Genomic DNA, 56,126 nt, shown 5'->3' with positions numbered 1-56,126 from the left:
GCCGACCGAGGGGGTGGAAATCGTCTTCCAGGGCAAGGTGAACGAGACGCTGGACATCAGTCTGAAGCTGATCATCGCCTTCGGCCTGTGCTTCCAGTTGCCGGTTCTGCTGACGCTGATGGGCAAGGCGGGGCTTGCCACTTCGGCCGGGCTGGCGGGGATGCGGCGCTATGCGATCGTGCTGATCCTGTTCGTGGCGGCGCTGGTGACGCCGCCCGACATCATGAGCCAGCTCATCCTCTTCTGCTGCGTCTATCCGCTGTATGAGGTCTCGATCTTCCTGATCCGCCGCATCGAGAAGAAGCGCGAGGCGGAGCTGCGGGCGGAAGGCCTGTGGGTTGACGACATCGACGGCGAGGAGGCCGAGGACAAGTGACCGACCCGATGGAGCGGATTGCCGCCGCGCTGGAACGGCTGGCGCCGGCGCCGGCCCCCCCGCCCGATTTCACCGCCGCCACTGCCTTTGTCTGGCACACCGAGCCGGACCGGCTGGTGCCGGTGACCAAGGTGGCGCGGGTGGACCTGTCGCTGCTGATCGGGGTGAACCGATCCCGCGACACGCTGCTGGAGAACACCCGCCATTTCGCCGCCGGCCTGCCGGCGAACAACGCCCTGCTCTGGGGTGCGCGGGGGATGGGAAAATCCAGTCTGGTCAAGGCGGTACACGCGAAGGTTCAGGCAGAGGGCCACGATCTGAAGATCGTGGAGCTGAGCCGCGAAGACCTGCCTTCGGTGCAGCGGCTGCTGGCGCATCTGCGGGCCGCGCCCTGCCGGTTCCTGCTGTTCTGCGACGACCTGTCGTTCAGCCATGACGACCAGCATTACAAATCGCTGAAGGCGGTGCTGGATGGCGGGATCGAGGGGCGGCCGGAAAACGTGCTGTTCTACGCGACCAGCAACCGCCGCCACCTGATGCCGCGCGAGATGATCGAGAACGAACGGTCCACCGCGATCAACCCCGGCGAGGCGGTCGAGGAAAAGGTGTCGCTGTCGGACCGTTTCGGTCTGTGGCTGGGCTTCCACCCCTGCAGCCAGGACGACTATCTGGAGATGATCCGCGGCTATTGCGCGGCGCATGGCGTGACGGTGCCGGAAGACCGCCTGCACGCCGAGGCGATCGAATGGCAGGCGACGCGCGGGTCGCGGTCGGGCCGGGTGGCCTGGCAGTTCTTCTGTGACCTTGCCGCCCGCGAAGGGGTGCAGGTTTCGGCCTGATCGCGCCGATCCCCTTGCACAGCCCGCGGCAAAGCCCTATCGGCAGATCATCATGATCACCGAAATCCTTGTCATTCTGGGCCTGATCGTCCTGAACGGCGTATTGGCCATGTCCGAACTGGCCGTCGTCTCGTCCCGCCCGGCGCGGCTGAAATCCCTTGAAGCCGGCAGCCGGGGCGCCCGGATGGCGCTGCGGCTGGCCGACAATCCGGGGCGGTTCCTGTCCACCGTGCAGATCGGCATCACGGCGGTCGGCATCCTGTCGGGGGCGCTGGCGGGCGATACGCTGGGCGAACGGCTGTCGTCCTGGCTAGCCCTGGGCGGGCTTGATCCGGTCTGGGCCAAGCGCATTGGCGTGGGCAGCGTGGTGGTGGCGATCACCTATGTCTCGCTGATCGTGGGGGAACTGGTGCCGAAGCAACTGGCGCTGCGCAACCCCGAGGCGGTGGCGATCCGCGTCGCGCCGATGATGACCTTCCTGTCCGTCGCGGGCGCCCCGGTCGTCTGGCTGCTGGACCGTTCGGGCCGGTTTCTGCTGTGGCTGCTGCGGCAAAGCGGGGCCAGCGAGAACAAGGTCACCGAGGAAGAAGTGCGTGTCCTGCTGACCGAGGCGCATGAGGGCGGTGTTCTGGAGGCGGAAGAGCGCGAGATGATGGCGGGCGTGATGCGCCTGTCGGACCGCACCGCCAGCGCGCTGATGACGCCGCGCCAGGAGATCGAGATACTGTCGCTTGAAGCCTCGTCTTCAGAGGCGGTGGCGGCGATCCGCAAGATCGCCCGGCCCCGGATGCCGGTTGCCGATGCCTCGGGCGATGTGGTGGGCATCGTTTTGCTGGCCGATGTGTTCCAGGCGGTGTCGCGGCGCGAGCCGGTGGACCTGCGCGCGCTGGTGCGCGAGGTGCCGGTGGTGTCCGACCGGATGGAGGCGCTGGACGTGGTGGAGGTGTTGCAGAAATCCGATCACCATCTGGCGCTGGTCTATGACGAATACGGCCATTTCGACGGCATCATCACCACGGCCGACCTTCTGGAAGCGATCACCGGGGCCGAGGCCTCTTCGGATGCCGACGAACCGGCGGTGTTCGAGCGCGAGGATGGCAGCCTGCTGGTGGCGGGCTGGATGCCGGCGGACGAATTCTGCGACCGGATGGGACTGTCGCGCGATCTGGCCGGGAATTACGACACGGTGGCCGGGATGGTGCTGCACCAGTTGGGCCATATGCCGACGCTGGGCGAGGTGTTCCAGGCCGAGGGCCATCGCTTCGAGGTGATGGACATGGACGGGCTGCGCATCGACAAGATCCTGGTCAGCCGGGTCTGAGCGGTTTCAGAAACGCGAAAGGGCGCAGAGATGCGCCCTTTGCTGTTCCGTCATGGCGATGTCTGGCCGCTGACCGGCCCGCTATTGCAGGAAGGTCATCGGATCAAGGCTGTCCACGCCCTTGCGCACCTCGAAGTGCAGGAAGGCGGGGTCGGCCTTGCGCACGGCGCCGATGGTCTGGCCACGGCTGACCTTGTCGCCCTTCTTGACCTTGAGCGCATCGACACCGGCATAGACCGTCAGCAGGTTGTCGGCATGGCGGATCACCACGATCTGCACCTGATCGGTGTCCTTGGTGATGGCCGCCACGGTGCCGCTGCCGGCGGCCTTGACCGCCGTGCCCGCGGGGGCCGAGATGTCGATGCCCTGGTTCTTTTTCTTGTCATAGCCGCGGATGATCTTGCCCTGTACCGGGAAGCCCAGTTTCGCGGCCGAGGCGCCCGTGCGGTCGGCGCCCAGATCGGGCGAGGGCGGGGTGTCCTTGGCCTTGGCCGAGGCGGGTTCGGTCTTTTCATTCGGCAGCGGCTTGGCGGCCGAGGGCGGTTCGGGCGTGGGGCTGCCCGATCCGGGCGGCGTGGGCACGGGTTCGGGGTTCGGCGCGGCGGCGGTGGCCACCGGGATGATCAGCGTCTGGCCTTCGCGCACGGTCATGTTGGCGTCGAGCGAGTTCCACTCCGCCAGCGACTTGGCCGACACGTTGTAGGCCCGCGCGATGGTGAAGGCGGTTTCCCCGCGCACGACGCGGTGGCGCAGCGGTTCCTTGCCGCCGCCCGGAACGCTGGCCGAGGGGCTGGGGCCGACATCATCCAGCGCGGTGGTGGCGATGGCGGTGATGTCCACCGGGCGGCTGCCGGCAGTTGCGGTGGGCGCGACCGGCTGCGGCGTGGCCGAGACGCGGCTGGGCAGCAGCAGCATTTCGCCGGCGCGCAGCGGGTCGTTCGGTTGCAGGGCATTGGCGCGGGCCAGTTCGGCGGGGTTCACGCCCAGACGGGCCGCGACCGAGGCGACGGTATCGCCGCGCCGGGCCTGCGCCAGTTGATAGCCGGGATAGGACAGCACGCCGTTGCTGTCGGGCACCGGCTTTGATGCGGTGGCCTGCCGGGCCTCTTCGGCGGTGCCGCCGGCGCCGCTGCGCAGATCCCAGTCGAACTGGCCCATCGGTGCATTGGCGCAGGCCCCCAGAAGGGCAAGCGCGCTGCCTGCGGCCAGAAGCCGGAACTGCGGCGCCCGGAGCTGGGGCCGACGGGGAGGGCTGTAGAAATCTGTCATCTGGAACCGCCTCTTGCCGTTGTGTCCGGGTTGGTCCCCGGCTCTTGGCGGAAAAGACTACTCGTTCCCAAGGCCTTCGACCAGAGGGACGAAGCGCACCTGCCGAAGTTCCGTGTAATCGAAGCCGCGCTCGGTGCGGGTGACCTTGATCAGATGCTGTACGGCATCGGACTGGCCGACCGGCAGAACCATGATGCCGCCGATCTTGAGCTGTTGCAGCAGCGGGCCGGGCGGGTCTTCCGCCGCGGCGGTGACAAGGATGCGGTCGAAGGGCGCCTGATCGGGCAGGCCGAACGATCCGTCGGTCGTCATGGCGGTGACGTTGACAAGGCCCAGGTCGCGGAAGAGTTCGGACGCCTCGCGCACAAGGCGGCGCCAGCGGTCCACCGTATAGACCCGCCGCGCAAGCTGGGCGAGGATCGCTGCCTGATAGCCCGATCCGGTGCCGACCTCGAGCACGGTGTCGCGCGGGCCGACGGCCAGCGCCTGTGTCATCAGCCCCACGACCGAGGGCTGGCTGATGGTCTGGCCGCAGGCGATGGGCAGCGGCATGTCTTCATAGGCGCGGCCCGCGAAGACGCCGCGCACGAAGCGGCCACGGTCAACCTTTTCCATCGCGGTCAGGACGCGCGGATCGGTGACGCCATGGGATCGGAGGGCGAACAGGAATCTCATCTTGCGCTCGGCCAGATGGGCGAGGGCGTCGTCGTCTTGCCCCCCTGCCTCTGTCATGCCAGACGGGCCTGAAGATCGGCCAGCAGGTCATGCGCGGTCAGATCGGCGCGCATGGGGGTGACGGCGATATACCCTTCCAGGTTCACCGCGGCGTCGCTGCCGGGCAGGGTGGGCGTGTGCTGCGGGCCGCCCTTGATCCAGAGGAACTTGCGCCCCGAGGGCGAGATATGCGGTTCGACCGCGAAAGACGTGTCGCGGCGGAACCCCTGCGGGGCGACGCGGGTGCCCTTGACGGCGGCGGCGGGCACCGGCGGGAAGTTGACGTTGTAGAAGGTGCGGTAATCGTCGCCGGTCCAGATGCCGCGCTCAAGCAGCGCGCGGACCACGGCGGCGCCATGGGTGCGGGCGGTTTCGAACGGATCGGCCAGCCCGTCGGTTTCCGGCCCCATGAACTGCGACAGCGCAATGGCCGGGATGCCTTGCAGCGCCGCCTCCATCGCGCCGCCGATGGTGCCGGAATAGAGCACGTTCTCGGCCGCGTTGTTGCCCCGGTTGACGCCCGACAGCACCAGATCGGGCCGGGCGCCCTGCAGCACGTCATAGATCGCGGCCAGCACGCAATCGGCCGGGCTGCCTTCGGCGGCAAAGCGGCGGGGCGCCAGTTTCGCGATCATCATCGGGTGGGTGTAGCTGATGCAATGCCCGACGCCCGATTGTTCGAAGGCGGGGGCGACGGTCCAGACCTCGCCGCCGGGGCCGGCGATGGCGGTGGCGATCTCGGTCAGAACCTCAAGCCCGGGCGCATTGATGCCGTCGTCATTGGTGATCAGAATACGCATCGTTCCCCCGCTGTTCCGTTCCTGATTAGACGAGGGGCGGGGCCCGTTCAAGCGCCGGGCGGGCCGAAGGGCCAGTGCGCGGAGAAGCGGTGCAGATCGGCCAGCCTTTGGCGGGCTGTCGGGCGGCCCGGATGATTACGAACGAATGTTCAGTTTGGCGCGGCCAGCGCAAGGAAGTCGTCATAATCCGCCACGCGCTGCCGGCAGAAGGCGGCAAAGTCGGGTTTCAGGCTTTCGGCGCCGATGCCCACCACGCTCAGCCCCGCGGCATGGGCCGAGCGGGCGCCGGGCAGGGCATCCTCAACCGCGAAGGCGGCGTCGGCGGTCAGGTCCAGCAGGCGCAGGGTTTCCAGATAGGGCAGCGGGTCGGGCTTGCCGCGCGGCAGGTCGGCGCCCGAGACGATGACCGAGATCCGGTCGGTCAGCGCCAACTGGTCCAGCGCGGCCTGAATGTGGCGGCGCGGTGAGGAGGAACAGACCGCGATGATCAACCCGGAATCGGCAAGGTGCTGCACGGCCCGGGCCGCGCCGGGCAGGGGCGCGTGCATCTGCGGCAGCAGGCGGTCGGCCTCGGCCCCGATGCGGGCGGCGACCGACTGGCGCAGGCTGTCGGGGGCATCCTCGCCCAGGGCTTCGGTCAGAAAACCGCGCAGCCCGCGCCCGACATAGGCATCGTAGGTGGCTTGCGGCAGGGAAACCCCGACCTCGGCCAGCGCGCGGCGCTTGGCTTCTTCCCACGCGGGTTCGGACAGGACCAGGGTGCCGTCGAGATCGAAGATGGCGGCGCGGAAGTGCAAGAGGTTCACGGGGTCAATTCCACATTTCGGACAAGGCTGTTAAGGAGTGTGACAGTTCTGGAGGAGCGTATCTGATGACCGAGATTTCCACCCGCCATGCCGCCGCCCGCCGCATTGCCGCCGAGGCCGGCGCGCTGGCGCTGGACTATTTCCGCAAGTGGGACCAGTTGACCATCGACGTGAAGGGGCATCAGGATTTCGTGTCCGAGGCCGACCGCAATGTCGAACTGGCGGTGCGGGCCGCGCTGGCCAAGGCGTTTCCGCAGGACGGAATCGTTGGCGAGGAAGGCGCGGCGCAGGAGGGGACCAGCGGGTTCACCTGGGTGATCGACCCGATCGACGGGACGACGAATTTCATCAACGGCATCCCGCAATGGTGCGTGATCCTGGCCTGCGTCCACAACGGCAAGACCGTGATCGGCGTGGTGCATGACCCGGTGCATGACGAGCTGCATCATGCGGTGGCGGGGGGCGGGGCGTTCTGCAACGACCGGCCGATCCGCTGTTCGGCCAAGACCAGCCTGCGCGAAGGATCGCTGGGCGTGGGCTTTTCGGGCCGGACGCATGTTGAGGGCATCAAGCGGCTGGTGAACGGCTGCTGCGATGCGGGCACGGTGTTCTGGCGCAACGGGTCGGGCGGGCTGTCGCTGGCCTATGTCGCGACCGGACGCATCCTTGGCTATGTCGAGGAACATATGAATGCCTGGGATTTCCTGGCCGGTCATCTGATCGTGGCCGAGGCCGGCGGCCGGGTGGTGCCGGTCGATGCCGATGAGGCCATTGCCCGCGGCGGCCGGGTGGTCGTCGCGGGGGCAGGGGTGTTCGAGGCGGTGCAGGCGCTGGCCACCGCGTCCTACGACGTCTGACCCGGGATCAGCACCGGCCCCGAGGCCGCGAAGGAAATGGTGACCTCATCGCCCTTGCGGAACGGGGTCACCACATCATCGAGCACGGCAAAGACCGTGCCGAAGGCGGCGGTGACCACATATTCCATCCGGCTGCCGACATAGGTGGCCTTGTCGATCACCGCGGCCACGCCTTCGCCCTTGCCGGCCACCAGACGCATCCGCGACGGGCGCACGGCCAGTTTGGCCGGCCCCTTCGGCAAGCCGCGTGAGGGCAGGCGGTGGGTGTAGTCGGCGATCCGCACGGTGGCGGTGTCGCCGTCCAGCGCGGTGATCTCGACCGGGATCAGGTTCGCCTCGCCGATGAAATCGGCCACGAAGGCATCGGCCGGTTCTTCATACAACTGCCGCGGCGTGCCCTTCTGGGCGATGGCCGCGTTGCGCATGACGACGATTTCGTCCGACACGGCCAGCGCCTCTTCCTGATCGTGGGTCACATAGACCACGGTCAGGCCAAGGTTCTGCTGGATCTCGCGGATTTCCTCGCGCACCTGGCGGCGCAGCTTGGCGTCAAGGTTCGACAGGGGTTCGTCGAACAGCAGGACCTGCGGTTCCAGCACCAGCGCGCGGGCCACGGCCACGCGCTGCTGCTGGCCACCCGACAGTTCCGACGGCAGGCGCCCGTCAAAGCCCTTGAGCCCGACCAGCGCCAGCCCGGCCGCCGCCTTTTCCCGGGTTTCTTCCTTGTTGAAGCCCGAGAATTTCAGCCCGTAGCTGACGTTTTCCATCACCGTCATATGCGGGAACAGGGCGTAGCTCTGGAACACCATCGACACGTCGCGGTCGGTGGCGGGCAGTTTGGTCACGTCCTTGTCGCCGATCAGGATGCGGCCCTTGCTGGCCATTTCCAGCCCGGCGATCATCCGCAGGGTGGTGGTCTTGCCGCAGCCCGAGGGGCCCAGAAGCGTGACCAGCGAACCGGCCGCCACTTCCAGGTTGATGTTGTCCACGGCCACGACGCGCGTGCCGTAGATCTTCGACACGTTCTCGAACCGGACCGAGGCGGCCTTGGTATGGATGGCCTTCATCTAGTGTCCCTCACCATGACTTGTACGCCGGCCGATCTGTGTCCGCCCGACCAGGAGTTGCAGCAGCCCGACGGCGGCCAGCATCACGAAGATCAGCGCGGTGGAATAGGCGATGGCCAGTCCGTAATCGTTGTTCTCGACACGGCCGATGATGTAGCTGGTGGACATGTCGTAGCGGGCCGAGACCAGGAAGATCACGGCCGAGATTGCCGTCATTGCCCGCACGAAGCTGTAGACCAGCGCTGCAAGGATGGCCGGCCGCAAGAGCGGCAGGATGACGGCGCGGAAGGTCTGCCAGCTATTGGCGCCCAGCGTCAGCGAGGATTCGTCCAGCGACTTGTCCAACTGGCTCATCGAGGCGATGCCGGCGCGCACGCCCACCGGCATGTTGCGGAAGATGAAGCTGATGACCAGGATCAGGCCGGTGCCGGTGATCTCGATCGGGGGCACGTTGAAGGCCAGGATATAGGCCACCCCGATCACCGTGCCGGGGATCGCGAAGGACAGCATCGTTCCGAATTCGAAGGCGCGTTTGCCCGCGAATTTCTGCCGGGTCAGCAGATAGGCGGTGATCAGGCCCACCGCCGCGGTCAGCGGGGCGGCGATGGTGGCGATCATCATCGTGGTCCAGAAACTGTCCCAGGCCGAGCCGGTCCAGCGCAGGCCGCTTTCGCCCCAGCTTACGCGGAAGGCGGTGATGTAGTGCTTGAGGGTGATGGTGTTGTCCACGCCCCAGAGCTGAACCACCGATCCGTAAAGGATCATGCCATAGACGACCAGCGTGAAGGCCGACCAGAGCGTGACCACCACATAGACCGGGATGGCCAGGCCCGAGGGCATTCGCGGATGCACCCCGGAATCGCCCTTGCCGGTGACGGTGGTATAGCTTTTGCGCCCCAGCCAGAACCGTTGCAGGTAGAAGGCGCCCAGCGTGAAGGCCAGCAGCACCACGGCAAGGATGGCCGCGCGGCTTTGGTCATATTGCGCGCCGACGATGGCGAAGAAGATCTCGGTCGAGAGCACGTCGAAATTGCCGCCCAGAACCAGCGGGTTGCCGAAATCGGCCATGCTTTCGATGAAGCCCAGAAGGAAGGCATTGGCGAGGCCCGGCCGCATCAGCGGCAGGCTGACGGTGCGGAAGGTCTGCCAGCGGTTGGCGCGCAGGGTTTGCGCCGCCTCTTCCATGCTGGGGCTGACGCCCTCCACCACGCCGATCAGCACCAGGAAGGCGATGGGCGTGAAGGCCAGAAGCTGGGCGATCAGCACGCCCCAGAGGCCATAGATCCAGCGGCTGGGTTCAATCCCCAGCGTCGCGGCAATGCCGGTGGTGACGGTGCCCGAAAGGCCGAACAGCAGGATGATCGCCAGCCCGATGACGAAGGGGGGCGTGATGATCGGCAGCACGGTCAGCGCGCGCAGCAGGCGTTTGTAGCGAAAGCCCGAGCGCGTCAGCACCAGCGCGAAGGCCAGGCCGAGAAGCGTGGTCAGCACGCCGACCAGGATGGCGAGGAACAGCGAATTCCACGCCGCGCCGCATTGCCCGCCCGACAGGCAGCCCAGGCCCCAGATCCGCGGATCGAACAGCTTGGGGAAGAAGCCCGCGACCGAATATCCGCCGTCATCGGTGGCGAAGGCCGCCAGAAGCATCTTGGCGATGGGGAAGAAGACGAAGATCCCGACCACCGCCACCACCCCGGCAATGGCCGAGGTCACGAAGACATCGCCGTTCACCGCGCCATGGGCGGCAAGGCCCTGGGTCAGCAGGAACAGGAAGGCGGTCGCCGTCACCAGCGCGCCATAGCCCATGCCGAACTGCCGGTCGTCCAGCGGGCCGAACAGCGCGTCCAGCCAGCCGGCGTTGAAGCCGCGCAGGCCGATGCCCAGACCCTGCGCCACCAGCCAGGCAAAGCCGAAGGCGCCGGCAGCGATCAGCACGCGGGCGAAGACCGGATCGGATTTCGGGCGCCGCAGCACCAGAAGCGGCGCGATCAGCGCCAGCGCCATGGGGGCGAGCCACAGCTTTTGCCCCTGGGCGACAAGCGCCGCCGCGGGGGCATAATCCTTGTCCAGCGGCCAGCCGTCGGCCAGCCACCCGAACGAATAGAAATCATCCACCCCATACCAGGGCAGCAGCGCAAAGCCGACCCACCCGGCGATGATCCAGAAGATCAACACCGGATGGGAGGTGCGCCCGGGCGCAGCGTTTCGCACTGGGATTACTGCGGCAGGGTCGAGACTTCGGCGTCCCACTTGGACAGCAGGCGTTTGCGTTCTTCGGCCGAGCCGTATTTCTTGAAGTCATAGTCGATCAGCTTGATCGCGCTGAGGTCGGGCGCCTTGTCCGACTTGGCCGCGCCGACGTTCGACATGATCTGGAAGGCATTGACCTGAAGCGCAAGATCCTGCGCCTCGACCGACAGCGCCCAGTCGTAGAACTTCTTGGCCTCGTCCATGTTGCGCGCGCCCTTGATGATCGACATCGAGCCGATCTCGTAGCCGGTGCCTTCGCAGGGGGCGACGGTGGCGATGGGGAAGCCGGCAACGGCCTGCGCCACCGAATCGTGCAGGAAGACGATGCCGACCAGCGTTTCGCCCTGACCGGCGGCCTTGATCGGGGCCGAGCCGGACTTGGTGTACTGGTTGATGTTGGCGTGCAGGCGCTTCATGTAGTCAAAGCCCTTCTCCTCGCCGAAGAGCTGCACGATGGTCGCCAGCGTGGTATAGGCCGTGCCCGAGGAATTCGGGTTTGCCATCTGCACCTTGCCCTTGAATTCGGGCTTGGTCAGGTCTTCCCAGCAGGCCGGGGCGGGCAGGCCGGCCTTGGCCAGCATGTCGGTGTTGTAGCCAAAGCCGAGACCGCCGAAATAGATGCCGATGGTCCGGTCACCCGAGGCTTCGGCCTGGGCGATGGCCCAGGGGTGCAACTGTTCGCGCATCGGGCTGACATAGGCTTCGGTCAGGTCTTCCTCGGCCGCCTGCAGATGGGGGTCGCCGGTGCCGCCCCACCAGACATCGCCCTTGGGATTGCTGGCTTCGGCCTTGACCTGGGCGAAGGTCTCGCCCGAGGACTTGCGGGTCATCGCCACGTCGATGCCTGTGGCTTCTTCAAAACTTTTCGCCATGATCTGGCACCATTCTTCCTGCGCCGAGCAGTAGAGGTTCAGATCGGCATGGGCGGCCGTTCCCGAAAGGATGGTCGTGGTCGCCAGAACGGCGGCCGCAAAGGCGGGTTTTGTCATGATGTTCCTCCCAGAACGCACTCAAGATCACCGGGCCCCTTGGCCGGGGCTCCTCTGTTGAGTCGAGCCTAGCCAAGACACCAATCTGTTACAATCGGAAATACTACTGTTACATCTGGTGTTTCGTGAACGGCGATCAGGGCGCGCGCGGGCGGGGGTCAGCCGGGCTGGGTGACGATGATCGCGCCGCGGTCGGTGACGACGACCGTATGTTCATATTGCACCACCGGCGCCATCGGATCGCTGTAAAGCGTCCAGCCATCCGCGCCTTCGGTGGCCCATTGGCCGCCCGTGGACAGGAAGGGTTCGACCGTCAGCACCAGGCCGCGCGGCATCCGGCGGCGGTCGCCGCGGGTGGGCCAGGTTGGCACTTCCTTGGGGTCTTCGTGCAGCGAGCGGCCCACGCCATGGCTGGCCAGATTGCGGATCAGCGTATAGCCGTGGTCGCTGGCAAAGCGCCCGATGGCGTTGCCGATGCCGGCAATCGGCTTGTCGCTGCCCACCTGCGCGATGCCGATCTGCAGGGCACGCCGGCCGTCGCGGCACAGCCTTTCAAGCGGGGGGCGGACGGTGCCCAGCCGGAAGGTGGCGCCGGTATCGGCGAAGAACCCGTCCTTCGAGGCCGACACGTCGATGTTCACCAGATCGCCCGGCTGCAACACCCGGTCGCCGGGGATGCCATGGGCGATCTCTTCATTGACGCTGATGCAGGTCGCGCCGGGAAAGGCGTAGGTCGATTCGGGGGCCGAAACCGCGCCGTCCTGATCGAGCAGGGCGCGGCCGATGTCGTCCAGCTCGCGCGTGGTCATGCCCGGTTCCATGGCGCGCGACATGGCCTGCATGGTGTTCGCCACGATGCGGCCAATGGCGCGCAGGCCCTCAAGTTCGTCCTCTTGGGTGATGGTCATCGGGCGCTCCTGCCGGGTGTTCGGGGCAGGTTAGGCGAAAGGCGGGGCGGTGGCCACGGTCTGCTGGCCCCGGCCGGGCGGTTCACCTGTTCATTGCCGCACAGGGGCGGCGCGGCACGGGCGGGGTGAAATGCGCGCGCATCCGGCCTATTCTTACCCAAAGCCAAGGAGGCCGACATGAGCTGGAACCCCGCCCTCGACCCGACGATCCCGATCGGGGATGCCGTCGATGCCATCGACACCGTGATCGTGCCGCGGGCCCGCGATCTGGGCGGGTTCGAGGTGCGGCGCGCGCTGCCGTCGGCGGCGCGGCAGATGGTGGGGCCGTTCATCTTTTTCGACCAGATGGGACCGGCCGAGTTCCTGACCGGGCAGGGCATCGACGTGCGGCCGCATCCGCATATCGGGCTGGGGACCGTCACCTATCTGATGAAGGGCAAGATGCACCACCGCGACAGTCTGGGCACCGATCTGTGGATCGAGCCGGGCGCGGTGAACTGGATGCTGGCGGGGCAGGGCATCACCCATTCCGAACGCACCGATGGCGAGGCGCGCAAGGCGCCGCTGACGCTGTTCGGCCTGCAGACCTGGCTGGCGCTGCCGAAGGACCGCGAGGATGATCCGGCGGGGTTCGTCCATGTGGCCCGGACCGAGCTGCCCGAGCTGGAGGGCGAGGGCAAGCAGGTGCGGCTGATTCTGGGCCATGCCTGGGGGGAAAGGGTGCCGCTGGAGATGCCGTCCGAGGTGTTCTACGCCGATGCGGTGCTGGCGCCCGGCGCCGCGATTCCGCTGCCGGAGGACCATGAGGACCGCGGCGTCTATGTGCTGGAGGGCGAGGTGTCCTGTGCCGGGCAGGTGTTCGAGGCGGGCCGGATGCTGGTGTTCCGCCCCGGCGACCACGTTTCGGTCCGGGCCGGCGCGCAGGGCGCGCGGGTGATGCTGCTGGGCGGCGCCACCATGGACGGGCCGCGCTTCATCTGGTGGAATTTCGTCGCCTCGTCGAAGGACCGGATCGACGCCGCGAAAGAGGCCTGGCGGGCGGGGGACTGGGCGCATGGGCGGTTCCGCCTGCCGCCCGGCGATCAGGGCGAATTCATCCCCGCGCCCGAGCGGTGATTTTTCCCCCAAGGGGCGCTTGACGCGGCCAGCGGCCCCGCGTAGATAGCCCCCCACGCCCGGTTCGCCGGGCCGAGGATTGCGCGGTTGTAGCTCAGTTGGTTAGAGTACCGGCCTGTCACGCCGGGGGTCGCGGGTTCGAGCCCCGTCAACCGCGCCATTCCTTCCCCCCTTCAGATCAGCCTGACAGATCAGCCCTTTGCGGGGCGCGGCATCTGCCGTTCTTTCAACGGCTTGGCCGGCGACGGCGCCTTGCGTCTTTCGCAAAGGTCCGGGCGGTTTCCGGCTTGACGCCCCCGTCGGATGCGTCTATCCGGCCCCCATCGCGCGGTTGTAGCTCAGTTGGTTAGAGTACCGGCCTGTCACGCCGGGGGTCGCGGGTTCGAGCCCCGTCAACCGCGCCACTTTCTTCCTTTTCGACCTGACGTCAGGCCCGGCTTTCGCCGGGCTTTGGCGTTTTTGGGCTGTTTTGTATTCCTGTAATGGAATATGTGTGGGGCGTTCCGCACCGGAGGCTTGCGCATGTCGCTTCTTGATCAGACGCCGCTGACCCTGTTCGTGCTGGCGGCGCTGACGCTGGGGCTGGCGCCGTTCTTGCCCGAACCGCATATCTGGGAAAAGCTGAAGATGCTGATGGCGGGCACGCTGGTGCGGCCGCTGGACATGTTCGATCTGGCGCTGCACGCGCTGCCCTGGGTCGCGCTGCTGGCCAAGCTGGCGCGCATGGTCTGGCGCGGGCAGGGCGGCTGAGGGGTAGGGGGCGCTGCCCCCGTCTTCGCGGGCGCGAAGCCCCCCTGGGTATTTGGGCCAACTGGAAGCGGGCAGGCGCCCGCCGGACGGTCAGAGCGTCAGGCGGTAGCGGATATGGTCATCGGTCTGGACGTAGCTGTCATAAAGCTTGCGGGCCTGCGCATTGTCGTGGCGGGTGTGCCAATACAGCCGGTGGCAGCCCCGGGCGCGGGCCTGGGTGATCAGGTCGTCGATCAGCGCCCGGCCCAGCCCCTGTCCGCGCGCCTGCGGAGCGACGAACAGGTCTTCCAGATAGCAGTCTTCGCCCGCAACCCAGCTTGACGGATGGGTCAGCGACAGGGCGAAGCCCAGAAGCGCATCACCCTTGGCCGCCACCCGGCCACGCAGGGGCGAGGCCGGGTCGAGAAGCCGCGCCCAGGTGCGGGCGGTGACTTCGGGCGTCAGCGTGACGCCGTAGAAGTCGAGATAACCCTGCCACAGCGCGTGGAACGGCGCCTTGTCCGGGGCGGCGATGTCGCGGATCGCGGCCGTCATGCGATGCGGGCGAGGATGCGCGCCCAGCTCCGGATGCCCTTGTGGAAGGATTCGAGGTCGTATTTTTCGTTCGGGGAATGGATCTGGTCATCGTCGCGGCCAAAGCCGATCAGCATCGCATCCATGCCAAGCTCGGTCTTGAAATGCCCGGCGACCGGGATCGACCCGCCGGCGCCGACAAAGGCGGCGGGGCGGCCCCATTCCTCGGTCAGGGCCTGACGGGCGGCCTCGAACGCGGGGTCGGCGATTTCCATCACCGAGGCCGGGGCGCCGTTGATGCCGTCATGCCATTCGATGCGGCAATCGGGGGGAAGCTGCGCTTCGGCCCAGGCGCGGAAGGCGGTCAGCACCTTGGCCGGGTCTTGCTGCGAGACCAGGCGGAAGGACACCTTGGCATGGGCCTCGGCCGGCAGGACGGTCTTGAAGCCCGCGCCGTTGTAGCCGCCCCAGAGGCCGTTCACCTCGGCCGTGGGGCGGGACCAGATCATTTCCAGCGGCGTGCGGTCCTGTTCGCCGGCGGGGACCGACAGGCCCACATCGCCCAGATAGGAGGCGTGGTCGAAGGCCAGCGCCTGCCATTGGGCGCGCAGCGCGTCGGGCAGTTCGGCCACGTCGTCATAGAAGCCCGGCACCTGCACGCGCCCGGTTTCGTCATGCAGGTTGGCAAGGATCTTCGACAGGACATGCAGCGGGTTGCGGGCCAGACCGCCATACATGCCGGAATGCAGGTCGCGGTCGGCGGCGTGCAGGGTGAATTCGGTCTTGGCCAGGCCGCGCAGCATGGTGGTGATGGCGGGCACGGCGCCTTCGAACAGGCCGGTGTCGCAGATCAGTGCCAGATCGGCCGAAAGCTCGGGCGCGTTGTCGCGCAGGAAGGGGACCAGCGAGGGCGAGCCCGATTCCTCTTCCCCTTCCAGGAAGATGGTCAGCTTGCCGGGCAGGCTGCCATGGACATGTTTCCAGGCGCGGCAGGCCTCAAGGAAGGTCATCAACTGGCCCTTGTCGTCGCTGGCGCCGCGGGCGCGGATCAGCTTGCCCTTGGGGCCGTCCTCGACCACGGGATCGAAGGGATCGCGGGTCCAGAGCGACAGCGGATCGACCGGCTGTACGTCATAATGGCCGTAGAACAGGATGTGGCGGCGGCCTTCGCCCCCATGGCCGACCACCATCGGATGGCCGGGCGTGGCGGCGGCGCGGGCGTCGAAGCCCAGCGATTTCAGGTCTTCGACCAGCCAGTCGGCGGCGCGGGCGCAATCGGGCTTGAAGGCGGGATCGGTCGAGATGGAGGGGATGCGCAGCAGGTCCATCAGCCGGTCCAGCGCCTGCGGCAAGGTTTCGTCGATGCGGGTCAGCACCTGGTCCAGCGACATCCGGCTCTCCATCCTTTGATTGGGGGTATGAGCCTATCAGGCGGCGGGGGACTGTCCAGAGGCCGGGTGATGCGCTATGGGCAGAGCCGGTTTGCGCAAGGAGGAACAAGTGATGCGGCATGGCATGATGGCGGCGGTTCTGGTGGCTGTGGCGGGGGCGGCTTTCGCCCAGGCGCCGGTTCCGACCGAGACGGCGCGGCTGGGCAAGGCACAGGTGACGCTGCATGTGCAGCCCTTTCTGACCGCGCAGGAACTGGCGACGCTGCGCCTTGTGATGACGAACGAGAGCGCGCTTGAGGTTTTCGTGCCGTCGAAGGGCGGCTTTGCGGCCATGGCTGTTTCGCCGGACGAGGGGTTCATCCGCGAGGGCGTGCCGGTTCCCTCGGCCTCGGCGCTGGCCGGGTTCGCCGATCCGGCGGCGGCCGTCGCGGCGGCGCTGCAGGCCTGTGACGGCGCGCGCAAGGGCAAGGCGCCCTGTGTTCTGGTGCTGGAAGTGGGGCCCGCCGGGAAATGACACACGCGGGGGGCGACAATTCGCCCTCTGTCCCGCCGGGCGCGATTGACGCAAGTCAATGTCCGAGGTGGGGGGCCGTGCAAGGTACGGCAAGGAATGCAAGGGACAAGAAGCCATGGATTATGTAGCCGCTCTGGACCAGGCCATCGCACGTTTGCACGACGAAGGCCGGTATCGCACGTTCATCGACGTTGAGCGTCGCAAGGGGCAGTTCCCCAAGGCGATCTGGACCCGGCCCGATGGCAGCGAGAAGGAAATCACCGTCTGGTGCGGCAATGACTATCTGGGCATGGGCCAGCACCCCGAGGTTCTGGCGGCCATGCATGAGGCGCTGGATGCCACCGGCGCCGGGTCGGGCGGCACGCGCAACATCAGCGGCACCACGGTCTATCACAAGCGGCTGGAGGCCGAGCTGGCCGACCTGCATGGCAAGGACGCCGCGCTGGTGTTTTCCAGCGCCTATATCGCCAACGATGCCACGCTGAGCACGCTGCGGGCGATCTTCCCCGGGCTGATCATCTATTCCGACGTGCTGAACCATGCCTCGATGATTGAAGGCATCCGGCGCGGCGGCGGCGAGAAGCGGATCTTCCGCCACAACGATCTGGCCCATCTGCGCGAGCTGCTGGCCAAGGACGACCCGGCGGCGCCGAAGCTGATTGCCTTTGAATCGGTCTATTCGATGGATGGCGACTTCGGCCCGATCAAGGAAGTCTGCGACATTGCCGAGGAGTTCGGCGCGCTGACCTACCTGGACGAGGTGCATGCCGTGGGCATGTACGGCGCCCGCGGTGCCGGTGTGGCGGAACGCGACAACCAGATGCATCGGGTGGACATCATCAACGCCACGCTGGGCAAGGCGTTCGGGGTTTTCGGCGGCTATATTGCTGCAAGTGCGAAGATGATCGACGCCGTGCGGTCCTATGCGCCGGGCTTCATCTTCACCACCTCTCTGCCGCCGGTGGTGGCTGCCGGGGCCGCCGCCAGCGTGCGGTTCCTGAAGGGCGAGGGCGGCCGGGCGCTGCGTGAAAAGCACCAGACCCAGGCGAAGATCCTGAAGATGCGGCTGCGCGGTCTGGGCCTGCCGATCATCGACAACGGGTCGCATATTGTGCCTGTGCACGTCGGCAACCCCATCCATTGCAAGATGATCTCGGACATGCTGCTGGAAGACCATGGCATCTATGTCCAGCCGATCAACTTCCCCACGGTGCCGCGCGGCACCGAACGGCTGCGGTTCACGCCCTCGCCGGTGCATGGCGCGGGGGAAATCGACCAGCTTGTGAAGGCGATGGACACGCTCTGGCAGGTTTGTGCGCTGAATCGCGCCGAGGCTTCCGCCTGATCCGTCCTGCATGTGCAAAACGGCTTGCCCTGTGTTAGCGTTGCCGCAATAGAAAGCCACCTGAGTCGCGCCCCGGTGCGACTCGGGAACAAAGGCAACAAGGGGACAGGGATCGCATGATCGGCTGGAGGGCCAAACCTCAGGCGCAGGAAGAAGAAAAGCCCAAGGGCTTTGACGATTTCGAATTGCGTCTTGGTGATGTCATGCGCGGGGAGCGGGCCACCCTGGGCAAGTCGCTGCTGGATGTGCAACGCGAGCTGAAGATCAAGGCCACCTATATCGCCGCGATCGAGAATGCCGATGTCTCGGCCTTTGAAACGCCCGGCTTCGTGGCGGGCTATGTGCGGTCTTATGCGCGCTATCTGGGCATGGACCCGGACTGGGCCTTTGCCCGTTTCAGCAAGGAAGCGAATTTCACCGTGGCGCATGGCATGTCGGCTTCGGCCGCGCCGCAGCGGATGCGGGAGCAGCGCCTGCAATCCGATTTTGCCGACCCGCTGGCCAACCCGAACCTGTCGTTCATTCCGCGCGCCGAAAGCTGGCTGCACCGGATCGAACCCGGTGCGGTGGGGTCGATCGCGGTGCTGGTCGCGCTGATCGGCGCCATCGGTTACGGGGGCTGGTCGGTGCTGCAGGAAGTGCAGCGCGTGCAACTGGCGCCGGTGGATCAGGCGCCCGTGGTGGTGGCCGAGATCGACCCGTTGCAGGGGGCGAAACCGGCGCCGGTGCGCGATGCCGCGCGGTCTGCCACGGCGGGCAGTGCCGGCGGGGCCGAGATGATTGACCGGCTTTACCGTCCGCAGGCGCTGGATGTGCCGGTGATGGTGTCGCGCGATGGTCCGATTGCGGCCATCGACCCGCGGTCCGCCGGCGCGCTGGCGGGCAGTGCAACCACGGCGGCGGCCGGGCCCGAGGGCGCGGTGGCGGGCGATGGGGTGCAGGTGGTGGCCGATGTGCAGCCTGGCGTCGAGGTGCTGGCGGTGCGTCCGGCCTGGGTGCGCGTCAGCTCGGCCGACGGGACGGTGCTGTTCGAGAAGATCCTGGACGCGGGCGAACGCTATCAGGTGCCGCCGCTGGAAGAGGCCGCGGTGTTCCGTACCGGCAATTCCGGCGCGGTCTATTTCCTGGTGAACGGCGTGACCTATGGTCCGGCGGCGCCGGGGGCCAATGTGGCCAAGGACATTGCCCTGTCGGCCGAGGCGCTGACCGGGAAATATGCCCAGGTCGACCCGGCGGCCGATGACGATCTGGCGCGGATCATGACGGCCGATGCCGGGGCCGCCGCGGCGCCGGTTCAACAAGCCGCACCCTGACACTGTAAATTCCGGTTTACACAGGGCCGGGCGCGGTTGCCCGCGCCGGGCCTTCGCCGTATCTTGCCGATGCGGTCCCGCGGAGAGCGAAGATGAGTCACAACCCGATCCGGCCCTGGCGTGATGTGCAGCGGCGCAAAAGCCGTCAGATCATGGTGGGCAAGGTGCCCGTGGGGGGCGATGCCCCGATCAGCGTGCAGACCATGACCAACACGCTGACCACCGACATCAGGGCGACGCTGGACCAGATCCTGCGGGCGGCCGATGTTGGGGTGGATATTGTCCGCGTCTCGACTCCGGATGAGGACAGCACCCGCGCCCTGCGCGAGATTGTCCGCGAAAGCCCGGTGCCGATCGTGGCGGACATCCATTTCCACTACAAGCGCGCCATCGAGGCCGCCGAGGCGGGCGCGGCCTGCCTGCGGATCAACCCCGGCAACATTGGCGATGCGAAGCGCGTCAAAGAGGTGGTGAAGGCCGCCAAGGACCATGGCTGTTCCATCCGCATCGGCGTGAACGCGGGCAGCCTGGAAAAGCAGCTTCTGGAAAAATACGGCGAGCCCTGCCCGGATGCGATGGTGGAATCCGGTCTGGACCATATCAAGCTGTTGCAGGACAACGACTTTCACGAGTTCAAGATCAGTTGCAAGGCGTCGGACGTGTTCCTGTCGGCGGCGGCCTATCAGCAGCTTGCGGCGGCGACGGATGCGCCCATTCACCTGGGCATCACCGAAGCGGGCGGGCTGATGTCGGGCACGGTGAAATCGGCCATCGGGCTGGGGTCGCTGTTGTGGTTCGGCATTGGCGACACGATCCGGGTGTCGCTGTCGGCCGACCCGGTGGAAGAGGTCAAGGTTGGCTACGAGATCCTGAAATCGCTGGGGCTGCGGACGCGGGGCGTGCAGATCATTTCCTGCCCGAGTTGCGCCCGGCAGGGGTTCGACGTGATCAAGACGGTCGAGGCGCTGGAAAAGCGGCTGGAGCACATCAAGACGCCGATGAGCCTGTCGATCATCGGCTGCGTGGTGAACGGCCCGGGTGAGGCGCTGATGACCGACATCGGCTTCACCGGCGGCGGCAATGGCAACGGCATGATCTATCTGGCCGGCAAGCAGAGCCACCGCATGGGCAACGATCAGATGATCGACCATATCGTCGAGCTGGTCGAGAAGAAGGCGGCGGAGCTGGACGCCGCCGAAGCGCAGGCCGCGGAGTAGCGGCAAATTTCTTCGAAGAAATTTGCAAGATCCTTTGAAGGATCTTGCCGGTAGGGACCGGACCCTGTGAAGGGTCCGGGCTTTCGGTCGGGGGTCAGCCGTCCTTGCGCTGGCCGTCAACGATCTGGCGCATACCGTCCAGCGGCACATAGCCCCGCACCATGGTCTGGTCGATCACGAAGGTCGGGGTGCCGTTGATTTCCATCAGGGTGGCCAGGTCGTGATTGGCCTTGATGATGTCCATCACCTCGGGCGCCTTCATCTTCTCCGCCACGGCGGCGGGATCATGGCCCAGATCGGTGGCAAGACGCGCCAGGGATTCGGCGGTGGCATCGCCGCGCAAGCTGATCAGCGCGTCATGCGCGGCCTTGTAGGCGTCATCGCCATAAAGCAGCTTCACCGCCAGCGCGAATTGTGACGACAGCATCGACTGTTCGCCCAGAATCGGGAATTCCTTGAGAACGAAGCGGATGTTGCCATCCGATTTCACCAGTTCCTCGGTCTCTTCATAGGCCTTGCGGCAATAGCCGCAGCGGTAATCCATGAATTCGACGACGGTGATGTCGCCCTGCGGATTGCCGCCCACCCAGTCAGCCGGGTTGTTGTAGATGATGTCCTTGTTGTCGGCCAGCATCTGCAGGTCACGTTCGGCGGCGGCCTTGTCCTCGCGGGTTTGCAGCTCGGTCATGGCCTCGACGATGACTTCGGGGTTTTCCATCAGGTAGCTGCGCACTTCGTCGCGGAAGGCGGCGCGCTCTTCCGGGGTCATGTCACCAAGGCCGCCCGCCAGCGCGGAAGTGGCGGTCAGGGCGGCGGCAAGGGTCAGGGCAAGACGCATCGGGTGTCCTTTTGCGGGGTTGACCTGCGCCGGAAGCGGGGGCAGGGGATCGGCACAAACCTTAAAGGGCGGGCGGCGATGAGTGCAAGTCGGGGTTCCAGACGGGGCGATGTCGATCCCTTCATTGTGATGGACGTGATGGAACGTGCCCGCGCGGCGGAAACGGCGGGCCGGCGGATCATTCATATGGAGGTGGGCCAGCCGGGCACGGGGGCGCCTGCGGGGGCACGGGCGGCGCTGGCGCGGGCGCTGGATCAGCCGCTGGGCTATACCGTGGCGCTGGGGCTGCCCGAGCTGCGGGCGGGCATCGCGGCGCTGTACCGGCGCTGGTACGGGGTCGAGCTGGACCCGGCGCGGGTGGTGGTGACCACCGGGTCATCCTCGGCCTTCATCCTGGCCTTCACGGCGCTGTTCGAGGCCGGCGACCGCGTGGCCCTGGGTGAGCCGGGCTATCCCAGCTATCGCCAGATCCTGCGGGCGCTGTCGCTGGTGCCGGTGGGCGTGCCGTCGCGGGACGAGAACCGCTTGCAGCCGGTGCCCGAGGATCTGGCGGGGCTGGAGGTCGAGGGGCTGATCGTTGCCTCGCCCGGCAATCCGACCGGCACCATGCTGACGCGCGAGGCGCTGGCGGCGCTGGTGGGCTGGGCCGAGGCGCGGGGCGTGGCCTTCGTCTCGGACGAGATCTATCACGGGCTGCATTACGGCGACCGCGCGGTTTCGGCACTGGAGATCAGCCAGAACCCCTGGGTCATCAACAGTTTTTCCAAGTATTTCAGCATGACCGGCTGGCGGGTGGGCTGGATGGTGGTGCCCGAGGATCAGATCCGCCGGGTGGAGCGGCTGGCGCAGAACCTGTTCATCTGCCCGCCCCATGCCAGCCAGATCGCGGCGCTGGCCGCGCTGGACTGCATCGACGAGCTTGAAGCGAACCGGGCGACCTATGCCGAGAACCGGCGGCTGATGCTGGAGGGCCTGCCGAAGGCGGGCTTCACGAAGATCGCGCCGCCGGACGGGGCGTTCTATGTCTATGCTGATGTGTCGGACCTGACGACGGATTCGCTGGCCTTCGCAGGGGAAATCCTGGACGGGGCCGGGGTGGCGGTGACGCCGGGGATCGACTTCGATCCGCTGCGCGGGGCGCGGACGCTGCGCTTCAGCTATGCCCGCGCCACGGCCGATATTGCCGAGGGGCTGGAACGGCTGGCCGCCTTCATGGCACGAAGGTGAGTGGACTTTGCGGCCCCGGTGCCGAATATTTCAGGCCGAATGAACCGGGCCGGAAGAACGGGCAGGCGATGCGGGCAATCCTTCTTATGATCGGCGTGTTTTGGGCCACGCTGACGGCGGCCTTCGGGCAGGAGCTGTCGGCGCTGGCGCGGCTGGACGCGGCGCAATCGTCGATCACGGCCGGAGAGGACGGGGTGTCGGTGACGCTGGCGATCAGCCAGCCGGTGCCCTGGCGGGTGCGGGTGCTGGACGGGCCGCCCCGGCTGGTGCTGGACGTGCGCGAGGTGGACTGGACCGGGATCGACACGGTGCCGGCCCGGGCGCCGCAGATTTCCGCCGTGCGGGCCGGCGTGTTCCGCGCGGGCTGGAGCCGGCTGGTGCTGGATCTGGCCATGCCGCTGGTGGTGGCCCGGTCCGAGATGCAGACGGGATCGGAGGGCGCGGTGATCCGGCTGCGGCTGACCCCGGCCGATGCGGCCAGCTTTGCCGCCGAGGCGGCGCGGCCCGAGCCGCCGGAATGGGCAACCCCGGCGGCGCGCGACCTGCCGGCCCCGGTGGCGCGCGGGGATGGCCCGGTCGTGGTGGTGCTGGACCCCGGCCATGGCGGCATCGACCCGGGCGCCGAGCGCGATGGCCAGAAGGAAGCCGACCTGATGCTGGTCTTTGCGCGCGAGCTGAAAGACCTGCTGTCGCGCGACGGGCGGTTCCGGGTGGTGCTGACCCGCGACGATGATGTCTTCGTGCCGCTGGAAGCGCGGATTTCCATCGCGCGCAAGGCGGGCGGGCAGGTTTTCCTGTCGCTTCATGCCGATGCGCTGGCCGAAGGCGAGGCGCAGGGCGCGACGATCTACACCCTGTCGGACGAGGCCAGCGACGAGGCCAGCGCCGCGCTGGCCGAGCGGCATGACCGCGACGATCTGCTGGCGGGGGTGGACCTGAAGGATCAGGACGATGTGGTTGCCTCGGTTCTGATGGACATGGCGCGGACGGAAACCGCGCCGCGTGTCGAACGGCTGGCCACGGCGCTGGTCGCCTCGATCAAGGCGGCGGACATTCGGATGCACCGCCATCCGCATCAGGAGGCGGGGTTTTCGGTGCTGAAATCGCCGGACATGCCTTCGGTTCTGGTCGAAGTTGGATTCCTGTCATCGGCCCGCGACCTGAAGCGGCTGACCGACAAGGCCTGGCGGGACCGGATGGCCGAGGCGCTGCGGCAGGGGCTGGTGGCCTGGGCCGACGAGGATGCGGCGATCCGGGCGCTGCGGGAAAACGCCGACTGAAGGCGGCGGCGGACGGTTCACGTTTGTAGGCGGTGGCCGGCCGGACAGGCCCCCAAGGTTTTGACGGGGGGGTGCGTCTGATATAGGGGAAGCGGACCAGAGCACGGGAGTTCGGGGTGCTGCGATTCATCGGCTCATTCTTCGGGGCCATCTTCACCATGCTGACGCTGGGCGTGCTGTTCGCGGCCCTGACGGTTGGCGCGATTTTCTGGATGTATTCCAGTGACCTGCCCAGCCATGAACGGCTGACGCAATATGCGCCGCCGACGATCAGCCGCATCTACACCGGCGAAGGCCGCATCCTGGACGAGTTCATCCGCGAAGGGGAACGGCGGCTGTTCGTGCCGGCCGAGGATATTCCCGATCTGGTCAAGCAGGCCTTCATCAGCGCGGAAGACAAGAATTTCTACATCCACAAGGGCTATGACGCGGGCGGCATGATCGCGGCGCTGGTCGAGGCGGTGAAAAGCCGGGGCAGCGATGTGCGCGGCGCCTCGACCATCACCCAGCAGGTGATGAAGAACTTCCTTCTGTCGGGCGACCGCAAGGGCACCAAGGGGATCGAGCGCAAGATCAAGGAAATCATCCTGGCGACGCGGCTGGAAAGCGTGCTGTCGAAGGATCGCATCCTTGAGCTTTACCTGAACGAAATCGACCTTGGGCAGCGCAGCTTTGGCGTGGCCGCGGCGGCGCAGGCCTATTTCAACAAGACGCTGGACCAGTTGACGCCCGGCGAGGCGGCCTATCTGGCGGCGCTGCCGAAAAGCCCCGGCAAGGGCCTGCATCCGGTGCGCGACTATGACCGCGCGGTGGACCGGCGGAACTATGTGCTGCGGCAGATGTGGGAAAACGGCTATATCGACAAGGCCACCTATGACACCGAGCGGGCGCTGCCGCTGAAAACGGTGCAGAGCGGCGATTACCCGTCGTTCCGCGAGGCGATGCCGGACCGCAGCTATTTCACCGAGGAAATCGCGCGGCAGTTGTCCAAGAACTTTGGCAGCGACGAATTCTTTACCGGCGGCCTGACCATCCGCGCCACCCTTGACCCGGAATTGCAGGTCGAGGCGGCCAAGGCGCTGCGCATCGCGCTGGAGAAATACGACCGCGGCCGCGGTGTCTGGCGCGGGACCGGCAAGCGGCTGCCGGCCGAGGTTCTGGGAACCGAGGCCGACTGGCGGGCGGCGCTGGCCAGCGTGGACGTGCCGCGCGACATTGCCGGCTGGTCGCCGGCGGTGGTGCTGTCGGTGGGCGAAAAGGATGCAAGGATCGGCATCGAAGGCGTGGATGAGGATGCCGACGGGCATTTCATCCCGGCCGAGGATGTGACCTGGGCCCGCAAGCGGCTGTCCGATGGCAGCCTGGCCAAGAAGGCGCGGGTGGCGGGCGATCTGGTCGAGGTCGGTGACGTGGTGCTGGTGCGGCCTGTCACCAAGGATGCCGATGGCAGTTTCGTGCGCTGGTCGCTGCGGCAGGTGCCGGAAGTGCAGGGCGCCTTCATGGCGATGGACGTGAACACCGGCCGGGTGCTGGCGATGCAGGGCGGGTTCTCGTATCAGGAATCGGTGTTCAACCGGGCCACGCTGGCCAAGCGGCAGCCGGGGTCAAGTTTCAAGCCCTTTGTCTATGCCGCGGCGCTGGACAGCGGCTTTACCCCCGCGACCATCGTGGTGGACGCGCCCATCGAGGTGAACACGCCGCAGGGGCTGTGGACGCCGAAGAACGCCTCGAACAAGTTCTATGGCCCGACGCCCCTGCGCACCGGGATCGAGCAGAGCCGGAACCTGATGACGGTGCGGATCGCCGAAGAGATCGGGATGCAGACCGTGGCGGGCTATGCCGAGAAGTTCGGCGTCTATGACCGGATGAACCCGTTTCTTGCCAATGCGCTTGGCGCGCAGGAAACCACGCTGTTCCAGATGGTCGCGGCCTATGCCATGTTCGCCAATGGCGGCGAGCGGGTGGAGCCGACGCTGGTGGACCGGGTGCAGGACCGCTATGGCCGGACGATCTATCGCCATGACCAGCGGGTCTGCGGCGATTGCACCGCCGCCGATCTGCCGCGGGGCGAGGGGGTCGAGATCACCTCGAACCGCGAGCGGGTGATGGACGCGATCACCGCCTATCAGTTGACCAGCATGATGGAAGGCGTGATCCAGCGCGGCACGGCGCGCGGCATCAACCTGCCGGTGCCGATCGCGGGCAAGACGGGGACCACCAACGATGCCAAGGACGTGTGGTTCATCGGCTTTTCGTCAACCGTCGTGGCGGGCTGCTACATCGGCTATGACACGCCGCGCAGCCTGGGCGATGTGTCGGGCGGCGGCTTCTGCGGCCCGGTGTTCGAGAGCTTCATGAAGAGCGCGGTCAAGAAATACGGCGGGTCCAAGTTCAAGGTGCCGCCGGGCGGGCATTTCGTGAACATCGACCGCTTCACCGGCGCCGTGCTGCCGGCCGAAGCCTCGGGCGACAATGTGGTGGCCGAATACTTCCGCGACGGCGAGGAGGGGCTGACAGGCCTGGGCGAGTTCGTGGACGGCGGCTTTGCCATGGGGCAGAACCTGCCATTGTTCGCCTATGGCGAGACCGAGGCGGATACCGGATCGACCGTGACCACCGCCACCGGGGAAACCGCCGTCATTCCGAAGAAGGCCGATTTCGGAACCGTGTCGTCGGGCGGGCTGTACTGAGGCCCCGCCTGCGACCACGGGCTGCCCTTGCCGGGGCGGCCCCCAGACGCTATCACCCGCGCCAGACGCAGAGGATGACAGAAGAAGATGCGCGCCGAGACCCAAGCCAATGTTGAGACGATCCGCAAGTCGCTGGCGCTGCTGGCGCAGCGGATGGACTGGGAGACCGCGCCGCACCGGCTGGAAGAATTCAATGCGATGATCGAACAGCCCGATCTGTGGAATGATCCGGCCCGCGCGCAGAAGCTGATGCGCGAGCGGCAGGCGCTGATCGACGCGGTGGCGGCCTACCGGCTGATCGAGGGCGGGCTGAACGACAATGTCGGCCTGATCGAGATGGGCGAGGCCGAGGGCGAACCCGAACTGGTGGCCGAGGCGGAAGAGGCGCTGAAGGCGCTGGTCGAGACGGCGGCGCAGAAAGAGCTTGAGGCGCTGCTGGACGGCGAGGCCGACGGCAACGACACCTTCCTGGAAATCAACGCGGGCGCCGGCGGCACCGAAAGCTGCGACTGGGCCAGCATGTTGGCGCGGATGTATGTCCGCTGGGCGGAAAAGCACGGCTATCAGGTCGAGATGCAGTCGGAAACGCCGGGTGAAGAGGCCGGCATCCGCAGCGTCAGCTACAAGATCATCGGCAAGAATGCCTATGGCTGGCTGAAGTCGGAATCGGGTGTGCACCGGCTGGTGCGGATCAGCCCCTATGACAGCGCGGCGCGGCGGCATACCTCGTTCAGCTCGGTCTGGGTCTATCCGGTGGTGGATGACAACATCGAGATCGAGGTGCAGGACAAGGACATCCGCATCGACACCTTCCGGTCGTCGGGCGCGGGCGGCCAGCACGTCAACAAGACCGACTCGGCGGTGCGGATCACCCACTTCCCGACCGGGATCGTGGTGACCAGCTCGCTGAAATCGCAGCACCAGAACCGCGACATCGCCATGCAGGCGCTGAAATCGCGGCTATACCAGCAAGAGCTGGACAAGCGGAACGCCGCCATCATGGAAGCGCATGAGAACAAGGGCGATGCGGGCTGGGGCAACCAGATCCGCAGCTATGTCCTGCAGCCCTACCAGATGGTGAAAGACCTGCGCACCGGGGTGGAAACCAGCGATACGCAGGGCGTGCTGGATGGCGATCTGGACAAGTTCATGGCCGCGACGCTGGCGATGGACATGTCCGGCAAGGCCCGCGCCGACTGATCCGCGGCCGCTGCCTGGCCGAAGAAACCGCTTCCGTAAACGCAATATCGCAGATTACCCTTTCTCCCGGAGAAGGAGACTGCGATGGCCGAACAGACGACAGCCGCGCCCGGCGCGGTGCCTGAAATCCTGTCCCTGGACTGGAGCGACGTGACCGACAGCCTGCGGGCCGGCTGGCGCGATTTCCTGGCCGCGCCGACCTATGGGCTGTTCTTTTCCTGCGTCTATGTGATTGGCGGCTGGCTGGTGATCTGGGCCGTCATGGCCAAGGGCCAGATCTGGTGGACGCTGCCGGCGGCGGCGGGATTCCCGATCCTTGGCCCCTTTGTCGCCTGCGGCTATTACGAGATTTCGCGCCGGCTGGAGCAGGGCATCCCCTTGCGCAGCCATGACATCTTTCGCGTGGTGTTCCGCCAGAAGGACCGGCAGATCCCGTCGATGGCGGCGGTGATCGTGGTGTTCTTCCTGTTCTGGAACTTCCTGTCGCACATGATCTTTGCGCTATTCCTGGGCAATGCAACCATGACCAATGTCAGCAGCAGCCTGACGGTGTTCCTGTCGCCCGAGGGGCTGTCGATGCTGGCGGTGGGGACGCTGGTCGGGGCGGCCTTCGCAACGCTGCTGTTTTCGGTGACGGTGGTCAGCCTGCCGATGCTGCTGGACCGCGAGGTGGATTTCGTGACCGCGATGCTGACCAGCCTGGCGCTGGTGCGGGAAAACCCGGTGGTCCTGCTGGGCTGGGGGGCGCTGATCGCGGTCTGCCTGTTCGCGGGGATGCTGCCGCTGTTCTTTGGCCTGTTCGTGGTGCTGCCGGTGTTCGGCCATGCCACCTGGCACCTGTATCGCCGGTCGATTGCCTGAGCTGCGGGGAAATGCAAAAGGCCCCGTCACGCGGACGGGGCCTTGGGAGGCGAACGCATGGGGCGCGGGGGCGCCCCCGCGCGATCAGGGGGCTTCCGAGCTGCTGGCCAGCGGAGCGGGGGCATCGGCGGCGGCGCTGGCGCTGCTGCGCAGCGGCGGCAGCGTGGTGGGGCTGGTGCGGCCCGAGGCGAGCGGGTCTTCCTGACGCTGCACCGAGCCTTCGAAATGGGCGCCGGATTCGATGGCAATGGTCTTGTGGATGATGTCGCCCTCGACGCGGGCGGTCGAGGTCAGGCGGACCTTGAGACCGCGCACGCGGCCGATCACGCGGCCATTGACCACGATGTCATCGGCGACGATCTCGCCCCGGATGGTGGCGCTTTCGCCCACGGTCAGCAGATGGGCGCGGATGTCGCCTTCGACGGTGCCTTCGATCTGGATGTCGCCGGTTGTGCGCAGGTTGCCCACGACCGTCAGGTCAGAGGACAGGACAGAAGCGGCCACCTTGCCCTTCGGGGCCGAGGGCGTGAAATCCATGCTGGGCTTGGTCATCGGAGCCTCCGGGGCTTTGGGTTTGTCTGCCTCAGCCTTGGGGCCCGGCTCATTGATGCGGCTCTTAGAAAACATCGCTCGCTGCCTTTATGAACTTCATGGGATTGACGGCGCCGCCGCTGATCCGCACTTCATAGTGGAGATGGGTGCCGGTGGACCGGCCTGAGTTGCCCATATCACCGATCCGGTCTCCGCGCGAGACCCTTTGGCCTACCTCAACACGGATCTGTGACATGTGGCCGTAACGGGTTTCGATCCCGAAGGCGTGCTGGATCTTGACCAGACGGCCATAACCGTTCTCCCAGCCGGCATAGGTGACGACCCCATCGGCGGTGGCATAGATCGGCGCGCCGTAGTCGCCGGCCAGATCCTGACCTTCGTGCATCCGGTAGCCGCGGCCCAGCGGATCGCTGCGGCCGCCGAAGCCGCTGGTGAAGCGGACGGCGGACTTGACCGGCATACCCAGCGGCACCTTGAAGGCCGCCATGCGGTAAAGGTTCATCTCTTCCAGTTCTTTCAGCACGGCATTGGCGCGCTGTTCATCGGCCGTCAGCACCATGCCCGAGGTCGAGACGGTGATCGGCGACAGCGGGCCGCCCTGGCCGGAATATCCCTTGCGCACCTGGGCGATCAGATCGTCGGGGTCCAGGCCGGCCGAGCGGAACATTTTGTCCAGCGGTTCCATCGAGACGGTGACCGCCTCTTCCAGCTTGGCGAAGATCGCGTCGTGTTTCAGTTCCAGCGCGCGCTTTTCGGATTCCAGCGCCGCCAGATCGGCGCGGGCCTTTTCGGTTTCGGTTTCCTTGGCGTCGCGGTCGCGTGCGGTGGCGCCAAGGGCCGTGGTCAGGTAATCCAGCGTATCGACGGTATCGCGGATGCGGCCCATGTCGGTGGCGACGCCGCTTTGCTGATTCAGCGCCAGCGCAAGGCGGCTGACTTCGCCGCGCGCCTCGTCCCGTTCCTTGATGGTGCGGCGCAGGGTGTTCTGGATCACCTCGATGCCGGTTTCCAACTCGCGCCGGCGGTCTTCCGAGGCGAGAAGCATCTCCTGCATCTTGGAAACTTCTTCCAGCGCGGCGTTGAAACGGTCCTGCGCAAGAATGGCCTCTTTCGCGCGGGCCTCGCGGTCGGCGGAGAGAAGCGTCAGGCGTTCCTCGAACATCGACTGTCGGCGCATCGACTGTTCGCGGCCCGAACCGGCGCCGATGGTGTTCATCATGATCAGCGCGGTGGCGACGATGGTCCAGGACACCGCCAGCGCGGCAACCGTCGCGGCGATGGCCTGGGTGGCCGGTCGCAGGCGCAGGAAATGGGTGCCGGCATCGGATTTCAGGAAGAGGCGCTGTTCGGGAAAGAACCGCTCGAGCTGTGTATTGATGCGGAAGGCAAGGCGCGTGAGCACGTTGGATCAGTTCCGTTTGTTGCGGGCCGGCATTGGCCATAGGGCGAAGTGGGCACTGGCACGGTCGAACCGGCGGGCACGCCCCGAAACACTGGGTGGCCCTGCTTAGCCGAAGATATTTCAGGCCGACAATATTTTTGACCTTATGCGCGGAAAACGCGCAAATACGCGCTTGGTCATCGGCAGAAACCCGCCGATCAGCGGGGGCTGTCGCTCTCGGCCTCGGCGAGGGGCCAGTAGAAGTCGGGCGGGAGCCCGGCTTCGGCGCGCTTCTCCTCGTTGAAAGGCGGTTTCAGGGCGCCGTGGAAATAGTGGCGGACAAGGGCGTGGAACACGTCCTTGGGGTCTTCGCCATCGCGGCCACAGAGCCAGTTGAACCATTTGGAGCCATAGGCGACATGGCCCACCTCTTCGGCATAGATGGTTTCCAGCGCGGCCACGGCGGCGGGATCGGGGGCCTTGCGGAAGATGTCGATCATGCCGGGCGTCACGTCCAGGCCTCGCGCCTCAAGCACCATCGGCACCACGGCCAGCCGGCCTTTCAGGTCGGACGCGGTGTCTTCGGCGGCCCGCCACATGCCGGCATGGGCGGGCAGGGCGCCGTAATGGCTGCCCAGCGATTCCAGCACATCGCAGATCAGGTTGAAATGCTTGGCTTCTTCATCCGCCGCCTTCACCCAGTCATCATAGAAGCCGGGCGGCATCGGGTGGTGGGTGAAGCGGGCGATGATGTCCCAGTGCAGGTCGACGGCGTTCAGTTCGATATGCGCCAGCGCGTGCAGCAGCGCGATGCGCCCCTGCGGGCTGCCGGGGCGGCGGCGGGGCACTTCGCGCGGGGGCAGGAGTTCGGGGCGGTCCGGCCGGGCGGGGCGCAGGGGCGGGCTGGCCTGCCCCACCGGCAGGGGCGTGCCGGCGGCGCGGGCCGCGAACCATGTGGCCGCATGGCGGCGGCCAAGCGCGCATTTCGCGCGCCCGTCCGCCGTGGTCAGCACCTCGACCGCCAGGTCTGCCAGAGACAGGGACATGCCCGGTCAGAGTGCCTGCGCGGCGGCCAGCACCTCATCGGCGTGGCCCTTGACCGAGACCTTGTTCCAGACCCGCGCGATGGTGCCGCTGCCGTCGATCAGGAAGGTGGAGCGTTCGATCCCCATATAGGTCTTGCCATACATGCTTTTCTCGACCCAGACGCCATAGTCTTCGCAGGTGTGGCCCGTCTCGTCCGAGGCAAGGATGACCGACAGGCCGTGCTTCTTGCAGAACTTGTCATGCGCTTTCACGCTGTCCTTGGAAATGCCGATCACCGTGGTGCCGGCGGCGGCGAATTCGGCCGCGCGGGCGGTGAAATCCTGCGCTTCCAGCGTGCAGCCGGGCGTGTCGTCCTTGGGGTAGAAATACAGCACCACCTTGCCGGGCCGGAAGGCGGACAGGGTGACGCTGGCACCGCCATCGCGCGGAAGGGTGAAATCGGGGGCGGGGGTTCCTGCGGCGGGCATCGGCGGCTCCTTGAGCATTGGTTCACACTGCTTTGTGTTCTAGTTGCCTTCTGGCAAAGATAAAGGCTAGGGCCAGCGAGGAAAGAAGGGCCGGCGCAAAAGGCCCCGGTTCAGGCGAAAGGCAAGGCTGTCTTGGCGGAAGGCAGGCAGGACGAGGTGTATCACGCGGCGTTCCCGGAGGGTCCGGCGGCGCAGGATGACCTTTACCCCGACGACATGTCAGGAGACGAGCTTTATTCCGAACCCTCGCCGGCCGATCCCCGGCCCGCGGCAGACGTTCCGCCTGCCGCCCCGTCCCGCCGCCGCCGCCGGTTCGGCGGGATGATGGTGCTGCGGCTGGCGGTGCTGATGGTGGTGCTGGCCGTGGGGCTGGGGCTTGCCGCGCTGGTGCTGACCGGGCGCAGCATCCATCTGCCGGTCTGGGCCGTGGCCGAGATCGAGAACCGGCTGAACCGCCAGATCGGCGCCAGCCACCTGCCCGGGGGATCTGCCCTGTCGCTGGGGGCGGTCGAGGTTTCGGTCGAGCGCGATCTGGTGCCGCGAATCGTGGTGCGCGACATCCGGCTGGTCGAAGCCTCGGGCCAATCGCTGATTTCGCTGCCCGAGGTTCGGGTGACGCTGGACGGCAGTTCGCTGCTGACCGGGCACCTGCGGCCGGGCAGCCTGCGGCTGAGCGGGGCGCGCATTGCCATTGCGCGCGATGAGGACGGGCGTATCGCGCTGAGTTTCGGGCAATTGTCCGGCAGCCCCGGCCCGCAGAGCGCGGCCGAGCTGCTGGATGCGCTGGACCGGATGTTTTCGTCGGACGCGCTGGCGGACCTGCATCTGATCGAGGCCGACGCCCTGACTCTAAGCCTGACCGACCGCCGGGCGGGCCGCGTCTGGGAGGTGGGCGACGGGCGGCTGGTGGTCGAGAACGGCGAAACCTCGCTGGCCGCGGAACTGAGCGTGACGCTGCTGGACGGCACGACGCCGGCGCAGGCGCTGCTGGCGATTGATTCGAGCAAGGCCGACAGTTCGGCCCGGCTGCGGGTGACGGTGGACCGCGTTGCCTCGGCCGATCTGGCGGCGCAGGCCTCGCCGCTGGCCTTTCTGGGGCTGGTCGATGCGCCGATCTCGGGGCAGTTGACCGGCGCCCTGGCGGCCGATGGCAGCGTGGCGCGGATGGAGGCGCAACTGAGCCTTGCCGCCGGCACGCTGCGCACGGAGAGCAAGGCAAAGCCGGTCAGCTTTGAAGCGGCGGGCCTGTCGCTGCGCTTTGATCCGCAGCGCAACCGGGTGCATCTGGACGACATGGCGGTGGAAAGCGACTCGCTTCGCCTCAAGGCGACGGGCACCATCGACCTGGCCGATGCCAGCGGGCAGATCGCCGCCTCGGGGGCGATGCCGTCGGCGCTGATCGGGCAACTGGATTTCTCGGAGGTGATGGTCGATCCCGAGGGCCTGTTCGAAGAGCCGGTGCGGTTTTCCGACGGCGCGCTGAACCTGCGGGTCTGGCTGTCGCCGCTGCGGGCGGAAATCGGCCTGCTGCGGCTGGTTGAAAACCGCGATCAGTTGACCCTGTCGGGCCATTTCACCGCCACCGAGGCGGGGCCGGAAGTGGCGCTGAATGTCGGCCTGAACCAGATCAGCACCGACCGGCTGATCAAGCTGTGGCCGGTGTCCGTGGTGCCCAAGACGCGCAACTGGCTGGCCGAGAATGTGGGCCAGGGGCAGTTGGAAAGCGTGGATGCGGCGCTGCGCCTGTCGCCGGGGACCGAGCCGCGCTTTGCGCTGGACTATGAATTCTCGGGCGCGGAGGTGCGGTTCCTGCGCACGCTGCCGCCGGTGCAGGAGGGCCGGGGCCATGCCACCATCGAGGGCACCAGCTATATCGTGGTTCTTGAAGGCGGGCATGTCACCGCGCCCGAGGGCGGCGAGATCGGGGTGACGGGATCGGTCTTCCGGGTGCCCGACATCACGCAGCGCCCCGCGCAGGCCGAGGTGCGGCTGCTGACGGATGCCGATCTGACGGCGACGCTGTCGCTGCTGGATCAGGAGCCGTTCCATTTCATCAGCAAGGCCGGGCGCAGCGTTGATCTGGGCGAAGGGCGGGCCGTTCTGGTGGCCGACCTGAGCTTTCCGCTGGTGCCGAAGCTGAAGACGGAAGACGTGCAGTTCGATGTCTCGGGCCGGATCACCGGGTTCCGGTCCGACAAGCTGGTGCCGGGGCAGGTGGTGACCAGCGACGATGTGGCGATCAAGGCGCTGCCTTCGGGGATGACGCTGTCGGGCGAGGGGCGGCTGGGCAAGGTGCCCTTCGTGGCCCGGTATGAACAGCCCTTCGGGCCGGATCAGGCCGGCAAGGGCAAGATCCATGGCACGGTGGAGTTGAGCGACGCCAACCTGCGGTCGCTGGGGGTGATGCTGCCCGAGGGCTGGCTGCGCGGCACGACCAGCGGCGAGGTGGACCTGTCGCTGCCGAAGGGGGCGCCGGTCGGGCTGACGCTGCGGTCCGATCTGCGCGGGGCGGTGGTGGCGGTGCCGCCGGTTTCCTGGAGCAAGCCCGCCGGAACGGCGGCGACGCTGGAAGTGTCGGCGCGACTGTCCACACCGCCGGTGGTGGACCGCCTGAGCCTGACGGCACCGGGGTTTTCGGCCCAGGGCAAGCTGACCGTGCGGCCGGGGGGCGGGCTGGACAAGGCCAGCTTCAGCCGCATCCGCGCCGGAGAGTGGCTGGATGCGCCGGTCGAGATTACCGGGGCCGGCACCGGCAAGCCGGTGGGCATCGCCGTGACGGGCGGCATGGTGGACCTGCGCAAGCGCCCCTCGGGCAAGGAAGGCGATGGTGGCGGCAACCGGATCGAGGCGCAACTTGACCGGCTGGTGGTGACATCGGGCATTGCGCTGACCGGGTTCCGGGGCGCCTTCAACCTGACCCGCGGCGGGCTGGACGGCAGCTTTTCCGCGGCGGTGAACGGACGGGGGCGGCTGACCGGCGTGGCCATTCCCACCAAGGCGGGAACGGCCGTGCGCATTGCCTCGGACGACGCGGGCACGGTGATGGCGGCCTCGGGCATCTTTGCGCAGGGCCGGGGCGGCAAGCTGGATCTTGTGCTGCAGCCGCGCAGCACGGACAGCTATTATGAAGGCAAGGCCACGGTGACCAACCTGTCGGTGCTGGACGCGCCGGCGCTGGCGGGGCTGCTGTCTGCGGTTTCGGTCGTGGGCCTGCTGGAGCAGATGAACGGGCAGGGCATCCTGTTCAATGAAGGCGATGCCGAATTCGTGGTGCGGCCGGACGGGGTGGAGATCCGGCGCGGTGCGGCGGTAGGGGCGTCGCTGGGGCTGTCCTTCGCCGGGCTTTACCGCACCGGATCGGGCGTTCTGGATGTGCAGGGCACGATTTCGCCGATCTACCTGCTGAACGGCATCGGTGAGATTTTCACGCGCAAGGGCGAGGGGATGTTCGGGTTCAACTACCGGCTGACCGGCACGGTCAACAAACCGCAGGTCAGCGTGAATCCGCTGTCGATCCTGACGCCGGGGATGTTCCGCGACATCTTCCGCCGCCCGCCGCCGGTGCTGGGGAAGGGCGGATGAAACTTTCGGATTTCGATTTTCCCCTGCCGGAAGAGCTGATCGCCACCCGGCCGGCCCGGCCGCGCAGTTCGGCGCGGCTGCTGGTGGCCGAGGGCGACACGCTTCGCGATCTTGTGGTGCGCGATCTGGCGGGGCTTCTGGGGCCGGGGGACCGGCTGGTTCTGAACAACACGCGGGTGATCCCGGCGCGGCTGTTCGGCACGCGGACGCGTGGCGAGGCGGTGGCGCGGGTCGAGGTGACGCTGCTGGAGCCTGCCGCCACGGGCGGCTGGCGGGCGCTGGCCAAGCCGCTGCGCAAGGTGAAGGAGGGCGAGGTCATCGCCTTTTCCGACGACCTGTCGGCGCGGGTGGCCGAAAAGGGCGAAACCGACCTGCGGCTGGAGTTCAACCAGACGGGCGAGGCCTTCGATGCCGCGCTGGCCACGGCGGGCGCCATGCCGCTGCCGCCCTATATCGCGGCCAAGCGGGCGGCGGATGAGCAGGACAAGGACGATTACCAGACCGTCTTTGCCCGCCACACCGGCGCGGTGGCGGCCCCCACGGCCAGCCTGCATTTCGATGCCGATCTGCTGGCGGCCCTGCGGGCGAAGGGCGTTCAGTTCACCGAGGTGACGCTGCATGTCGGCGCGGGCACCTTCCTGCCGGTCAAGGTCGAGGATGTGACGACGCACCGGATGCACGCCGAATGGGGGCAGGTCACGCCGCAGGCCGCGGCCGAGATCAACGCCACCCGCGAGGCGGGCGGGCGGGTGATCCCGGTCGGCACCACGGCGCTGCGGCTGATCGAAAGCGCGGCGCGGTCGGGCCGGGTCGAACCCTGGGAGGGGCCGACCGATATTTTCATCTATCCCGGCTTCGCGTTTCATGTGACGGATGCGCTGATGACGAACTTCCACCTGCCGCGGTCGACGCTGCTGATGCTGGTGGCCGCGCTGATGGGCAAGGGCCGGATGGACAGGGTTTACGAACATGCCATCCATAACGGCTATCGCTTCTTTTCCTACGGCGATGCGTCGCTGCTGATTCCCACCCGCTGAGGGCCAGATGCTGAAAGTCGTGCTGAAGACCTGGCCCCTGCTGACGGGCGTGCTGCTGCTGATGGTGGGCAACGGGGTGCAGGGGTCGCTGCTGGGCATCCGCGGCACGCTTGAGGCGTTCAACACGCTGCAACTGTCGGTCGTGATGTCGGCCTATTTCCTGGGCTTCCTGATCGGCAGCCGGGTCGCGCCGGACATGATCCGGCGGGTGGGGCATGTGCGGGTCTTTGCCGCGCTTGGCTCGCTGATCTCGGCCGTTCTGGTGCTGTATCCGATGCTGGTGGAATGGCAGATCTGGGCCTTGATGCGGGTTGTCATCGGCTTTGGCTTTGCCGGCATCTACATCACCGCCGAAAGCTGGCTGAACAACACCGCCACGAACGAGACGCGTGGGCAGGCGCTGTCGGCCTACATGATTGTGCAGATGCTGGGCATTGTCGCCAGCCAGGGCCTTTTGGCCGCCGGCGACCCCTTCGGCTATGACATGTTCCTGATCCCGTCGGTTCTGGTGTCGCTGGCCTTCCTGCCGCTGCTGCTGGCCGACAGCCCGACGCCGACCTTTTCCACCACGGTGCGGCTGGGGTTCCGCGATCTGTTCCGCATCTCGCCCCTGGGCTGTGTGGGGATGCTGATTTCGGGCGGCGTCTTTTCGGCGATGTTCGGGATGGCCTCGGTCTGGGGCACGCTGAGCCTGTTGTCGGTGAAGCAGATCGCGCTGTTCACATCGTTCCTGTATGTGGGCGGGCTGCTGCTGCAATATCCGGTCGGCTGGCTGTCGGACCGGATCGACCGCCGGCAGATCATGCTGTGGCTGTCGGTGGTGGCGACGGTGGTGCTGATCGTGGCCACGGTGCTTGACCTGCCGTTCTGGGCGCTGCTGATCGTGGCGGGGCTTCTGGGCGGCATCACCTATCCGATGTATTCGCTGCTGATCGCCTATACCAACGACTTCCTGTCGAAAGAGCAGATGGCGGCGGCGTCGGCCGGGCTGATCTTCATGAACGGGGTCGGGGCTATCTTCGGGCCGCTGATCACCGGCTGGCTGATGGGCGTGGTGGGAACCAACGGGTTCTTCTTGTATCTGGCGGTGCTGTATGCCGCGCAGGTGGTCTATACGCTGTGGCGGATGACGCGCCGCGCTTCGCCTTCGGTCACCGGGGCCTATCGCGGGGTGACGCCGACCGCCTCGACCGTGGCGGCGGTGGCGGTGCTGGAAAACGCGCCCGACATCGGCCCGTCGCCCGAAACGCCCGAGGCGGCCGAGGAGGCCTCGCGCGGGCTTGAGATCCGGTCGGCGGAGGTTGCGGAGGCTGTAGAGCAGGACGCGGCTCCGGGGGCAGAGCGCCCGGAGGATGGCGAAACCGAAAGCGGTCCGCGCAAGGAAGGCTGAGGTTGCGCCAGACCGGGCGGCCTGTCAGGGTGCAGGGCAGGGAGGACGACAGATGGCAGACCCCGTGGATGTGCTGGATTTCTGGCTGGGCGAGATCGGCCCCGAAGGCTGGTATGCCGGCACCGAAGAGATTGACGATGCCTGCGCCGTCCGCTTTGCCGAGGATTGGCAGGCGTTGCACGACGGCGGGCTGGAGCATTGGGTGGATGGCACGGTCGCCACGCTGGCCTATCTGATCATCGCCGACCAGTTCGCCCGCAACATCCACCGTGGCACGGCGCTGGCCTTTGCCACCGATGCGCAGGCGCGGGCGGCGGCGCGCAAGGCGCTGGCCGAGGGCTGGGACATGGGCGCGCCTGAGCCCGAGCGGCAGTTCTTCTACATGCCGCTCGAACATTCCGAAGACCCCGCCGATCAGGATCTGGCGGTGCAACTGATGCAGGACCGCCTGTCGTCCAACCCGGAGATGGCGCTTCATGCGCGGGCGCACCGGCAGATCATCCGGCGTTTCGGCCGGTTTCCGTTCCGCAATGCGGCGCTGGGGCGCGAAACCACGCCCGAGGAGGCGGCGTTTCTGGCCGAGGGGGGCTATGGGGCGATCGTTCGGGAATTGAAGGGTTAGCCATGCACCAATTGCAAGGCGGCGCGGCGCGCATGTTGTTGTGCGGCTGAATTGGTTGGTTTAAGGGTGAACTAATTTCCAGGGGAGGGGAATATGGGTGAGCAGAGCTTTGACGTTGTGGTGATAGGCGCAGGCCCCGGCGGCTATGTCGCGGCCATTCGTGCGGCGCAACTGGGCCAGAAGGTCGCCATCGTCGAGCGGGAACATCTGGGCGGCATCTGCCTGAACTGGGGCTGCATCCCGACCAAGGCCCTGCTGCGCAGCGCCGAAGTGTTCCACCTGATGCACCGCGCCAAGGAATTTGGGCTGAAGGCGGATGGCATCGGCTATGACCTGCCCGCCGTGGTGGCCCGCAGCCGGGGCGTGGCCAAGCAATTGTCGGGCGGCATCGGCCATCTGATGAAGAAGAACAAGGTCACCGTCTTCATGGGCGCGGCAACGCTGCCGAAGGCGGGCGCGGTCGAGGTGAAGACCGACAAGGGCACCGAGGTGCTGACCGCGAAGAACATCATCCTGGCCACCGGCGCGCGGGCGCGCGAATTGCCGGGGCTGGAAGCCGATGGCGATCTGGTCTGGAACTACAAGCACGCGCTGGTGGCGCCCCGGATGCCGAAGAAGCTGCTGGTGATCGGGTCAGGCGCCATCGGCATCGAATTCGCCAGCTTCTTCAACACGCTGGGCGCCGAGACCACGGTGGTTGAGGTGATGGACCGCATCCTGCCGGTGGAAGACGCCGAGATTTCGGCCTTTGCCAGGAAGCAGTTCGTCAAGCAGGGCATGAAGATTCTGGAAAAGGCCGCGGTCAAGCAGCTGGACCGCAAGCCGGGCGTCGGCGTGACCGCGCATATCGAACAGGACGGCAAGGTGACGACGGCCGAGTTCGACACGGTGATTTCCGCGGTCGGCATCGTGGGCAATGTCGAAAACCTTGGGCTTGAGGCGCTTGGCGTCAAGATCGACCGGACCCATGTGGTGACCGACGAATTCTGCCGCACCGGCGTGCCGGGCCTGTTTGCCATTGGCGACATTGCCGGCGCCCCCTGGCTGGCGCACAAGGCCAGCCATGAGGGCGTGATGGTGGCCGAGCTGATCGCGGGCGGGCATCCGCATCCGATCAAGCCGGGCAGCATTGCCGGCTGCACCTATTGCCATCCGCAGGTGGCCTCGGTCGGGCTGACAGAAGCCAAGGCCAAGGAGCAGGGCTATAGCGTGAAGGTTGGCCGCTTCCCCTTCATCGGCAATGGCAAGGCCATTGCGCTTGGCGAGCCCGAGGGGCTGGTGAAAACCGTGTTTGACGCCAAGACCGGCGAATTGCTGGGCGCGCATATGGTGGGGGCCGAGGTGACGGAGCTGATCCAGGGCTATGTGATCGGCCGCACGCTGGAGACCACCGAGGAAGACCTGATGAACACGGTCTTCCCGCACCCGACGCTGAGCGAAATGATGCATGAGGCGGTGCTGGACGCCTACGGGCGCGCGCTGCACATCTGACCAGGCTTCCGCCCTGTCTGGTCTTTGCCGGCGGCACGGATTAGGCAGGGCGGCATGATGCGGCTTCCTCCCATGGCGTTGGTGCTGCTGCTCTGGGCCGCGGGCCTGGGGGCGGCGGCGCAATTCGGCAAGATCTCGGTCCTGTTTCAGGATCTGCGCGGAATTTACGCCGGGCAGGGCGAGGTGGCGCTGGGGCTGGTCGTCTCGGTCGTTGGCATGGTGGGGCTGGTGTTCGGCACCACGGCGGGGCTGCTGGTGGCCCGGATCGGCCCGAAGCGGGCCATCGTCGGGGCCATGGCCCTGGGGGCGGCGGTGTCGGCGGTGCAGGCGCTGCTGCCGGCCTATCCGGTGATGATCCTGTCGCGGGTGCTGGAAGGCGCCTCGCATCTGGCCATCGTGGTGGTCGGACCGGTGCTGATTGCCCAGCTTGCGCCCGAGGAGCGCCGGCCGCTGGCAATGACACTGTGGTCCAGCTTCTTTGGGGTGACATATGCCGTGCTGGCGCTGATCGCGCCGGGCATCGTGGGCTGGGGCGGGGCGCCGGGGCTGTTTCTGGCCCATTCTGGCTGGATGGTGGCGATCGGCGCGCTGCTTTGGGCCGCGCTGCCCGCCGATCCGCCGGCCATACGGGGGCGTATGGGCAATGTGCTGGCCCAGCATGTGCAGATCTATGCCTCGCCCTGGCTGGCGGCGCCGGCCATGGGGTTCTGTTTCTATACCTTCCTCTATGTCGCCTGCCTGACGCTGCTGCCGCCGCAGACGCCCGAAAGCCACCGCGCGCTGATGGCGACGGGGATGCCGCTGGTGTCGATCGCGGTGTCGCTGACGCTGGGGGTGCGGCTGCTGAGCCGGATGCCCGCGGTGCGGCTGGCAAGCTGGGGCTATCTGGCCGCGCTGCCCGGATTCGTGGCGCTGTGGCTGTTCTGGGGGCACGGCAGCGGCATGGTGCTGGCGGGGTTCTGGCTGTCTGCCGCCCTGGGCATCGTGCAGGGGGCAAGTTTCGCCTCGATCCCGGAACTGAACCGCCTGCCCGAAGATCGCGCCCGCGCCGCCGGGGCGATTGCGCAACTGGGCAATCTGGGCACCACGACCGGCACCCCGGTTCTGGCGGCGATTCTGGCGGCGGGCGGGCCGCTGGCCCTGTCCGCGGTGGCGGTGCTGGCGGCGCTGGCAGGGGTGGCGGTGATCGGCTGGCAGGCGCGTCGCCGTCAGGCGCGGTCGACCTGACCGCCGCCGGCGACCCAATCGCCGAAGCCGCCCAGGTTCCAGACCGGATCATAGCCCATGCGGCGCAGCGTCTGCGCCGCCATGCCCGACCGCCCGCCCGAGGCGCAGTACAGAACCACGGGCTTGCCCGGCGCCATCACCGCGTCGGGCGCCTGCGGATCGGCCTTCAGCGCCAGCAGCCCCAGCGGAACATGCAGCGCGCCCTTGGCTTTGCCAGAGCCGCGCAGTTCGGCGGTTTCGCGGACATCGACCAGAACCATCTCACCCCGGGCCACCGCCGCCGCGATTTCGGCAACAGGGGGGCAGGCGGGGCCGGCGTTGGGGCGCAGGAAAGAGAACATCGGGAAACCTCATGCTTCGAGCCCATACATATATCAACAACCGAATATGTAAAGCCCCCCTCGCGCTGCCGTGATGTTCTGTCTTCGTTCACAAAATCCGGTTGGATACGGGGGCGAATTGCCCTATCTCTGGGGCCTCAGGTCAGGGGTCGCGGATGGCGGAGCAGAAGTTCATCGAAGTGCGCGGGGCGCGCGAGCACAATCTCAAGGGCATCGACCTTGATATTCCGCGCGATCAGCTTGTGGTGATCACCGGGCTGTCGGGATCGGGCAAGTCCAGCCTGGCCTTCGATACGATCTATGCCGAAGGCCAGCGCCGCTATGTCGAATCGCTGTCGGCCTATGCGCGGCAGTTCCTGGACATGATGGGCAAGCCGGATGTCGACCACATCTCGGGCCTGTCGCCGGCCATTTCCATCGAGCAGAAGACCACCTCGAAGAACCCGCGCTCGACCGTCGGCACGGTGACCGAGATCTATGACTATCTTCGCCTGCTGTTCGCCCGCGTCGGCACGCCCTACAGCCCCGCCACCGGCCTGCCGATCACCGCGATGCAGGTGCAGGACATGGTGGATGCTGTGATGGCAATGGCGGAAGGCACCCGCGCCTATCTGCTGGCGCCCATCGTGCGCGACCGGAAGGGCGAATATAAGAAGGAATTTCTGGAGCTTCGGAAGCAGGGCTTCCAGCGGATCAAGGTGAACGGCACCTTCCATGATCTGGAGGAACCGCCCACGCTGGACAAGAAGTTCCGCTACAACATCGACGTGGTGGTGGACCGGATCGTCGTGCGCGAGGGGCTGGAAACGCGGCTGGCCGACAGTTTCCGCACCGCGCTGAACCTGGCCGACGGCATTGCCGTGGTGGAACTGGCCGACAGCGCCGAGGGTGAGGCGCCGCAGCGCATCACCTATTCCGAGAAATTCGCCTGCCCGGTGTCGGGCTTCACCATTGCGGAAATCGAGCCGCGCCTGTTTTCCTTCAACGCGCCCTTCGGGGCCTGCCCGGCCTGTGACGGGCTGGGGGTGGAGCTGTTCTTCGACGAACGGCTGATCGTGCCCGATCAGGGCCTGTCGATCCCGCAGGGGGCCATTGCGCCCTGGGCCAAGTCGAAATCGCCCTATTTCACCCAGACTGTGGATGCGCTGGCCCGCCACTACGGCTTTGACAAGAAGACCAAATGGCGTGACCTGCCCGAGAACGTGAAGCAGCTTTTCCTTTACGGATCAAAGGGTGAGGAGATTGACTTCACCTATGATGAAGGCGGCCGCAGCTACAAGGTGCGCCGCGTTTTCGAAGGGGTGATCCCGAATTTCGAACGCCGCTACCGCGAAACCGACAGCGCTTGGTCGCGCGAGGAGATGGAGCGCTACCAGAACAACCGCGATTGCCACACCTGCGGTGGCTACCGGCTGAAGCCCGAGGCGCTGGCGGTCAAGATCGGCGGGCTGCACATCGGCCAGGTGGTGCGCATGTCGATCCGCGAGGCCCATGCCTGGATTGAGACGGTGCCGGCGCATCTGACGAACCAGAACAACGAGATTGCCCGCGCGATCCTGAAGGAAATCCGCGAACGTCTTGGATTCCTTGTGAATGTCGGCCTGGACTACCTGACGATGAGCCGCAATGCCGGCACCCTGTCGGGCGGCGAAAGCCAGCGTATCCGGCTGGCCAGCCAGATTGGCAGCGGGTTGACCGGGGTGCTGTATGTGCTGGACGAGCCGTCGATCGGCCTGCACCAGCGCGACAATGACCGGCTGCTGACCACGCTGAAGAACCTGCGCGATCAGGGCAATACGGTGCTGGTGGTGGAGCATGACGAGGATGCCATCCGCGAGGCGGATTACGTCTTCGACTTCGGCCCCGGCGCCGGGGTGCATGGCGGGCGGATCGTGGCGCAGGGCACGCCGGCGCAGATTGCCGCCGATCCGGCCAGCCTGACCGGGCAATACCTGTCAGGCAGCCGGGCGATCACCGTGCCGAAGCAGAGGCGCGACGGCAGTGGCAAGAAGCTGACGGTGGTGGGCGCATCCGGCAACAATCTCAAGAACCTGACGGCCGACTTTCCGCTGGGCAAGTTCGTCTGCGTGACCGGGGTGTCGGGCGGGGGCAAGTCCACGCTGACCATCGAGACTCTGTTCAAGACCGCCGCGATGCGGCTGAACGGGGCGCATGAGACGCCCGCACCTTGCGAGACGATCAAGGGGTTCGAACATCTGGACAAGGTGATCGACATCGACCAGCGCGCCATCGGGCGGACGCCTCGGTCGAACCCGGCCACCTATACCGGGGCCTTCACCCATATCCGCGACTGGTTTGCCGGACTGCCGGAATCCAAGGCGCGCGGGTATGGGCCGGGGCGGTTCAGCTTCAACGTCAAGGGCGGCCGCTGCGAGGCTTGCCAGGGCGACGGGGTGATCAAGATCGAGATGCACTTCTTGCCCGATGTCTATGTCACCTGCGAAACCTGCAAGGGCCATCGCTACAATCGCGAAACGCTGGAAATAAAGTTCAAGAACAAGAGCATCGCCGATGTTCTTGACATGACATGCGAAGATGCGCGCGAGTTCTTTTCCGCCGTGCCCAGCATCCGGGAAAAGATGGATGCGCTGTGCGAGGTGGGGCTTGGCTATATCAAGGTCGGGCAGCAGGCGACCACGCTGTCAGGCGGCGAGGCGCAGCGTGTGAAGCTGTCCAAAGAACTGAGCCGCCGGGCAACCGGGCGCACGCTGTACATTCTGGATGAGCCGACCACGGGGCTGCATTTCGAGGACGTGCGCAAACTGCTGGAAGTGCTGCATTCGCTGGTGGATCAGGGCAATACTGTCGTGGTGATCGAGCATAACCTCGACGTGGTGAAAACCGCCGACTGGGTGATCGACATCGGCCCCGAGGGCGGCGATGGCGGTGGCCGGATCGTCGCGACCGGCACGCCCGAGCAGATTGCCAAGGTCGAGGCCAGCCATACGGGGCGGTATCTCAAGGACATGCTCAAGCCGCGGCGGATGGCGGCGGAATAGGAAAAGCCGCGGGATTTCCGCGGCTTTTCCCTTGTTTTCTTATTCGCTGCGCGAGGCGCGCTTGCGTTCATGCGGGTCCAGAAGCCGCTTGCGCAGCCGGATGATCTTGGGCGTGACCTCGACCAGTTCGTCATCGTCGATATAGGCGATGGCCTCTTCCAGGCTGAAGCGGATGTGCGGGGTCAGGCGGACGGCTTCGTCGGTGCCGCTGGCACGGACGTTGGTCAGCTTCTTGCCCTTGAGCGGGTTCACTTCCAGATCATTGTCGCGCGAATGTTCGCCGATGATCATGCCGGTATAGACCTGTTCCTGCGGGCCGATGAACATGCGGCCGCGGTCTTCCAGGTTCCACAGGGCATAGGCGACGGAAACGCCGGTCTCCATGCTGATCAGCACGCCCTGACGGCGGCCCTGGATCGGGCCCTTGTGCGGCGCCCAGCCGTGGAAGATGCGGTTCAGCACGCCGGTGCCGCGGGTATCGGTCAGGAACTGGCCGTGATAGCCGATCAGCCCGCGCGAGGGGACATGGGCGATGATGCGGGTCTTGCCCACGCCGGCGGGCCGCATCTCGACCAGATCACCCTTGCGTTCGCCGGTCAGCTTGTCAATGACCGCGCCCGAGAATTCGTCATCGACATCGACGATGACCTCTTCGACGGGCTCGTTCCGCACACCGTCGATTTCCTGCATGATCACGCGCGGGCGCGAGATCGACAGTTCAAAACCTTCGCGGCGCATGTTCTCGATCAGAACGCCCATCTGCAATTCGCCCCGGCCCGAGACTTCGAAGGCCTCGCCGCCGGGGGTGTCGGCGACCTTGATCGCCACGTTCACCTCGGCTTCGCGCATCAGGCGTTCGCGGATCACGCGCGACTGCACCTTGTTGCCGTCGCGCCCGGCCAGCGGGCTGTCGTTGATGCCGAAGGTGACGGTGATGGTCGGCGGGTCGATCGGCTGGGCGGGCAGGGCGGTTTCGATGGACGGGTCGCAGAGCGTATCGGCCACGGTGGCCTTGGACATGCCGGCCACGGTGACGATGTCGCCGGCGACGGCTTCGTCGATGGCGGTCTGGGTCAGGCCCCGGAAGGCCAGGATCTTGGTGACGCGGAACTGTTCCAGCCGCTCGCCGTCGCGCGACAGGGCTTTGAGCGTGGTGCCGGTGGTCAGCCGGCCGGATTCGACGCGGCCGGTCAGGATGCGGCCAAGGTAGGGGTCGGCCGACAGGGTGGTGGCCAACATGCGGAAGGGTTCGCCTTCGCGCGCGATCTGCGCCGGTGCGGGGACATGGCGCACGATCAGGTCGAACAGCGCGGCCAGATCCTTGCGGGGGCCGTCCAGTTCCATGTCGGCCCAGCCCGAGCGGCCCGAAGCATAGACATGCGGGAAATCAAGCTGCGCGTCGCTGGCGCCAAGGTTGGCGAAGAGATCGAACACTTCGTTCAGGGCGCGGTCGGGTTCGGCGTCGGGCTTGTCGACCTTGTTCAGCACCACGATGGGGCGCAGGCCCAGGGCCAGCGCCTTGGCCAGCACGAATTTGGTCTGCGGCATCGGGCCTTCGGCGGCATCGACCAGCAGGCAGACGCCATCGACCATCGACAGGATGCGCTCCACCTCGCCGCCGAAATCGGCGTGGCCGGGGGTGTCGACGATGTTGATCCGCGTCCCCTTCCATTCGACCGAGGTGGCCTTGGCCAGGATGGTGATCCCGCGTTCGCGTTCGATGTCGTTGGAATCCATCGCCCGTTCGGAGACCATCTGGCCCTCGCGATAGGTGCCGGACTGTTTCAGAAGCTCGTCCACCAGCGTGGTCTTGCCGTGGTCAACGTGGGCGATGATAGCGATGTTTCGCAGCTGCATGGGGTCCGCATCTTGGGGGGAGGGGGTAAAGTCTGGCGCGGCTTACAGGGTTTTCGGCCCCGTGGCCAGAGGGGAGGCGGGGAAAGCGGGGGTTCCGGGCGGTTTCGGCGGCGGGATGCGGCGGGTCAGGTGGCGATATAGCGGTCGCGGCGGTGGTTGATGGCGATCACCAGATTGACCACCAGCGCGCCGACAAAGCTGATCACCACCGTCATGGGGTCGCGCACAAGGAAGGCGGCGGCGAAAAGAACGGCGTCAAAGCCAAGCTGCACCCAGCCCGCGCGCCAGCCAAGCCGGTCTTGCAGCATCAGCGCGACGATGCCGACGCCGCCCAGGCTGGCGCCATGGCGGAACAGCGCCAGCAGGGCCGAGCCGGAGATGAAGCCGAAGAGCACGGCGCCCAGCCAGGGGTTCAGCGTGGCAAAGCTGATGTGTTGCGGCATCCACATGGCCAGCCCCGACAGGAGCGCGACGGAAAGGAAGGTCTTGGCGGTGAACACCGCCCCCATCCGCAGGTAGCCGAAGATATAGAACGGCAGGTTCACCGCAAAGAACACCGGCCCGAAGCCCCAGCCCGTGGCATAGGAGATCAGCACCGCCAGCCCCGCCGTCTGGCCGGTGACCAGGCCAAGATGGGTAAGGATCACGATGCCGAAGGCGGCCATGGTGCTGCCATAGGCAATGGCCTGGGCATCTTCGATCAGGGTGTGCTTTTCCGGTTCGGTCATGCGCGCGGCTTTAGCCTGTGGGGACGGCAACGGGAAGGGGCGTTCAGGTCACCACATACCAGTCGCGGCGGTGGTTGAAGGTGATCACCGCGTTCAGGATCACCGCGCCCAGCAGCGACCACAGCACCCGGTCGGGCGGCAGCAGGAAGACGGCGGCGGTGAACAGGATCAGGTCATGGATCAACTGGGTCCAGCCGGCGCGGAAGCCGGTCTTGTCCTGCAGGATCAGCGCGACGATGGAGACGCCGCCCAGGCTGCCGGAATGGCGGAACAGGCCCAGCAGGCCGACGCCGGCCGAAACGCCGAACAGCACGGCGGCGGCGGCGGGGTGGATCTGGTCAACGTGAAGAAGCGGCTTCAGCGCCTCGGCCAGAAGCGAGACCAGCGCGACGGTGGCCAGGCTTTTCAGGCAGAACACCGGGCCGCGCGCCATCCAGGCGAAGCCGAAGAAGGGGATGTTCATCGCGAAGAACACGACCGAGAAGTTCCAGTGGAACACATAGGACAGGATCAGCGCGGTGCCCGCGGTGCCGCCGGTGACCAGCCCCGCCGCCCGCAGCAGATGGATGCCAAGGGCGGCCTGCGCCGAGGCAATCATGAGGCCCTGAACGTCCTCGAAGGCGGTGTAGCGACGGGCGGTTGAAAGGTCAGCATCCATGACCTTGTTTATGCGCCTGACTTGCGCGCCTGTCGAGGGGGAATTTGTGGGGGATGCGGGGCGGGGGAGATGCTGCGGTGGGGGCAGGTGGCAGAAGGGTGGGTTTGGGCGGCGGCGCGGACGGCCCGATTGTGGCGGGTTGCGGTGGCTCGTGGCGGTGGCGAAAGGGGCGGCTATGCGGGACGGAGCCGCCCTTGGCCGTCTTCAAGTGAACGACCGGTTCCCAATAAGACAAATTGATTGGCTCTGCTGACGGCTGTAAACACGAGGAACTTTGGCCCAGAGCTAGAGCAAGCGTTTTCAACAGGTGAAACTGATGGAAGACCGTAAAAAAGAAATCCTAACGGCAGCTCTGGATAACTACCTGCAATCCGGAGACTTCAATGGAATGGGCGTGGCGCACCTAACGCACGCGGGTGATGTGGACCTGATCAAAGAACTCATCGCGGACGGTCGGCTGGATCTTATTCGCGGTGACGGGCACCCAAACCCACATATCAAGGCATTCGAGGCAGAACCTATCGACGTTCAACTTGAGAAAATTGACAAGGCTGGACTCGCTGGGTGCCTGTATCCCACCCCGCAGCTACTTGTCGAACACGGTGCTGGGGCCAGTGAAGCTGCACCGTATACCAAAGCGCTAAAGGAGGGTGCCCCACAGTTGAGTTTTCGCGCCTTCGACCTCCGTGCGCTTGAGTGGTACCGCAACGACCCACGTTTCGATTTCGACGTTGATGACATTCACGGCCGAATATTGCAGAAAGATGGGACGCAGGTAGCCGACCGCGCCGTATTGCAGGACGGGCTTGAATTTTTTGAATTTGGCTTTGCATATGAAGGAGAGATGCACCGCGCCATCGCTGCTTTCATTCGATACCTTCACGATCTGCCAGAAGAGCTACAGATTCAAATGGCTGTGCATGAGCTGGATGGCTCGTACAGACTTCACCCCGATTTCTTTCGCACTCAAATCATCGGTGATTTCCCCGAGAGGATGTCAATTTATGATGCGTTTCTTGAGGAGAAGAAGCAGATAAATCGGTTCTGCACGCAGATTGGAAAACCACCACTCTTTCGAACCGAGTTTGGTGAATTCAAGCGCCCACATGGTTTTGGTATCTTGATCAGACCCACAAAGAAGGAGTTTCGGGATTTTGCCTTGTTACTGGACCAACTGTTAAGCGAAGATCTCAACAGAGACTTCTTCAAAGGCGACGTAAATCTGAATCGTAACCTGACTGATGAGGATGGAAATCCCGTCATACAGCCGAAAGGCACCATCCAGTTGTTGGAAGAGTGGATAGCTAAAAAATTTCCGCCCGCTGATCCAGAGCCAATGGAGCAAATGTTCGCAGACTTTCGCTCGGTACGGAAGGTGCGTCAGAAACCGGCGCACAAAGTTGAGGATAACGAATTTGATCAGAAGTACGTGGCCGAGCAACGTGATCTAATCATCAGTGCCTATGGCGCGGTACACACGTTGCGAATGGTTCTAGAAAATCACCCAGACACGCGGAAGGATGAAGTCCCTGATTACCTTAGGGCAGGGAAAGTTTGGACGATGTGAACGACGGAATCGCAGCTTCGACATCCTCCGAGCTTACTAAAGCAGTCCTTCGGGCTTCCCGCAGCATCAATCGTTTTGGGCTCAAAACCACCCCCCATTCCCGCCACACCGTCAGGCCAGCACCCGACCGCGGGTGGGCGCTTCCAGCGGTGCGAGGCGGGTGCTTTATGGGGCGGCCTCTTCTTCGGGCTAAACGTAGAACCGGCAGCGCAGAAGCGCCCGCCCGGGGGCGGTCGGGCGCTGGCCGGGGCCGCTTTGCGGCTGTTAACCCGACCGGGACTTCTGCTGGGCGTGGATCAGGCCGGGGTGTTCCGGCCTGATCCCTTGGGTTACCGCCAGTAGCTCGGGCCGCCATGCAGGGTATGGGGCGCCGGCGGCAGGGGCGGCAGGCCGATGTCGGCGCGCAGGTGGTTGTTCAGGCGGCGCGCGTCCGGCGGGCGGGCCTTGCGCATCCGGCCGCGCAGCAGCGCCAGCAGCGCGGCCACCAGCACCTTGCGGGCGCCATGCAGCGCGATGGCGGCATCAATCGGGTCGACGGGGCGGAATTCGCCCCTGTGTTCGGTCAGGACCATGGGGGTTCCCGGCGCGTGTTGCCACGGGGCCGGCCTTCGACTTTGGGTTTGAAAGGGCCGGACATCCGAAGGCCGCATCCCCATGAAAGGGGGATCAAGGGCAAATGCGGAGGGCCGGCGGGATCAGGGACTTGCGCGCCCGGTCAGGGGGCGCAGCGGCGGCTCAGGTGCGACGGTATCGACCCCAGAGCGATCCGGTTGCCGAGGCGGTATTATTCGAATTCATAATCCGCCCTCCCTTGCTTGCAGTGCCGGATGGCGGCTGCATAGGGGTGCGGGCGGGTTCAGGCAAGGGCGGCGCGGCAGGTTGCGCGCCACTGCGGCAGACGGGCCACAGAAGGGGTGCCGAAAATGCGAAAGGGCCGGCGAACCGGCCCTTTGCGACGATCTGCGGTGGCGAAGGATCAGCCCTTGAGCGCCTTGTTCAGATACTGGTCCACCTTTTCCAGATAGCCCATGGTGGTCAGCCACTTCTGGTCGGGGCCGACCAGCAGCGCCAGATCCTTGGTCATGTGGCCGTCTTCCACCGCCTGCACGGTGACCTTTTCCAGCGTCTGGGCAAAGCGCATCAGTTGCTCGTTGTTGTCCAGCTTGGCGCGGTGCTTCAGGCCGCCGGTCCAGGCGTAGATCGAGGCGATGGAGTTGGTGCTGGTCTCCTTGCCCTTCTGGTGTTCGCGGTAGTGGCGGGTCACGGTGCCGTGGGCGGCTTCGGCTTCCACGATCTTGCCATCGGGCGTCATCAGCACCGAGGTCATCAGGCCAAGGCTGCCGAAGCCCTGGGCCACGATGTCGGACTGCACGTCGCCGTCATAGTTCTTGCAGGCCCAGACATAGCCGCCCGACCATTTCAGGGCGCTGGCCACCATGTCGTCGATCAGGCGGTGTTCGTAGGTCAGGCCGCGCTTCTTGAATTCGTCGGCGAATTCCTCGTCGAAGATCTTCTGGAAGATGTCCTTGAAGCGGCCGTCATAGGCCTTGAGGATGGTGTTCTTGGTCGAGAGATACACCGGCACGTTGCGCACCAGGCCATAGTTCAGCGAGGCGCGGGCAAAGTCGGTGATGCTGTCGTCGAGGTTGTACATCCCCATGTAGACGCCGGCCGAGGGGGCCGAGTAGACATCCTTCTCGATCACCGTGCCGTCGTCGCCGACGAACTTCATCGTCAGCTTGCCCTTGCCGGGGAACTTGAAGTCGGTCGCGCGATACTGGTCGCCGAAGGCGTGGCGGCCCACGACGATGGGCTTGGTCCAGTGCGGCACAAGGCGCGGCACGTTCTTGCAGATGATCGGCTCGCGGAAGATTACGCCGCCCAGGATGTTGCGGATGGTGCCGTTCGGCGACTTCCACATTTCCTTGAGGTTGAATTCCTGCACCCGCGCCTCGTCGGGGGTGATGGTGGCGCATTTCACCGCCACACCCACTTCCTTGGTCTTCATCGCGGAATCGATGGTGATCTGGTCGCCGGTGCGGTCGCGTTCCTCGATCCCGAGATCGTAGTAGAGCAGGTCGATGTCCAGGTAGGGCAGGATCAGCTTCTTCTTGATGAAGTCCCAGATGATCCGGGTCATCTCGTCGCCGTCCATTTCGACGATCGGATTCGCCACCTTGATCTTCGTCATCGGTTGCCCTTTCGGTGTTGGGATTCGCTGATGCCCTCATAGCGGAAAGGGCGGGGTCGGAAAAGATGGTATGCGAAGGTATACCGAAAATGCCGCGGTCCGGCGCGGGAGGGCGGCGGCGGACCGGGGCGCTGCCCCGGACCCCGGGGTATTTCGGCCAAGATGAAGCCGGTCAGCCGCCGAAGAAGGGCCGGACCTGCGCCTTGACCCAATCCCAGATCCGGGGGGCGCCGCGGGCGATCTTGTTGCCGACGCGGGATTCGAGCTGATCCCAGGTGACGGAATAGGTGGTCCAGGTGCCACCGCCCGACAGCAGGTTGGCCAGGACGGGCTGCACGCGGTCAAGCGATTTGGCAAAGACCGCGTCGGGCGTCTCGGCGGCTTCGAATTCATCCCAAAGCGCGCGGAAGCTGTGCGCCAGATCGGCCGGCAGAAGGCCGAAGATGCGGTCTGCGGCGCGTTGTTCGGCGGCCTGGGTCTCCAGGCTGGCATGGGCCGCGCCGTTGGCCGAGTGGATCGGCACGTCGCCCACGTCGATTTCCACCAGATCATGCAGGATCAGCATACGGATCACCCGGTCGATGGACACATCCGGGGGGGCCTGATCGGCCAGCACCATGGCGTAAAGCGCCAGATGCCAGGAATGTTCGCCCGAATTCTCGCGCCGGGAGCCGTCACAAAGGGTGGTGGCGCGCAGAACCGATTTCAGGCGGTCGGCTTCGTTCAGGAAGGCGAACTGGGCGTCAAGGCGGGAGGTTTGGGGATCTGGTGTCTGGGGCATGTCAGGCTGTGCCGGCGTCGCGCGGGGGCTTGGGAGCCGAGCCGCCTTCGCGCCGGGCCTTGAGGGTGCGGTTCAGGAAATCACGCCCCCGGCGTTCGGCCAGCCGGATGCGGACCGAGGTCATGAACGCCTCTTGCAGCGTGGGCGAGGCGGCCAGCAGCACCTGCGCCATCTGTTCGTAGTAGCGGTCATCCCCCAACTCGTCCTGCGCGGCCAGCACGTCGCGGGCCAGCGCATCGGCAAGTTCCTGGATGAAGGACATCAGCGGGTTCCTTCACCCATGCGCCGGCGGACGTAATCGGAAACGGTCTGGATCATCGGCTTCATATGGGCCTCTTCGTCCTTGAAGAAGTGGTCCGCGCCTTCGATCTCGGTATGGGTGATGGTGATGCCCTTCTGTTCGTGCAGCTTGGAGACCAGCGTGCGCGTGTCCTTGGGCGGGGCCACCTTGTCGGCGGTGCCGTTGATGATCAGCCCCGAAGACGGGCAGGGCGCGAGGAAGGTGAAGTCGTAAAGGTTCGCTGGCGGCGCGACCGAGATGAAGCCGGTGATTTCCGGCCGGCGCATCAGCAGTTGCATCCCGATCCAGGCCCCGAAGGAGAAGCCCGCGACCCAGCAATGCTTGGCGTTCTGGTTCATCGCCTGCAGATAGTCGAGCGCGGAGGCCGCGTCGGACAATTCGCCGATGCCCTGATCATATTCGCCCTGGCTGCGCCCGACGCCGCGGAAGTTGAACCGCAGCACGGTGAAGCCCAGATTGTAGAAGGCGTAATGCAGGTTGTAGACGACCTTGTTGTTCATCGTGCCGCCATAGGCGGGATGCGGATGCAGCACGATGGCGATGGGCGCGTCGCGGTCCTTCTGCGGGTGGTAGCGGCCTTCGAGGCGGCCGTCGGGTCCGGCAAAGATGACTTCTGGCATGGGCCTTGCTGGTTCCTGCTTGGTGCGATTTGTTGACGCTATCGCCGGGAAAAACTAGAGCTTCTCCAGCCGCGGGCTTGTGGTGGGCTGGAACATCGGGTTTCAGGTAATGGCCGCGGCAGGCCGCGTCAATGGACTTGCGCCGCCGCGCTGGGGAGAAGGCGATGAAACTCTCGACCAAGGGACGCTATGCGATGGTCGCGCTGGCCGATCTGGCGCTGGCCGAGGCCAGGTCGGGCGGCGAGGAACTGGTGTCGCTGGCCGCGATCTCGAAGCGGCAGGACATCAGCCTGCCGTATCTGGAGCAGTTGTTCGTCAAGCTGCGCCGGGCGGGGCTGGTCGAGGCGGTGCGGGGGCCGGGGGGCGGTTACAAGCTGGCGCGCGATCCGCAAAGCATTCGGGTGAGCGAGGTGCTGGAGGCGGTGGAAGAGACCGTCGATGCCATGCACACCGGGGCCGGGGCCACGGGGGCGGTGTCGGGCACGCGGGCGCAAAGCCTGACCAACCGGCTGTGGGAAAGCCTGTCGGCCAATGTCTATGTCTTCCTGCATCAGGTGCGGCTGTCGGACGTGGTGAAGAATGACCTGACGCCGTGCCCGGCGGTTCCCAGCCTGTTCCGCGTCCGCGTGGTGGACGAGGAGTGAGCGCGGCCCGCGTCTATCTGGACTGGAACGCCACGACCCCGCTGCGCCCCGAGGCGCGCGCGGCCATGGCGGCGGCGATGGATGTGGTCGGCAACCCGTCTTCGGTTCATGCCGAAGGGCGGGCGGCGAAGGCGCTGATCGAGCGGGCGCGGGCGCAGGTGGCGGCGGCGCTGGGGGCCGAGGGGGCCGACATCGTGTTCACCAGCGGTGCGACCGAGGCGGCGGCACTGGCCTGTGCCGGGCGCGGCCTGGCCTGTGCCGCGGTCGAGCATGAGGCGGTGGCCGCCTGGTGCGAGGTGGGCCTGCCCGTTGCGGCCGATGGCGCCGTGACGGTGGCCGATCCGGCGCGGACGGCGCTGCAACTGGCCAATTCCGAGACGGGAATCGTTCAGGCCCTGCCGGCGGGGCTGGCGGTCAGCGACCTGACGCAGGCTTTCGGCAAGCGGCCCTTCGCCTTCAACTGGCTGGACTGTGCCATGGGGCTGGTCAGTGCCCATAAATTGGGCGGCCCCAAGGGCATTGGGGCGCTGGTCTTGCGGCAAGGGATTGATCTGCAAGCGCAACTTCGCGGCGGCGGGCAGGAGATGGGGCGCCGGGCCGGGACCGAGAACCTGATCGGAATCGCCGGTTTCGGTGCCGCGGCCGAGGCGGCGGCCCGCGATCTGGCCACCGGGATCTGGGAAGAAGTGGCCGAGTTTAGAAATATTCTAGAAATGGCATTGTCGGCTTCGGGATTTGAGACTATTTCTGTCGGGAAAGGCGCGGACCGCCTGCCGAACACCCTGTGCGTCATTGCCCCCGGCTGGAAGGGCGAGACCCAGGTGATGGCGATGGATCTGGCGGGCTTTGCCGTTTCGGCAGGGTCGGCCTGTTCCAGCGGCAAGGTGCGCGCCTCGAAGGTGCTGCGGGCGATGGGCTTTGACGAGGGGCAGGCGGGTCAGGCGATCCGCATCTCTCTGGGGCCCGGCGTGGCGAAGGACGATGTGCTGCGGTTCGCCGATGTGTGGACCAAGGCCTATGCGAAGGCCCGAGCGCGGGCGACGTAAGGACGGAGAGACGCAATGGCGACGGTCGAAGCAGAAGATGTGCGCGAAGGCGTCGATCGGGAGACGATCGAGACCGTCCAGGCCATGGCCGGCAAGTACAAATACGGCTGGGAAACCGAGATCGAGACGGAATATGCGCCGAAAGGGCTGAACGAGGACATCGTTCGCCTGATCAGCAGCAAGAACGCCGAGCCGGAGTGGATGCTGGAATGGCGTCTGGCCGCCTATCGCCGCTGGGTGGGGCTGGAAGAGCCCCGCTGGGCGATGCTGAACTATCCCGAGATCGACTATCAGGACCAGTATTACTACGCCAAGCCCAAGAGCATGTCGGTCAAGCCGAAGTCGCTGGACGAGGTGGACCCCAAGCTGCTGGCCACCTATGAAAAGCTGGGCATCCCGCTGAAGGAACAGGCGCTGCTGGCCGGGGTGGAAATGCCCGAGGGCGAGCGGCAGGTCGCGGTGGACGCGGTCTTCGACTCGGTCAGCGTCGGCACCACCTTCAAGGAGGAGTTGCGCAAGGCGGGCGTGATCTTCTGTTCGATCTCGGAAGCGGTGCGTGAACATCCCGAACTGGTGCAGAAATATCTGGGCACCGTCGTTCCGCCCAGCGACAACTTCTTTGCCACGCTGAACTGCGCGGTGTTTTCCGACGGCAGTTTTGTCTATATCCCGCCGGGCGTGCGCTGCCCGATGGAACTGTCCACCTATTTCCGCATCAACGCGGAAAACACCGGCCAGTTCGAACGCACTCTGATCATTGCCGACAAGGGCAGCTATGTCAGCTATCTGGAAGGCTGCACCGCGCCCAAGCGCGACACCACCCAATTGCACGCGGCGGTGGTGGAAATCGTGCTGCTTGAGGATGCCGAGGTCAAATACTCGACCGTGCAGAACTGGTATCCGGGCGATGAGGAAGGCCGGGGCGGCATCTACAACTTTGTCACCAAGCGTGCCGATTGCCGGGGCGCCCGGTCCAAGGTGATGTGGACGCAGGTGGAAACCGGCAGCGCGATCACCTGGAAATATCCGTCCTGCATCCTGCGGGGCGAGGGCAGCCAGGGCGAGTTCTATTCCATCGCCATCGCCAACAACGCCCAGCAGGCCGATACCGGCACCAAGATGATT

Annotated in this window: 50 protein-coding genes and 2 tRNA genes (1 of these 52 running past the window's edge); 28 read left to right on the top strand and 24 right to left on the bottom strand. The window is 66.2% G+C overall.

All coding sequences use genetic code 11. The features are described from left to right. The 3 genes in view from tatC to C5F44_RS12180 are tightly spaced (at most 52 nt apart) and all read left to right on the top strand, a layout consistent with a single transcriptional unit that may run on beyond the window. On the top strand, positions 1–376 hold the 3' portion of the coding sequence (gene tatC, locus C5F44_RS12190) for a twin-arginine translocase subunit TatC (protein ID WP_107673811.1). Its footprint begins 527 nt before the window's first position; only the last 376 of its 903 coding nucleotides appear in the window; its start codon lies beyond the left edge, outside the window; it ends in the stop codon at positions 374–376. A gap of 8 nt (positions 377–384) precedes the next feature. Then, positions 385–1,215 carry an ATP-binding protein gene (locus C5F44_RS12185; RefSeq protein ID WP_107673876.1) on the top strand — a complete coding sequence of 277 codons (831 nt, stop codon included), beginning with the start codon at positions 385–387 and terminating at the stop codon, positions 1,213–1,215. Positions 1,216–1,267: 52 nt separating this feature from the next. Continuing rightward, positions 1,268–2,536: a hemolysin family protein gene (locus C5F44_RS12180; protein ID WP_107673810.1), complete on the top strand. Its 1,269-nt coding sequence runs from the start codon at positions 1,268–1,270 to the stop codon at positions 2,534–2,536. An 81-nt stretch (positions 2,537–2,617) separates the two neighbouring features. Here C5F44_RS12180 and C5F44_RS12175 read toward each other — a convergent pair whose 3' ends face one another. The 4 genes from C5F44_RS12175 to C5F44_RS12160 form a co-directional block, all read right to left on the bottom strand. Then, positions 2,618–3,805 (bottom strand): LysM peptidoglycan-binding domain-containing M23 family metallopeptidase, encoded by a 1,188-nt coding sequence (locus tag C5F44_RS12175; RefSeq protein ID WP_107673809.1) that lies wholly within the window; start codon positions 3,803–3,805, stop codon positions 2,618–2,620. Between the two features lie 57 nt (positions 3,806–3,862). Next, positions 3,863–4,537, bottom strand: a complete 675-nt coding sequence (locus C5F44_RS12170) for a protein-L-isoaspartate(D-aspartate) O-methyltransferase (protein ID WP_107673808.1) — start codon at positions 4,535–4,537, stop codon at positions 3,863–3,865. Then, positions 4,534–5,319 (bottom strand): 5'/3'-nucleotidase SurE, encoded by a 786-nt coding sequence (gene surE, locus C5F44_RS12165; RefSeq protein WP_107673807.1) that lies wholly within the window; start codon positions 5,317–5,319, stop codon positions 4,534–4,536. Before surE ends, C5F44_RS12170 begins: the two co-directional genes overlap by 4 nt. 149 nt (positions 5,320–5,468) lie before the next feature. After that, positions 5,469–6,125: an HAD family hydrolase gene (locus C5F44_RS12160; RefSeq protein WP_181318259.1), complete on the bottom strand. Its 657-nt coding sequence runs from the start codon at positions 6,123–6,125 to the stop codon at positions 5,469–5,471. A 65-nt stretch (positions 6,126–6,190) separates the two neighbouring features. Between C5F44_RS12160 and C5F44_RS12155 the strand changes: the two genes are divergently transcribed. Continuing rightward, positions 6,191–6,982, top strand: a complete 792-nt coding sequence (locus C5F44_RS12155) for an inositol monophosphatase family protein (RefSeq protein ID WP_107673805.1) — start codon at positions 6,191–6,193, stop codon at positions 6,980–6,982. Here C5F44_RS12155 and C5F44_RS12150 read toward each other — a convergent pair. The 4 genes from C5F44_RS12150 to map form a co-directional block, all read right to left on the bottom strand. Then, complete coding sequence (locus C5F44_RS12150) at positions 6,970–8,049, bottom strand: ABC transporter ATP-binding protein (protein ID WP_107673804.1); 1,080 nt, start codon at positions 8,047–8,049, stop codon at positions 6,970–6,972. The two genes, C5F44_RS12155 and C5F44_RS12150, sit on opposite strands and share 13 nt — an antisense overlap. Continuing rightward, positions 8,050–10,260 (bottom strand): ABC transporter permease, encoded by a 2,211-nt coding sequence (locus tag C5F44_RS12145; RefSeq protein ID WP_107673803.1) that lies wholly within the window; start codon positions 10,258–10,260, stop codon positions 8,050–8,052. A 5-nt stretch (positions 10,261–10,265) separates the two neighbouring features. Then, positions 10,266–11,288: an ABC transporter substrate-binding protein gene (locus tag C5F44_RS12140; protein WP_107673802.1), complete on the bottom strand. Its 1,023-nt coding sequence runs from the start codon at positions 11,286–11,288 to the stop codon at positions 10,266–10,268. A 158-nt stretch (positions 11,289–11,446) separates the two neighbouring features. Beyond that, on the bottom strand, positions 11,447–12,196 hold the full coding sequence (map, locus tag C5F44_RS12135; RefSeq protein ID WP_107673801.1) for a type I methionyl aminopeptidase: 750 nt from the start codon (positions 12,194–12,196) through the stop codon (positions 11,447–11,449). A gap of 177 nt (positions 12,197–12,373) precedes the next feature. Here map and C5F44_RS12130 point away from each other — a divergent pair, with 177 nt between their 5' ends. The 4 genes from C5F44_RS12130 to C5F44_RS12115 all read left to right on the top strand — a co-directional run bounded on the left by C5F44_RS12130 (position 12,374) and on the right by C5F44_RS12115 (position 14,062). Beyond that, positions 12,374–13,312 carry a pirin family protein gene (locus C5F44_RS12130; protein WP_107673800.1) on the top strand — a complete coding sequence of 313 codons (939 nt, stop codon included), beginning with the start codon at positions 12,374–12,376 and terminating at the stop codon, positions 13,310–13,312. A gap of 83 nt (positions 13,313–13,395) precedes the next feature. Next, positions 13,396–13,472, top strand: a tRNA-Asp gene (locus C5F44_RS12125). 167 nt (positions 13,473–13,639) lie between these two features. After that, positions 13,640–13,716: transfer RNA gene (locus C5F44_RS12120), tRNA-Asp, on the top strand. Positions 13,717–13,834: 118 nt separating this feature from the next. Continuing rightward, positions 13,835–14,062: an RND transporter gene (locus C5F44_RS12115; RefSeq protein WP_107673799.1), complete on the top strand. Its 228-nt coding sequence runs from the start codon at positions 13,835–13,837 to the stop codon at positions 14,060–14,062. A gap of 90 nt (positions 14,063–14,152) precedes the next feature. On the opposite strand, the gene C5F44_RS12110 is transcribed toward C5F44_RS12115, so the two are convergent. Then, the gene (locus C5F44_RS12110; RefSeq protein ID WP_107673798.1) at positions 14,153–14,596 is read right to left on the bottom strand and encodes a GNAT family N-acetyltransferase; all 444 of its coding nucleotides are present in this window, start codon (positions 14,594–14,596) and stop codon (positions 14,153–14,155) included. Then, on the bottom strand, positions 14,593–15,966 hold the full coding sequence (locus C5F44_RS12105; protein WP_107673797.1) for a M20/M25/M40 family metallo-hydrolase: 1,374 nt from the start codon (positions 15,964–15,966) through the stop codon (positions 14,593–14,595). Before C5F44_RS12105 ends, C5F44_RS12110 begins: the two co-directional genes overlap by 4 nt. 112 nt (positions 15,967–16,078) lie before the next feature. Here C5F44_RS12105 and C5F44_RS12100 point away from each other — a divergent pair, with 112 nt between their 5' ends. From C5F44_RS12100 to ispG, 4 genes are all read left to right on the top strand, one after another. Then, entirely contained in the window at positions 16,079–16,480 is a 402-nt protein-coding gene (locus tag C5F44_RS12100) for a hypothetical protein (protein WP_107673796.1), read from the top strand. A gap of 115 nt (positions 16,481–16,595) precedes the next feature. Further along, complete coding sequence (gene hemA / locus C5F44_RS12095; RefSeq protein ID WP_107673795.1) at positions 16,596–17,825, top strand: 5-aminolevulinate synthase; 1,230 nt, start codon at positions 16,596–16,598, stop codon at positions 17,823–17,825. 116 nt (positions 17,826–17,941) lie between these two features. Beyond that, on the top strand, positions 17,942–19,138 hold the full coding sequence (locus C5F44_RS12090; protein ID WP_181318258.1) for a helix-turn-helix domain-containing protein: 1,197 nt from the start codon (positions 17,942–17,944) through the stop codon (positions 19,136–19,138). Between the two features lie 92 nt (positions 19,139–19,230). Next, positions 19,231–20,355 (top strand): flavodoxin-dependent (E)-4-hydroxy-3-methylbut-2-enyl-diphosphate synthase, encoded by a 1,125-nt coding sequence (gene ispG / locus C5F44_RS12085; RefSeq protein ID WP_107673794.1) that lies wholly within the window; start codon positions 19,231–19,233, stop codon positions 20,353–20,355. Positions 20,356–20,449: 94 nt separating this feature from the next. Here the strand turns inward: ispG and C5F44_RS12080 are convergent, their stop codons facing one another. Further along, positions 20,450–21,193 (bottom strand): DsbA family protein, encoded by a 744-nt coding sequence (locus C5F44_RS12080; RefSeq protein WP_107673793.1) that lies wholly within the window; start codon positions 21,191–21,193, stop codon positions 20,450–20,452. A gap of 78 nt (positions 21,194–21,271) precedes the next feature. On the opposite strand from C5F44_RS12080, the gene C5F44_RS12075 reads away from it, so the two are divergent. The 5 genes from C5F44_RS12075 to C5F44_RS12055 all read left to right on the top strand — a co-directional run bounded on the left by C5F44_RS12075 (position 21,272) and on the right by C5F44_RS12055 (position 28,451). After that, complete coding sequence (locus C5F44_RS12075) at positions 21,272–22,420, top strand: pyridoxal phosphate-dependent aminotransferase (RefSeq protein ID WP_107673792.1); 1,149 nt, start codon at positions 21,272–21,274, stop codon at positions 22,418–22,420. Between the two features lie 86 nt (positions 22,421–22,506). Further along, positions 22,507–23,700, top strand: a complete 1,194-nt coding sequence (locus C5F44_RS12070) for an N-acetylmuramoyl-L-alanine amidase (protein WP_235822621.1) — start codon at positions 22,507–22,509, stop codon at positions 23,698–23,700. A 116-nt stretch (positions 23,701–23,816) separates the two neighbouring features. Beyond that, on the top strand, positions 23,817–26,390 hold the full coding sequence (locus C5F44_RS12065; protein WP_107673791.1) for a penicillin-binding protein 1A: 2,574 nt from the start codon (positions 23,817–23,819) through the stop codon (positions 26,388–26,390). An 87-nt stretch (positions 26,391–26,477) separates the two neighbouring features. After that, entirely contained in the window at positions 26,478–27,590 is a 1,113-nt protein-coding gene (gene prfB / locus C5F44_RS12060) for a peptide chain release factor 2 (protein ID WP_107673790.1), read from the top strand. Between the two features lie 84 nt (positions 27,591–27,674). Continuing rightward, positions 27,675–28,451, top strand: coding sequence for a DUF2189 domain-containing protein (locus tag C5F44_RS12055; RefSeq protein WP_107673789.1), 777 nt, complete (start codon positions 27,675–27,677; stop codon positions 28,449–28,451). An 84-nt stretch (positions 28,452–28,535) separates the two neighbouring features. Here the strand turns inward: C5F44_RS12055 and C5F44_RS12050 are convergent, their stop codons facing one another. The 4 genes from C5F44_RS12050 to C5F44_RS12035 form a co-directional block, all read right to left on the bottom strand. Next, the gene (locus C5F44_RS12050) at positions 28,536–29,078 is read right to left on the bottom strand and encodes a bactofilin family protein (RefSeq protein ID WP_107673788.1); all 543 of its coding nucleotides are present in this window, start codon (positions 29,076–29,078) and stop codon (positions 28,536–28,538) included. After that, positions 29,068–30,405 (bottom strand): M23 family metallopeptidase, encoded by a 1,338-nt coding sequence (locus C5F44_RS12045; protein ID WP_107673787.1) that lies wholly within the window; start codon positions 30,403–30,405, stop codon positions 29,068–29,070. The genes C5F44_RS12050 and C5F44_RS12045 overlap by 11 nt, the downstream gene beginning before the upstream one ends. Positions 30,406–30,602: 197 nt before the next feature. Then, positions 30,603–31,430: a ferritin-like domain-containing protein gene (locus tag C5F44_RS12040; RefSeq protein WP_107673786.1), complete on the bottom strand. Its 828-nt coding sequence runs from the start codon at positions 31,428–31,430 to the stop codon at positions 30,603–30,605. A 6-nt stretch (positions 31,431–31,436) separates the two neighbouring features. Further along, the gene (locus C5F44_RS12035; protein ID WP_107673873.1) at positions 31,437–31,898 is read right to left on the bottom strand and encodes a peroxiredoxin; all 462 of its coding nucleotides are present in this window, start codon (positions 31,896–31,898) and stop codon (positions 31,437–31,439) included. A gap of 132 nt (positions 31,899–32,030) precedes the next feature. Here C5F44_RS12035 and C5F44_RS12030 point away from each other — a divergent pair, with 132 nt between their 5' ends. The 6 genes from C5F44_RS12030 to C5F44_RS12005 all read left to right on the top strand — a co-directional run bounded on the left by C5F44_RS12030 (position 32,031) and on the right by C5F44_RS12005 (position 41,247). Beyond that, positions 32,031–35,480 (top strand): AsmA family protein, encoded by a 3,450-nt coding sequence (locus tag C5F44_RS12030; protein ID WP_181318257.1) that lies wholly within the window; start codon positions 32,031–32,033, stop codon positions 35,478–35,480. Next, positions 35,477–36,517: a tRNA preQ1(34) S-adenosylmethionine ribosyltransferase-isomerase QueA gene (gene queA / locus C5F44_RS12025; RefSeq protein ID WP_107673785.1), complete on the top strand. Its 1,041-nt coding sequence runs from the start codon at positions 35,477–35,479 to the stop codon at positions 36,515–36,517. Before C5F44_RS12030 ends, queA begins: the two co-directional genes overlap by 4 nt. Before the next feature lie 7 nt (positions 36,518–36,524). After that, complete coding sequence (locus C5F44_RS12020) at positions 36,525–37,907, top strand: MFS transporter (protein WP_107673784.1); 1,383 nt, start codon at positions 36,525–36,527, stop codon at positions 37,905–37,907. Between the two features lie 52 nt (positions 37,908–37,959). Continuing rightward, positions 37,960–38,529, top strand: coding sequence for a DUF924 family protein (locus C5F44_RS12015; protein WP_107673783.1), 570 nt, complete (start codon positions 37,960–37,962; stop codon positions 38,527–38,529). A gap of 93 nt (positions 38,530–38,622) precedes the next feature. Then, on the top strand, positions 38,623–40,020 hold the full coding sequence (gene lpdA / locus C5F44_RS12010) for a dihydrolipoyl dehydrogenase (protein ID WP_107673782.1): 1,398 nt from the start codon (positions 38,623–38,625) through the stop codon (positions 40,018–40,020). 54 nt (positions 40,021–40,074) lie between these two features. After that, positions 40,075–41,247, top strand: a complete 1,173-nt coding sequence (locus C5F44_RS12005) for an MFS transporter (protein ID WP_235822620.1) — start codon at positions 40,075–40,077, stop codon at positions 41,245–41,247. Here the strand turns inward: C5F44_RS12005 and C5F44_RS12000 are convergent. After that, positions 41,229–41,588 carry a rhodanese-like domain-containing protein gene (locus C5F44_RS12000; protein WP_107673781.1) on the bottom strand — a complete coding sequence of 120 codons (360 nt, stop codon included), beginning with the start codon at positions 41,586–41,588 and terminating at the stop codon, positions 41,229–41,231. The two genes, C5F44_RS12005 and C5F44_RS12000, sit on opposite strands and share 19 nt — an antisense overlap. A 155-nt stretch (positions 41,589–41,743) precedes the next feature. Between C5F44_RS12000 and uvrA the strand changes: the two genes are divergently transcribed. Next, positions 41,744–44,608 carry an excinuclease ABC subunit UvrA gene (uvrA, locus tag C5F44_RS11995; RefSeq protein WP_107673780.1) on the top strand — a complete coding sequence of 955 codons (2,865 nt, stop codon included), beginning with the start codon at positions 41,744–41,746 and terminating at the stop codon, positions 44,606–44,608. A 39-nt stretch (positions 44,609–44,647) separates the two neighbouring features. On the opposite strand, the gene typA is transcribed toward uvrA, so the two are convergent. From typA to C5F44_RS11980, 3 genes are all read right to left on the bottom strand, one after another. Beyond that, entirely contained in the window at positions 44,648–46,465 is a 1,818-nt protein-coding gene (typA, locus tag C5F44_RS11990) for a translational GTPase TypA (protein ID WP_107673779.1), read from the bottom strand. A 125-nt stretch (positions 46,466–46,590) separates the two neighbouring features. Continuing rightward, positions 46,591–47,193 carry a YitT family protein gene (locus tag C5F44_RS11985; RefSeq protein WP_107673778.1) on the bottom strand — a complete coding sequence of 201 codons (603 nt, stop codon included), beginning with the start codon at positions 47,191–47,193 and terminating at the stop codon, positions 46,591–46,593. 43 nt (positions 47,194–47,236) lie between these two features. Then, complete coding sequence (locus C5F44_RS11980; protein WP_107673777.1) at positions 47,237–47,851, bottom strand: YitT family protein; 615 nt, start codon at positions 47,849–47,851, stop codon at positions 47,237–47,239. Between the two features lie 316 nt (positions 47,852–48,167). On the opposite strand from C5F44_RS11980, the gene C5F44_RS11975 reads away from it, so the two are divergent. After that, on the top strand, positions 48,168–49,418 hold the full coding sequence (locus tag C5F44_RS11975; RefSeq protein ID WP_107673776.1) for an AAA family ATPase: 1,251 nt from the start codon (positions 48,168–48,170) through the stop codon (positions 49,416–49,418). A gap of 329 nt (positions 49,419–49,747) precedes the next feature. Here the strand turns inward: C5F44_RS11975 and C5F44_RS11970 are convergent, their stop codons facing one another. The 5 genes from C5F44_RS11970 to C5F44_RS11950 form a co-directional block, all read right to left on the bottom strand. Beyond that, on the bottom strand, positions 49,748–49,990 hold the full coding sequence (locus C5F44_RS11970) for a hypothetical protein (protein ID WP_107673775.1): 243 nt from the start codon (positions 49,988–49,990) through the stop codon (positions 49,748–49,750). Positions 49,991–50,394: 404 nt separating this feature from the next. Next, a complete protein-coding gene (locus C5F44_RS11965) occupies positions 50,395–51,609 on the bottom strand; it encodes an NADP-dependent isocitrate dehydrogenase (protein WP_107673774.1) in 1,215 nt (404 codons plus the stop codon). A gap of 172 nt (positions 51,610–51,781) precedes the next feature. Next, entirely contained in the window at positions 51,782–52,390 is a 609-nt protein-coding gene (locus tag C5F44_RS11960; protein WP_107673773.1) for an HD domain-containing protein, read from the bottom strand. Between the two features lies 1 nt (position 52,391). After that, the gene (locus C5F44_RS11955; RefSeq protein ID WP_107673772.1) at positions 52,392–52,652 is read right to left on the bottom strand and encodes a hypothetical protein; all 261 of its coding nucleotides are present in this window, start codon (positions 52,650–52,652) and stop codon (positions 52,392–52,394) included. Beyond that, positions 52,652–53,311, bottom strand: coding sequence for an alpha/beta hydrolase (locus C5F44_RS11950; RefSeq protein WP_107673771.1), 660 nt, complete (start codon positions 53,309–53,311; stop codon positions 52,652–52,654). The genes C5F44_RS11955 and C5F44_RS11950 overlap by 1 nt, the downstream gene beginning before the upstream one ends. Before the next feature lie 164 nt (positions 53,312–53,475). Between C5F44_RS11950 and iscR the strand changes: the two genes are divergently transcribed. The 3 genes from iscR to sufB form a co-directional block, all read left to right on the top strand. Next, positions 53,476–53,955, top strand: a complete 480-nt coding sequence (gene iscR / locus C5F44_RS11945; protein ID WP_107673871.1) for a Fe-S cluster assembly transcriptional regulator IscR — start codon at positions 53,476–53,478, stop codon at positions 53,953–53,955. Beyond that, a complete protein-coding gene (locus tag C5F44_RS11940) occupies positions 53,952–55,001 on the top strand; it encodes a cysteine desulfurase family protein (protein ID WP_235822619.1) in 1,050 nt (349 codons plus the stop codon). The genes iscR and C5F44_RS11940 overlap by 4 nt, the downstream gene beginning before the upstream one ends. Before the next feature lie 15 nt (positions 55,002–55,016). Then, the coding region (sufB, locus tag C5F44_RS11935; protein ID WP_107673770.1) for a Fe-S cluster assembly protein SufB at positions 55,017–56,126 on the top strand (1,110 nt) is incomplete at its 3' end.

Source organism: Fuscovulum blasticum DSM 2131, assembly GCF_003034965.1.
Taxonomy (GTDB): Bacteria; Pseudomonadota; Alphaproteobacteria; order Rhodobacterales; family Rhodobacteraceae; genus Pseudogemmobacter; species Pseudogemmobacter blasticus.
The sequence above is the reverse complement of the archived record's forward strand: the minus strand, read 5'-3'. Positions and strand labels throughout refer to the sequence as shown.

Excerpts from the sequence above, each read along its gene's own strand:
- C5F44_RS12185 (WP_107673876.1), top strand. The coding sequence starts at position 385 with ATGGAGCGGATTGCCGCCGCGCTGGAACGGCTGGCGCCGGCGCCGGCC.
- C5F44_RS12180 (WP_107673810.1), top strand. The coding sequence starts at position 1,268 with ATGATCACCGAAATCCTTGTCATTCTGGGCCTGATCGTCCTGAACGGC.
- C5F44_RS12175 (WP_107673809.1), bottom strand. The coding sequence starts at position 3,805 with ATGACAGATTTCTACAGCCCTCCCCGTCGGCCCCAGCTCCGGGCGCCG.
- C5F44_RS12170 (WP_107673808.1), bottom strand. The coding sequence starts at position 4,537 with ATGACAGAGGCAGGGGGGCAAGACGACGACGCCCTCGCCCATCTGGCC.
- surE (WP_107673807.1), bottom strand. The coding sequence starts at position 5,319 with ATGCGTATTCTGATCACCAATGACGACGGCATCAATGCGCCCGGGCTT.
- C5F44_RS12155 (WP_107673805.1), top strand. The coding sequence starts at position 6,191 with ATGACCGAGATTTCCACCCGCCATGCCGCCGCCCGCCGCATTGCCGCC.
- C5F44_RS12150 (WP_107673804.1), bottom strand. The coding sequence starts at position 8,049 with ATGAAGGCCATCCATACCAAGGCCGCCTCGGTCCGGTTCGAGAACGTG.
- C5F44_RS12140 (WP_107673802.1), bottom strand. The coding sequence starts at position 11,288 with ATGACAAAACCCGCCTTTGCGGCCGCCGTTCTGGCGACCACGACCATC.
- map (WP_107673801.1), bottom strand. The coding sequence starts at position 12,196 with ATGACCATCACCCAAGAGGACGAACTTGAGGGCCTGCGCGCCATTGGC.
- C5F44_RS12130 (WP_107673800.1), top strand. The coding sequence starts at position 12,374 with ATGAGCTGGAACCCCGCCCTCGACCCGACGATCCCGATCGGGGATGCC.
- C5F44_RS12115 (WP_107673799.1), top strand. The coding sequence starts at position 13,835 with ATGTCGCTTCTTGATCAGACGCCGCTGACCCTGTTCGTGCTGGCGGCG.
- C5F44_RS12110 (WP_107673798.1), bottom strand. The coding sequence starts at position 14,596 with ATGACGGCCGCGATCCGCGACATCGCCGCCCCGGACAAGGCGCCGTTC.
- C5F44_RS12105 (WP_107673797.1), bottom strand. The coding sequence starts at position 15,966 with ATGTCGCTGGACCAGGTGCTGACCCGCATCGACGAAACCTTGCCGCAG.
- C5F44_RS12100 (WP_107673796.1), top strand. The coding sequence starts at position 16,079 with ATGCGGCATGGCATGATGGCGGCGGTTCTGGTGGCTGTGGCGGGGGCG.
- hemA (WP_107673795.1), top strand. The coding sequence starts at position 16,596 with ATGGATTATGTAGCCGCTCTGGACCAGGCCATCGCACGTTTGCACGAC.
- C5F44_RS12090 (WP_181318258.1), top strand. The coding sequence starts at position 17,942 with ATGATCGGCTGGAGGGCCAAACCTCAGGCGCAGGAAGAAGAAAAGCCC.
- ispG (WP_107673794.1), top strand. The coding sequence starts at position 19,231 with ATGAGTCACAACCCGATCCGGCCCTGGCGTGATGTGCAGCGGCGCAAA.
- C5F44_RS12080 (WP_107673793.1), bottom strand. The coding sequence starts at position 21,193 with ATGCGTCTTGCCCTGACCCTTGCCGCCGCCCTGACCGCCACTTCCGCG.
- C5F44_RS12075 (WP_107673792.1), top strand. The coding sequence starts at position 21,272 with ATGAGTGCAAGTCGGGGTTCCAGACGGGGCGATGTCGATCCCTTCATT.
- C5F44_RS12070 (WP_235822621.1), top strand. The coding sequence starts at position 22,507 with ATGATCGGCGTGTTTTGGGCCACGCTGACGGCGGCCTTCGGGCAGGAG.
- prfB (WP_107673790.1), top strand. The coding sequence starts at position 26,478 with ATGCGCGCCGAGACCCAAGCCAATGTTGAGACGATCCGCAAGTCGCTG.
- C5F44_RS12055 (WP_107673789.1), top strand. The coding sequence starts at position 27,675 with ATGGCCGAACAGACGACAGCCGCGCCCGGCGCGGTGCCTGAAATCCTG.
- C5F44_RS12050 (WP_107673788.1), bottom strand. The coding sequence starts at position 29,078 with ATGTTTTCTAAGAGCCGCATCAATGAGCCGGGCCCCAAGGCTGAGGCA.
- C5F44_RS12040 (WP_107673786.1), bottom strand. The coding sequence starts at position 31,430 with ATGTCCCTGTCTCTGGCAGACCTGGCGGTCGAGGTGCTGACCACGGCG.
- C5F44_RS12035 (WP_107673873.1), bottom strand. The coding sequence starts at position 31,898 with ATGCCCGCCGCAGGAACCCCCGCCCCCGATTTCACCCTTCCGCGCGAT.
- queA (WP_107673785.1), top strand. The coding sequence starts at position 35,477 with ATGAAACTTTCGGATTTCGATTTTCCCCTGCCGGAAGAGCTGATCGCC.
- C5F44_RS12020 (WP_107673784.1), top strand. The coding sequence starts at position 36,525 with ATGCTGAAAGTCGTGCTGAAGACCTGGCCCCTGCTGACGGGCGTGCTG.
- C5F44_RS12015 (WP_107673783.1), top strand. The coding sequence starts at position 37,960 with ATGGCAGACCCCGTGGATGTGCTGGATTTCTGGCTGGGCGAGATCGGC.
- lpdA (WP_107673782.1), top strand. The coding sequence starts at position 38,623 with ATGGGTGAGCAGAGCTTTGACGTTGTGGTGATAGGCGCAGGCCCCGGC.
- C5F44_RS12005 (WP_235822620.1), top strand. The coding sequence starts at position 40,075 with ATGATGCGGCTTCCTCCCATGGCGTTGGTGCTGCTGCTCTGGGCCGCG.
- C5F44_RS12000 (WP_107673781.1), bottom strand. The coding sequence starts at position 41,588 with ATGTTCTCTTTCCTGCGCCCCAACGCCGGCCCCGCCTGCCCCCCTGTT.
- uvrA (WP_107673780.1), top strand. The coding sequence starts at position 41,744 with ATGGCGGAGCAGAAGTTCATCGAAGTGCGCGGGGCGCGCGAGCACAAT.
- typA (WP_107673779.1), bottom strand. The coding sequence starts at position 46,465 with ATGCAGCTGCGAAACATCGCTATCATCGCCCACGTTGACCACGGCAAG.
- C5F44_RS11985 (WP_107673778.1), bottom strand. The coding sequence starts at position 47,193 with ATGACCGAACCGGAAAAGCACACCCTGATCGAAGATGCCCAGGCCATT.
- C5F44_RS11980 (WP_107673777.1), bottom strand. The coding sequence starts at position 47,851 with ATGGATGCTGACCTTTCAACCGCCCGTCGCTACACCGCCTTCGAGGAC.
- C5F44_RS11975 (WP_107673776.1), top strand. The coding sequence starts at position 48,168 with ATGGAAGACCGTAAAAAAGAAATCCTAACGGCAGCTCTGGATAACTAC.
- C5F44_RS11970 (WP_107673775.1), bottom strand. The coding sequence starts at position 49,990 with ATGGTCCTGACCGAACACAGGGGCGAATTCCGCCCCGTCGACCCGATT.
- C5F44_RS11965 (WP_107673774.1), bottom strand. The coding sequence starts at position 51,609 with ATGACGAAGATCAAGGTGGCGAATCCGATCGTCGAAATGGACGGCGAC.
- C5F44_RS11960 (WP_107673773.1), bottom strand. The coding sequence starts at position 52,390 with ATGCCCCAGACACCAGATCCCCAAACCTCCCGCCTTGACGCCCAGTTC.
- C5F44_RS11955 (WP_107673772.1), bottom strand. The coding sequence starts at position 52,652 with ATGTCCTTCATCCAGGAACTTGCCGATGCGCTGGCCCGCGACGTGCTG.
- C5F44_RS11950 (WP_107673771.1), bottom strand. The coding sequence starts at position 53,311 with ATGCCAGAAGTCATCTTTGCCGGACCCGACGGCCGCCTCGAAGGCCGC.
- iscR (WP_107673871.1), top strand. The coding sequence starts at position 53,476 with ATGAAACTCTCGACCAAGGGACGCTATGCGATGGTCGCGCTGGCCGAT.